Genomic DNA, 55,855 nt, shown 5'->3' with positions numbered 1-55,855 from the left:
TCCGCCGACCAGGCCGCCTGGTTCAGCTCCGCCGGACCCCGGTACGGCGACAACGCGCTCAAACCCGATCTCGCCGCTCCCGGCGTGGACATCCTCGCCGCCCGTTCCGGGCTCACCGGCGGCACCGGCCCCTACACCTCCATGAGCGGTACCTCCATGGCCACCCCGCAGGTCGCGGGGGTCGCGGCACTGCTCGCCGAGCGGCACCCGGACTGGACCGGCGCGCGGCTGAAGGACGCGCTGATGTCCAGCTCGGCACAGCTCGACGTCTCCGCCTACACACTGGGCGCGGGCCGGGTGAGCGTGCCGGACGCGGTGCGCGCGACGGTGACCGCCACCGGCAGCGCCGACCTCGGCTTCCACCGCTGGCCGTACGAGACGGACCAGCCGGTCACCCGGACCGTCACCTACACCAACTCCACCGGCACGCCCGTCGAGTTGCGGCTGTCGGTGCGGGGCGCCCCGGACGGCGTCGCCCGCCTCGCCGACGACCGTCTCACCGTGCCCGCCCACGGCACGGCCTCCACCACCGTCACCGGCGACGCCGCCACGGCACCGGTCGGCGACACCAGCGGGCAGATCGTGGCCACCGACCCGGCCGGCGCCACGGTCGCGCACACCGTGTTCGGGCTGGTCAAGGAGGAGGAGCGGTACACGCTCACCGTCCACGTCAAGGACCGGTCGGGCGCGCCGGCCGCCGCCGACCTCACCGTGCAGCGGCTCGCCGAGGGCGCGGACGCCGAACCCGCCCGCGTCGGCGACTCGGGCACGCTCCGGCTGCGTCTGGAACCCGGCACCTACTCCCTCGCCACCTTCCTCGACGTGCCCGGCGGCCACGGCGCCGACTCCCTCGGCCTCGGCTTCCTCACCGTCCCCGAGATCACCCTCGACCGGGACCGCGACGTCACCCTGGACGGCCGCACCCTGCGGGAGGTCCGCGCGGACGTGGACCGGCGCACCGAGACCCGCCAGCTCGTCATGGAGTACGACCGGAACGCGAACGGCGCCGATCTGTTCGGCGCGGTCCAGGTGCCCCTCGCCTACGACAGCGTCTTCGCCGCGCCCACCCCGAAGGTCACCCAGGGCACCTTCGAGTACCGGACCGTGTGGCGGCTGGCCAAGCCGCGGCTGGAGGTCGAGGGCGTCGGCGAGGCCACCGTCCAGCCGGGCGGCACCCTCACCGCGGGCCGCACCCGGCTGCCGCTGGTGGACGTCGGCGACGGGCCCGTCACCGGGGTGTCCGGCAAGGCCGTCCTCGCCCGCCTCGCCCCCGGCGCCGACCCCGCCGCGCTCGCGCGGGCCGCGCAGGACGCGGGCGCCCGGGCCCTGTTCGTCACGGACGACGCGCCCGGCCGGCTGATGGCCTGGTGGGGCACCGACGACAACGCCGACCGGCCCCTGCTGATCGCCACCGTCGATCAGGCGGACGCGGCGCGCCTCAGGGCGGCGGGCCGGGCGGACATGACCGGCACCACCGACTCGCCGTACGTGTACGACCTCTCCGAGGGCCACCGCGGAGCCATCCCCGACCGGGACCTCACGTACGCGCCCGGCGCCCGGCGACTGGCCGCCGTGCACGTCACGTTCCACGCCCCGGGGCCGCAGGACGGCGACGAGTTCCGGTACTCGATCACCGGCGCCTTCCCGGTCGGCCTCGGCTTCCCGGAGCGCGTCGCCCTGCCCGCCGAGCGCACCGACTACGTCTCCACCGGCCCCGGCCAGCTGTGGCACGAGTCCGTCACCGCCGGCGGCGGCGCCCTGGAGGAGCGCGGCGGGCTCGTCCGCTACGACGGCGGGACCCGGCCGGAGCTGCACTGGTTCCGCCCGGTATGGCACCCCTGGCTGGGCACCGGACTCGGCTGGGGACAGCAGCGCGCCGGGAACCGGATCCAGGTGAACGTGCCCGGCTGGGGCGACTCCGGGCCCGACCACACCGGCTTCGGCGACGCGTGGAGCGAGGACAGCGGCATGCGCCAGACCACCTCCGTCCGGCTCGACGGCCGCCCGGTCGACGAGAACACCGGCTCCGCCGCCTACGTCTGGGACGCGCCCGCCGACGAGCACACGTACCAGGTCGTCACCGACACCGCCCTCGACGCCGGCCGGTGGCCGCTCGCCACCCGGGGCCGCACCGAGTGGACCTTCCGCTCGGCGGCCACCCCGGAGGACCACTGGACGTACCTGCCGCTGATCAACCTCGCCTACGACCTCGACACCGACCTCGCCGGTGCCGTGCGCGGCGGGCGGCGGGTACCGGTCGGGATCGGCGCCGCGTACGTGGCGCACGCCTCGGGCACCGGCAGGCTCGGCGGCGGCCGGCTCGAGGTGTCGTACGACGACGGCACGACCTGGCGGACGGTCCCCCTGAGCACCGGCCGGGACACCTCCTGGCGCGGCACGCTCACCGTGCCGCGCGGCGCGTCCTCCGTCTCGCTGCGGGCCTCGGCCCGGGACGACAAGGGGTCGGCGGTGACGCAGGAGATCATTCGGGCGGTGGCGGTCCGGTGACGCTCCCGGGCGCGGACGTGCCGACGACGCCCCGGACCACGCCCAGCTCCACCAGGTCCCGGGGACGCACGCGGAGTTGGTCCGCGGTCGAGCGGACCCGCTCCGGCGGGCGCTTCAGGATGGCGGCCGCCAGTTCCGGCGCGATCACCGAGAAGTAACTGTCCGGCGTCGCCCAGGTGTTGCCGGGCGCGGCCAGTGCGAGGGCGCCGCCGGAGCCGCCCTCGCCGATGACGAGGGTGGTGATCGGCACCAGGGCGGCGGCCACCGCGCCGAACACCTCGGCGACGGCCGCGCCGACGCCCTGCCGCTCGGCCTCCGCGTCGTTCGCGGCACCCGGGGTGTCCACCAGCGTCAGCACGGGGACGCCGAGCCGGTCCGCCAGCCGGATCAGCCGGGCGGCGGTGCGGTACCCGGCCGGGCGGGTCGCCGTGCCGGTCTGCGCCGCGTACGCCACGGTACGGCCGTCCCGCTCACCGAACCCGCACAGCATCCCGCCGGGGTCGGTGCCCCCGCACCGGTCACCGCTGATCGGCAGCCGGTCGTCGAAGTAGGCGTCCAGATAGGCCCGCGCCCGCGGCCGTCCGACGGCCCGGGCCCGCTCGACGGCCTCCCACCCGGTCGCGGCCGGCCCACCCGGTCCGAGCGCGTCCGGCACGGGGGCGGGCTCCGGCGGCGTGGCCCCCGCCCCGCGGCCGGCCAGCAGCCGCAGCCACCTCCCCAGCACCCCCTTCAGCTCGGCCGGTGCGACGATCGCGTCCGCCGAGCCCGCCGCCAGCTGGGACTCCGCCGTGTACGCGGACGGGTCGGCGTCCGGCGGGCGGACCCGGGAGCCGGCGAAGCCGACCTGGGCGCCGGGGAGGGCGAGGACGACGTCCGCGCCCGCGCCGAGGGTGGCCCAGCCGCCGCCGGTCGTCGGGTCCCGCAGGACCGCGATCTGCGGCAGGCCGGCCGCACGGGTGAGCGCGGACTGCCGGGCCACCCGCTGGAGCTGGGTGAGCGCGACCATGCCCTCCTGCATCCGGCTGCCCCCGGTCGCGATCAACGGCACGACGGGCAGCCGGTGCGCGCGGGCATGGGTGTACGCCGCCTCCAGCAGGTCCCCGGTGCGCTCGCCCAGCGAGCCGCCCAGGAAGCCGAACTCGAAGGCGATCAGGACGGCCCGGGTGCCCGCGACGCGCGCGGTGCCGCAGACCACCGACTCCCGCTCGCCGGTGCGGGCGGCGGCACGGGCGCGGGAGGCGTCGTAGCCCTCCCAGCCGAGGGGGCCGTCCTGCGGTGACTGACGGGGCGGCGCGGCGAGTTCGCGGAAACTGTCCGGGTCCGCCGTCAGCGCCACCGTGTCCCGTGCCGTGAGCCGCTCAGGCATCGGCCAGGGCCCGCTTCATGATCTTCCCCATGTCGTTGCGGGGCAGCGCCCGGAGGTAGCGGACGACCCGGGGGCGCTTGTGCGGGGCCAGCCGCCGGGCCACGTGGTCCGCCAGTTCCTCGGCTCCCGGCGGACTCGCCGCGTCCGCCGGGACGATCCAGGCCACGATCCGCTCGCCCAGGTCGGCGTCCGGCTCCCCGGTGACCGCCGCCTCCCGCACCCCCGGGTGCTCCAGCAACGCGTTCTCGATCTCACCGGCCCCGATCTTGTACCCGCCGCTCTTGATCAGGTCGGTGGCCTTGCGGCCGACGATGCGGACGTAGCCGTCGCCCTCGCGCACGGCCATGTCCCCGGTGCGGAACCAGCCGTCGGCGGTGAACGCGGCGGCGGTGGCGTCGGGCCGGTTCAGGTACTCGGTGAACAGGTTCGGGCCGCGCACCTGGATCTCCCCGACGCTCTCCCCGTCGTACGCGGTGATCTCCGTACCGTCCTCCTCCACCAGCCGCAGCTCCACGCCCGGCAGCGGCACCCCGACCGTCCCGGGCCGGGCCTCCCCGTCGGCCCGCACGGCGGTGTTCATGAGCGTCTCCGTCATGCCGTACCGCTCGATCACCCGGCGTCCGGTCGCCGCCGCGATCCGCTCGTGGTCGTGGACCGGCAGCGCGGCCGAGCCCGAGACCAGCAGCCGGGCCCCGGCGAGCGCCCCGGCCAGCTCCGGGTCGCCGGGCAGCGCCTCCGCGATCCGGTGGTACATCGTCGGCACCCCGAACACCATGGTCGCGCCCGCGGTCAGCTCCCGGGCCACGCCCTCGGGGGAGAACCGCCCCAGGTGCCGCACGGAGCCGCCGCGCCGCAGCGGGCCCAGGACGCCCAGCACCAGCCCGTGCACATGGAACAGCGGCAGCCCGTGCACCAGCACGTCGTCGCCGGTCCACCGCCAGGCGTCGGCGAGCGCGTCCAGGGTGGCGGCGAGGGCCCGGCGGGGGAGGACCGCGCCCTTGGGCGGGCCGGTGGTGCCGGAGGTGTAGACGACCAGCGCCGGGTCGCCGTCCTCGGCGCGCTCCTTGGGGACGGCACCGGTGGCGGACGCGTCGACGTCGATCCGCGGCACGTCGCCGAACACGGACGGCAGGTGCGTGCCGGGCGCGGCGAGCACGAGCGACGGCGCGCTGTCGGAGAGGATGTGCGCCAGCTCCTTCTCGCCCGACTTGGGGTTGAGCGGCACGGCGGCCACCCCGGCGAGCAGCGCGCCGGTCACCGCGACGGCGGTCTCCAGCTCCGCGGTGGCCCACACGGCGACCCGGCCGGAGCCCTCGATCCGCGCGGCGAGGGCACCCGCGGCGCCCGCCAGCCCGCCGTACGTCAGGGTCCGTGGCCCGAACCGCAGGGCGACCCTCCCCCGGACGTCGTCCGGGGGGACCCCCCTCTCGCTGCGCTCGCCTGGACCGTCCGTCAGGGCGGGGAAGAGGGAGGACACGCGGCGCACTCCTTACTGTCGGGCGGTGCCGACTGCCGGGGACGACAGCACCCTTCCTACACCAGGACCCGTGTCCGTACCGTGCCGTGCCGTACGGCCCGTGCTAGCCGACGGGGGCGGACGGGCGGGCGGCCACCACCACATCGGCCACGACACAGCTGACGTTGTCGGGGCCGCCCGCCGCGTTGGCCGCGTCGACCAGGGTACGTACGACGGCCTCCGGGCCGGACCCGGCGGCCAGCAGCTCCTTGATCAGCGCGTCGGGGACGACCCGGGTCAGCCCGTCCGAGCACACCAGGTACCGGTCACCGTCCCGGGCCTCCCGCACCCGCAGGTCCGGCACCGCAGGCGCACCGGGGGCGCCCAGCGCCTTCAGCAGCAGGGCCCGCTGCGGATGGCTCTCGGCCTCCTCCTCCGTCAGCCGTCCCTCGTCGATCAGCGACTGGACCACGCTGTGGTCGTGGGTGATGCGGAACAGCCCGCCGTCCCGCAGCAGATACGCCCGCGAGTCCCCGATGTGCACGAGGGCCAGCTTCGAGCCCGTCCACAGCAGCGCGGTCAGCGTGGTCCCGCTCTCCCCGCCGTCCCCGTCCCCGGCCCGTGCGAGGGCCTTCACGGCCTCGTCCGCCCCGCGCACCGCCTCCTCCAGCAGGTTCAGCACACTGCCGGCGGCCGGTTCCTCCGCCTCGTCCAGGAACCTCAGGGCCGCCACGGCGGCATGGCTCGCGGGCGCCCCCGCCGGGCCGCAGCCGTCGGCGACGGCCAGCAGCCTGCGGCCGGCGTACACGGTGTCCTGGTTGGCCGGGCGGACGTGCCCGCGGTCCGAACGGGCCGCGTAACGCAGTTCCAGCATGGTGTGTCTCCCTCTCGACTCGCCGGTCAACTCCTCGACGAGGAACGCGGCGAGGTCCCGGCGCACGGCCGTCTCCGCTTCCACCCGCGCCCAGTACGCCCGGATCTCCCGGGCCGCGTCCGCCGCGTCCAGCGCGCACACCGCCCGTATCTGCGTCAGGGGCATGCCCAGGCGGCGCAGCCAGGCCACGAGCCGGGCCCGTTCCAGCTGGGCGAGGGCGTAGTAGCGGTAGCCGGTGTCCGGGTCGACCCGGGCGGGCGGCAGCAGGTCCAGTTCGTCGTACAGGCGCAGGGCCTTCGGTGACAGCCGGCTCGCCTTCGCGAACGCCCCGATGGTCAGCAGTTCCATGCGCACCTCGCGCGTCTCGTCGTCCGGCACCGATGCTGGGGCCTGACCGAAGGGGAAGGTCAACAGGGGTGTCCCGGTTCCCGCGGCGCTTGTTAGCCTCACAGCCGCACCGACCGTCGAACCCGCGTACGACAGGGAGTCCGCCGTGCCCCGCATAGCCCTCGCCACCTACGACCCGGGAGCCGGGCCGAGCAAGGACACCGACCTGCCGGCGCTGGTGCGGGCGCTCGCGGACGCCGGTGCCGAGGCGGAGGCCCGGCACTGGGACGACCCGGCGGTGGACTGGGGCCGGTACGACCTGGTCGTCATCCGCTCCACCTGGGACTACAGCTGGCGGGCCACCGAGTTCGCCGCCTGGGCGGAGCGGGTCGGCGCGCTGACCCGGCTGGCCAACCCGGCCCCGGTGGTGCGCTGGAACGCCGACAAGCGGTACCTCGGGGAGCTGGCGGCGGCCGGCGTGCCCACCGTCCCCACCCGCTACCTGGCCCCCGGCGAGCCGGCCGACCTGCCGGCCGGGCACGAGTTCGTGATCAAGCCGACCTCGGGCGCGGGCGCCCGGTTCGCGGCCCGCTACACGCCCGCCGAGCACGACACGGCGGTACGGCACCTGGCGCGGATGCACGCGGAGGGCTTCACCGCGATGGTGCAGCCGTACATGCCGGGCATCGACGTGCGCGGTGAGCGGGCGCTGCAGTTCTTCGGCGGGCGGCTGCTGCACGCCAGCCGCAAGGGAGCCGTGCTCTCACCCGGCACCCCGTACGACGCCGACAAGGTGGCCCACCCCGACCTGGAGCGCTGGCAGTCCACGGAGGCCGAACTCGACGTCGCCGGCAAGGCGTTGGCGGCCGTGCCCGGTGCGCACGGGCTGCTGTACGCGCGCGTGGACCTGGTGGACGGCGAGGACGGCGAGCCCCGTCTGATGGAACTGGAGCTGGTGGAGCCGAACTTGTTCCTGTGGCTGCACCCGGACTCGCTGCCGCGCGTGGCGCGGGCGGTCCTCGCGGCGGCCGGGGGTGCGGCCCCGGCCGCCCCGGCGATCGCCTGACCCCGCACGCTCGGCGCTCACGGAAGGACGGCCGTCCGCTGGAGCAGCCCCCAGGTGAACTCGGCGACCACCTGCCGCCGTACGCCGTCGCGGTCGGGGGCGGTGAGGGCCAGCCCCCACCGGGTGGGGGCGGTGCCCTCCAGCGGACGGGCGGGGGCGAAGGCACGGGCGGCCTCGTCCACCGTGCAGGACCAGGGGGCCAGGTCCTCCAGCGTGCGCAGCTGCGGTGACGGCGCGCCCGGCGCCCGCACCAGCCACTCGTTCCAGACCCCGCCGTCCGGCCCGACGAGCACCTCGAAGCGCAGGGCGGGCCAGAGCGGCAGGGCCCACCGCCGGGCCTCGCAGTCGGCGTCGCCCAGCCGGCGGGGCACCACGGACTCCGGTGCGCCGAGGACGGAGCGGTAACGGGCGGCCGCGCCCCGGGACCGCGGTGAGCGGACCATGGCCTGCCACCGCTTGTTGGCCTCCCGCATGTCCGCGATCGAGGCGCCCAGCCGGCGCCGGGCGTCCTCCACGAGGTCCGGGTTGTGGTCGGCCATGCGGCGCAGCAGGACCAGCTGGAAGTCGAGATCCATGGTGTCCATGGTGCCCGTGATCACAGGGGTCGTTCCCGACCCATTGCCCGCGCCCCCCACCATGACTAGCCTGTGTTCGTCATGCCGATCGTCTGTTGAAATCTCGAACGCAGACGCCACACCAAGGGAGGGGGCCGGACGTGGGACGCCTCGTGCCTGCCGTGACCCGGGCTCTCGACATTCTTGAGCTGTTCCTCGACGGGGACGGGACGCTCTCCGCCCCCGACATCGTGCGCAGGCTCCAGTTGCCCCGCACCACCGTGCACGAGCTGGTCACCACGCTCGCCGCCCGGTCGTACATCGTGCAGGTGCCCGGACAGCCCGGACGGTACCGGCTCGGCGTACGCCCGTACCAGCTCGGCAGCCGCTACGCCGAGCAGCTCGACCTCGCCGCCGAGGGCCAGCAGGTGGCCCGCTCCGTCGCCGAGACCTGCGACGAGACGGTGCACGTCGCCATCCTGGAGGGCACCGACGTCATCTACATCGCCAAGGTCGACTCCACGCACGCGGTCCGCATGGTCTCCGCCGCCGGCCGCCGGCTGCCCGCCCACTGCACCTCCGTCGGCAAGATGCTGCTGGCCTCGCTGCCCGAGCCGGAGCTGACCGCGCGGATCCCCGACGGCACCGAACTGGCCGGGATGACCCCGAACAGCATCACCGACCCGGCCGTCCTGCGCGAGGTCCTCGCGGACATCCGGCAGCGCGGGATCGCCGTGGAGAACCGCGAGTCCAACCCGGACGTCTCCTGCGTGGCCGCGCCGGTCCGCGACCGCACCGGACAGGTCGTGGCCGCGCTGTCCATCTCCGTGCCGATGATCCGCTGGAGCGACGAGCGCCGGGCCGAGCTGGAGCAACTGGCCGCGAAGGGCGCGGCGGAACTGTCGGAGCGGCTGGGCCACCGGAGCGCGGCATGACGGCGTACGAGGTCGCGGTGCGGGCGGAGGCCGCACTCGGCGAGGGACCCACCTGGGACCCGGCGACGGGCCGGCTGCTCTGGCTGGACATCCTGGGCGCGCGCCTGCACACCTACGACCCCTCCTCCGGCCGGCGCACGATCCGTACGGCACCGCAGCACATCGGCGCGGCCAAGCCCCGGGCGGGCGGCGGCCTGGTGCTCAACCTGCGGGACGGCGTGGGCCTGCTGGACCCCGACGACACGTTCCGCTGGCTGCACCACGAGCCGGTCGCCGGGCGCCGCGCGAACGACGCGGCGGTGGCGCCCGACGGGTCGCTGTGGGCGGGCACGATGCGGTACGACGAGGCGCCCGGCGGGGGCACGCTGTCCCGGCTGACGGGGGACGGCGCCGTGCGCACGGTGCTGCCGGACGTCACGGTCAGCAACGGCACCGGCTGGAGCCCCGACGGCCGCCTGATGTACTACGTCGACACCCCCACCCGGCGCGTCGACGTCTTCGACCACGACGCGGACGGCATCCATGAGCGCCGCACGCTGGTGGAGATCGAGGAGGGCGCGGGCTTCCCGGACGGGCTGACCGTCGACGCGGAGGGCTGCGTGTGGGTGGCGCTGTGGGACGGGGGAGCGGTCCGCCGCTACACGCCCGCCGGCGAGCTGGACCGGGTGATCACCTTGCCGGCCCCCCGCACCACGGCCTGCGCGTTCGGCGGCACCGCCCTGACCGACCTCTACATCACCACGGCCCGCACGGGCCTGCCGTCCTCGGACCCCCTGTCGGGCTCCCTGCTCGTGGTGCCCGACGCCGGAAAGGGCCTGCCCCAACCGGCGTTCGAGGGCTGAGCCCCACGCGCGGCTGACCGCATCCCCCACCGCGCCCTACAACCCCGCGGACCGGCGCTCCTCCGCAGTCAACGGCGGAGCGGCGAGCGCCGGTCTCAGGGGCCCCGCCACCGCCGCCAGCACCACACTCGGCGCCAGCAGCACCTCCGCCCCGCGCTCCAGCGCCGTCACGTCCGTCACCCGCCGGGCCACGCGCCCGTTCCCCGTGGCGGTCCGCAGCAGACGGCCGACGTACGCGGCCAGCACCCGGTCCCGCAGCGTCGGCCCCTCCTCGGTCGCGCCGGGATAGAACACGTCCGCGCCGACGGCGAGATCCCATGCCGCCCGGACGGTCCGCCCGACCGCCCGCTGCGCCTGCCGGGCCAGTCCCGCGCTCCCCAGCCCCCGACGCCCTACCACGTCCCGCACGGCCAGCGCCGAGCGGGCGGCCACCGCCATGCCGTGCCCGTACACCGGGTTCAGCGCGCACACCGCGTCGCCGACGACCACGAAGTTCTCCGGCCACACCGGCATCCGCTCGAAGAAGTGGCGCCGGTTCGCCGTGGTCCGCGTGACCGCGACCCCGCCGAGCGGCTCCGCGCCCCCGCCCAGCAGCTCCCCGATCAGCGGATGCCGCAGCCCGTCACGGGCGTAGCGCTCGAAGTCCGCGGCGCACGAGGGCGGTTCGTCACCGCGGCCCCCGAACAGCGTGACGATCCACTTGCCGTCCTCCACCGGCATCAGCACGCCCCCGCGCCCGGTCCCGGAACCCCGCGGATCGGGCTCGATGTTGACCACCGGGAAGCCGGACCGCGCCGCCGCCGGCGCCCGGTACAGCCGGCTGGCGTACACCAGCCCGGAGTCGACCTCCCGCCGCTCGGCCGCGGGCAGCCCCAGCCCGGTCAGCCACCGCGCCGCCCGCGAGCCGCGCCCGGTCGCGTCCACGACCAGGCCGGCCGTCAGCGTCCGCTCCGCGCTGTCGTGGGCGCGGATGCGCACCCCCGTCACCGCGCCGCCCGTACCGGTGAGCCCCACCGCCTCGGCCCGCTCCACCAGCGAGATCCGCCCGTCGGCCAGCACCAGCTCCCGTACCACCCAGTCCAGCAGGTCCCGGCTCGCCGGCAGCATGAACGCGGACTCGGCCCAGCGCCGGTACCAGCCGTACGGGGACAGCGCCACCATGTCCGTGGTCATCGGCGCCCGGCTCACCCCGGCCGCGCCCAATCGCCCGATCGCCCCGGGCAGCAGTTCCTCCAGCGCCCGCGCCCCGCCCGACCACAGCTGGTGCACATGCCGGGCCTGCGGCAGCCCCTTGCGGGGCGCGGGCCCGTCGGGCAGCGCGTCCCGCTCGACCACCGTCACCCGGGCGCCGACGGCCGCCAGGGCGCGGGCCGTGAGCAGGCCGGCGAGGGAGCCGCCGAGGACGACGGCGGTGGCTCTGTCCTCATTCATGAACGGCGACGCTCTCCGCTGGGACGGCCGCACGCGCACGCACCGCCGCGATGTCGTCGGGACGGCGGAGGGCCCGGGAGACGGCCCCGATCTCCTGGAGCAGGTTCGTGGTGTCCGGCCCGGCGGCCGGCTCGGGCGGCTCCGGCGTACGGGCCCTGGTCTCGACGGCGTCGAGGATGCACACCGCGGCCGCCAGCGCGCGGGCCCGCTGCGGCGGGTGGCCGAGGCCCAGCGCGGCGTCGTGGGCGCGCCGGCCGAGCCCGGTGTCGATGTGCCGGGCCAGCGGCAGCAGCACGTCCCGGATGAACGTCTCGCGCCGGGTGAGCCGCAGTTCGGGCGTGGCGCGCAGCACGAACGGCACCCCTTCGCCGTTCGCGGCGCGCATCAGCTGGTACAGGGGCCGCAGTTCGCGGTGGGCGAGCCGGAGGCGCCAGCGGTCGTGCAGGTACTGGCCGGCGTGCGGCAGGATGAAGCCGACGGCGATGAGGATGGCGGAGAGCGCGGCCACGGGCGGGGCCAGATTGGTGCTCAGCCAGTCCAGGTCCCGGCCGAACCAGCGGGCGACGACGGCGATCAGCTTCACCGCGTCGAAGATCAGGTTCAGCACGTAGCCGGCGCCCAGCAGCTTCAGGCCCCAGCGCAGCCAGGCGTCCAGGCCCTCGGTGCGCACCCAGTTCCAGATGAGCCGGGAGGTGATCAGGCAGGCCACGGCGTGCGCGACGAGGTAGAGCAGGATCTCCTCGCGCATGAACGGGGTGGTGGCGTAGTGGGTGTCCAGGTCCCGCAGCCGCTCCTCGGGGGCGTCGGCGAGCAGGAACAGCACCCACAGGGCGACGATCACCCCCGAGTACACCGAGATCACCCAGCGCATGGCGCGGCGGGTGGCGGCCGAGCGGTCGGACAGGCCGTTGCGCCAGGTGATGATGAGCAGCAGGCAGGAGCCGCAGAACGCGGTGATCAGCGAGTAGCACCAGGGCGCCGAGATGTTGGGCACGCCGGTCAGCCGGTTGACCCAGGCGATGGTGGACGGCGTGCAGAACACGAACACCGCGCAGGCCAGCAGCAGCAGTCCGCCGACCGCGCGCAGCAGCGGGTCCCGCCACAGCCGGATGATGCTGGGCAGCTTGATCACCAGGGCGGCGGTGAGCACGGCGGTGGGGATCCAGAAGGAGATGTAGAACTCGCCGAGGAATCCCGAGGGGTTCAGCGCCAGCCGGGTCACCGTGCCGTGCCTCCGCGTCCTCGGTATCCGAGGGACCGCTGCACCGGGTCCGGCGGGCCGGTGCGGGTCCCTTCGAGGTGGCCCCGGAACAGGGTGGCCAGGCGGTGCCCGAAGTCGTCGGCCTCGGCCTCGTCGGTCTCCCGGGAGCCGTCGCGGGCGGCCACGGTCAGGGCCGCCTCCCGCCAGCCGGGCGTGTCGGTGAGGGCCCGGGCGGCGGCGGCCCCGGCCGGGTGGTGGTGCCGGTGCCCGGCGTGCAGGTGCCACAGCTCGTGCCCGAGGATGACCAGTTGCTGCACGGCCTCGGCCCGCTCCTCCACGATGACCAGGTCGAAGTCGGCGAACTCGACCCACAGACCGGTGACTTCGATCTCGTCCGGGAAGCGTTCGAAGCGCAGCTCCACCGGACGGCCGCCCCGCAGCGCGCTCATCTCCTCGCACAGCGCCCGGCACAACGCCCGTGTCCCGGCGGGTGCTTCGGGCCGGGCGCGGACGGCGGCGGCGAGGTCGCCGGCCAGGGCGCGCATCGCCGCGCCGGAGCCGGGGAGCCGTGTGCGGGCCGGGCCGGAGCGCCGGCGGCGCAGTCGTGAGGCCAGGCGTGCCGCCCGCTCCCGCGCGCCCCCGAAACTCATCTGTCTCCCTTCCCACCGCCGATTACGGCTGGTCCGAGCGTACGCGCCTGGATGTGTCCGCGTCATGCGATCCGGCGGCCGTCGTTCAACAAGGAACCACCTCGATCGCCGTACGGGAACCGCCGTCCTGGAACGTGGTCACACCGGCGTGACCGGCACACCGCCCGACGCCCTGCCGAGCAGGGTCAGCCGCACCGATCCGGGGCCCGACAGCGTGGTGAACTCCGTAAGGACCGCCAGCGCCAGGGTGTTGGCGCCCCGGGTGCGCAGGATGCCGTTCGGCAGGACGAAGGTGTGCTGCGGGCCGACGTTGTTGATGTACTGGCCCAGGTTCCAGCCGTTGAGGAAGATCTGCGCGCGGTAGGCGCGGTACGGGTCGTCGTCCAGGGTCAGGCCGACCGACGCGTCGACGCCGGCCGGCACCGACAGCCGGAACGTCGTCCGATACCAGGTCACGCCCTGGTACCGCGCCGCGCGCGGCAAGGTCACCCGCTCCCAGTCCCGGTCCCGGAAGCCGGGCAGGTGCCAGCCCTCCCGCTCGCCGTACAGGCCGCCGTTGTTCATCGGCCCGCGCACGGGGTCGGCGGGGCCGGCGCCCTGGATGCGCCACCGCACCTTCGGCGAGGCCCCCTTGAAGGTGACCGCCGTCAGGCCCCGCGCCGCCTTGTGGGTGTCGAGCGCCTTGCCGTCCTGGTCGTGCGCCATCCGCCGGACGAGGACCGACAGGACGTGCCGGCCGGGGGAGCGCAGCCGCTCCCGCACCGGGAAGACCGCCGTCTGCGCCCAGCTGCCCTTGCGGATGGTCACGTCCTTGTCCGGTACCGGCATCCGGTGCGTGCCCAGCGGCTCGCCGTCCAGCCAGGCCATCAGCAGGCCCTGCGTGCCGGTGCTGTAGGCGAGCGAGACCTCCTCGACACCGGTGGTGCCGGTCAGTTCGCCCCGGTACCAGACGTCCCCGTAGTGGAAGCCGTAGTCGTCCGCGAAGAGGACCGGCTGTCCGTCTGGGACCGCCGTGGTGCTGTACGACGACGTCCTGTCCGCCGCCTTCCACGACGAGTCGTCGAAGTTCGGGCCCGCTTCCGGGTTCTCCCTGCGCATCCGCCAGCCGCCCAGCTCCGGCAGCCGCACCTCGGGCACGTCCGGCAGCATCCCGGTGGTCAGCAGGCTGCCGGAGAGCGTGGCCCGGGTGGGCAGCTTCCGCCCGTTCCAGACCAGGGTGTCGATCCCGCGCGGGCCCCACACCTCCATGCCGGTCCGCTCGACGACGTCACCGGTCAGGTGGACCTCGGAGCCGCGCAGCTCCGCGTGCCGCAGCAGCGCCGGGCCGTAGACGAGGAGGGTCCCGGACGGGGTGTCGTAGGGGAAGAGGCGTACGGCGGTGGCGTCGTCGGCGAAGAGCAGCAGCAGCGGGGTGTCCGTCTCGCCCTTGCGCACCAGCACCCGGGTCAGCCCGTCCTGGCCGAGGGGGGCGTTCACATGCAGTTCGTTCCGGTCGTAGGCCCAGCCTGCCTCCGGGTCCAGCCGCTGCACGGAGGGCTCTTCCGGGCACTTCAGCACCAGCTCGGCCATCTCCTCGCGCCGCCCGGCGAACACGGCGATGTCCTGCCGGCCCGCCGTCAGGACCGTCATGGGCGCGACGGTGGCGTACTTCAGGGTCCGCCTGCCCAGTGGCAGCCCGGTGGTGAGCAGCTTGGCGTCCTTGCCGGGCACGGTGATCCGCAGCGTGCCGGCGTCGGTGGGCAGTTCGGTGGTGACCGGGTCTGCGCCGTCGTTGCGGGCGACGTACACGTGGGCGCCGGTGTCCGGGTTGGTCAGGTGGTAGACCTTCAGCCCGTCGGCCCGCACGTCCGCAGCGCGGTCCAGCTTCGCGAAGTCGGGCACGCGCTGGAGCAGATGGCCGAGCTGGTGCATCGGCGCGATCTTGTCCGTGACGTTCCGGCCCTCGTCGATGGCGGCGCCGTAGTCGTACGACGTGTAGACGACCGGAGCGGGCAGCCAGCCCCATGACGTCCCCCCGAACGTCATGTACACGTTGTGCAGGGTGAGCCCGTTGGCGAGGTTGGTCAGGTAGAAGCGCCGCTCGTACGCGGCGTCCCGGGTGCGCCGCGACTCGGCGTACCCCTTGCCGTCGAACCACGCCCCGCCCCACGGATCGAACCAGCCGCCCCCGAACTCGGGCACGAAGCCGGGCGTGTCGGGGGAGGCGGTGGCCCCGCCCTTTGCCCCGCCGGGACCGTAGTGCCCCCAGTCCGGCGGGGTCTGCTTCGGCGACGGATACCCGTCGAACCCGTACAGCCAGCCGCCCCTCTCCCCGCCGGTGTCGAACGACCCCGGCGCCCAGTACCCGTTGCGCCCCTTGTCGTTGTGGAACAACGGGACGTCGATCCCGTCGCCGCGCACCTTCCGGTACAGGTGGGACATGTAGTTCCGCCCGGTGGCCTCGTCCACATGGGCGTCGTACTCGTTCTCGATCTGGTACAGCAGGACCGTTCCGTTGCCCTGTGTGAACAGGTGCCGGCGGGCGATCCGGTTCACCCGGGTCAGCCACTCGTCCACGTGCGCCAGGTAGTCCGGGTCGTCGGTCCGTGCCGTGCCCTTCGTCGCCGTCAGCCAGCCGGGGAAGCCCCCGCCGTCGACCTCGGCGTTGATGTAAGGGCCGGGGCGCAGGATGACGTACAGCCCGGTCTCGGCGGCCGTGCGCAGGAACAGGTCCAGGTCCCGGACGCCGCTGAAGTCGTACACGCCGGGCGCGGGGGAGTGGTAGTTCCAGGCCACGTAGACGCTCACGGCGTTGTAGCCGTGCGCCCGCATCTTCTGCAGCACGTCCCGCCACAGGGACGGGCTCGGCAGCCGGAACGGATGCATCTCGCCGGACCACACCGCCAGCCGCCGCCCGTCCACGAGCAGCGAGTACCGGTCGTACCCGATGGTGTGCCGCTCGCCGTCAACGCTCGGCGGCAGCGGCGCCGGACCGGTCGGCGCGCTGCTGCCCGCGTACGCGGACGGCGCCCCGGGGCCGCCGCTGCCGCCCAGGGCGAGACCGAGCGCGGCGGAGCCGGCCAGGGCACTGAAGGTACGTCTGCTGAGCGCCAAGGTGGGTCCTCCCGGGCGGTACTTACGGGGGCGCGGTCCGGCCATTCTCCCCACGGACCCACCCCCGCGACGGACCCATGAGGATCGCGGCGCGGGCGGACTACGCGGTACGGGCGGTGCGGGAGCTGGCCGTACGGCAGGGTAACGGCCCCGTGAAGGCTGGAGAAATCGCCACCGTGCCAGAGCTCCCGCACACGTTCCCGCATGGGAACCCGTTAGGCGGAACGCCGGTCCCCCGGCCGGCGCACCGGCGGGTTTCCCCCGCCCGCTTCCGTCGTTAGGGCGGGCATGATCAAGAAACTCGCCTGTGTCACCGCCCTGACGGCCGCCCTGCTGGCCTCCGCTGCCACCGCCGAGGCCGGCACGCGTCCCGCGCCGCCCGCCGCTGTCCCCGGCGCCTCCCTCCTCAATGGCATCCTCGGCTCCCTGGAGATCGGCCACCCGGTCACGTCCCTCAAGACGGTCCTCCCCACGGGTGTCCGGGGCGAGTGAACGACACGGCCACCGCGCGCCGCGCGCACGGCGGGAGGACGTGAGAACCCCGAGGTGAACGGCCGGAGTCCACTCTCCCGGCCGGACGGGGCTCCCTGTGTGTCAGACGGCCGCCTGGCCCGCCCCCGCCGCGTTCGGCCAGCTCTGCGCGTTGGGCCAGCCCGTCGCGGGGGCAGGGGTCAGGCCGGCCGCCGGGGCCGGAGCCGTCATCCCGCGGACCTGGGCGGCGGTGAGCCCGCCCCGGGCCGGGACCCCGGGCGGGGTGGGCGCGGCGGGCGCGAGCGGCGCGGGCGCGGGGACCATCGGTGCCGGCACGGGAGCCGGTAGCGGGGTGGGGACCGGCGGTACGGCAGCCGGTGCGGGCAGCACGGCCGCCGCCGGAGCGGCCGGGGCCGGTGGCGGGGCTGCCGCCGGCATCGGCATCCCGCCGCCGGGCGGGGCCACGGCGGCGGGGAGCGGCATGCCGGTGCCGGCGGCCGGTGCGGGGCCGGACGCGGTCAGCCGCATCCCGGCCCCGTTGGTCTCGCTGACCAGCCGGTCGACCGCCGCCGTACCCGAGCTGTAGCCGGTCCCGGTGCCCGGCTCGGGTACGGCGGCTCCCCTCCTGGACCCGTAGAGCACCTGTTCCAGGCCGGACACCAGGCGACGCACGTCGACCTGGGGGCGCACCACGAGCCGCAGGAAGCGGCTGGAGGATCCGATCTTGTTGCCGCACTCGCGGACCAGGATCCGGTGCTCGGTGAGCATCCGGTCCCGCACCACCGTGCCCTCGGCGCCGAGGGGCAGGCGCACGAAGAGGAAGTTGCCCTGGGAGGGGTAGACGGTGAGGCCGGGGAGCGCGGAGAGGCGGCTGGCCATCTCCAGGCGGTCGCGGCGGACCTGCGTCAGGCTCCGCGCGTACTCGGCGCCGTGCTCCTTCAGCATGAACACCACGTGCTCGGCGAAGGAGTTGAGGTTCCACTTCGGCAGCATGGAGCGGACCTTGCCCGCGAGCGCCGGGTTCGCGACGAGGTAGCCGAAGCGGATGCCGTGCAGGCCGAAGTTCTTGCCGAGGCTGCGCAGGACGATCACGTTGGGGCGGAGCATGGCCTCCTGGACGACGCTCGGCTCGGCCTCCGCGTCGGCGAACTCCAGGAAGGACTCGTCCACGATCACCAGGTCGAGGTCCGCCATGGCGTCCATGAACTGCACGATCTGCTGCCGGCGCAGAAAGCCGCCGTCGGGGTTGTTGGGGTTGCAGACCACGGCCACCCGGGTGCCGCGGGCGCGGATGAACTCGGCGTACCGGCCGAGGTCCAGGGCGAAGTCGTTCGCCTCCTGGAGGGGGAACATGTCGACCCGCTTGCCAGTCTCCATCGGCTGGTCGGTCCAGCGGCCGAAGGCGGGCACGGGGACGGCCAGGGACTCGCGGACCAGCAGGTGGTCGATCCAGGTGATCAGCTCCGTGGAGCCGTTGCCCATCGCCACGCACTGCGGCGGGAGCCGGAGCAGGTCGCACAGCTCCGCGGTGACGGTGTCGGCGCTGCTCGGGTAGTACGTGACGATCTCGCGCAGCCGGCCCGCCAGCTCCTCGAACATGGCGGGCGTCGGGAAGTACGGATTGCACGGAATGCAGAAGTCCACCGGGCCGGTCCCGTCGCCGCTCTCCCGCGTCAGCGCCGCCATGGAGGGGCTGTGCGCGGCGGTGCCGCGGAACAACGAGGTGACGTTGCCGGCCAAGGGAACCTCCGTCGAAGGGCGGCCCGTGCGGGGGAGCACGGGCCGCCCTTCGATACGGAGGGGACGGCAGTGGCGTTCAACTCACCGCCGGTGTGAGCCGGTTCACGCCCCGAAGGTGTGCAGGGTCGACGTCCGGTACGTCTGCCCCGGCCGCAGCACCGTCGACGGGAAGTCCGCGTGGTTCGGCGAGTCCGGGAAGTGCTGCGTCTCCAGGCACAGGGCGTCGCCCTGCCGGTAGGTGCGGCCGCCGGTGCCGGTGAGCGTCCCGTCGAGGAAGTTGCCGGAGTAGAACTGCAGGCCCGGCTGGTCGGTGGCGATCTTCAGGGTGCGCCCGGAGCGCGGGTCGCGCAGGGTGGCGACGTGCTCCGGCCTCGCGGTGATCCCCTTGTCCAGCACCCAGTTGTGGTCGTACCCCTTGGCCAGCACCTGCTGCTCGTGACCCGCCCGGATGCCCCGGCCGACGGGCTTGGCGCGCCGGAAGTCGAACGGGGTGCCCGCGACCCCGGCCAGCTCGCCGGTGGGGATCAGGCCGGAGTCGGTCGGGGTGTAGCGGGAGGCGGCGATCGTGAGTTCGTGGTCCTCGATCGTGCCGCTGCCCTCGCCGGCCAGGTTCCAGTAGACGTGGCTGGTGAGGTTGACGACGGTGGCCTTGTCGGTGGTGGCCGCGTAGTCGATGCGCCAGTCGCCGTGCCGGGTGAGGGTGTACGTGACCGTCGCCCGCAGCGTGCCCGGGTAGCCCATCTCGCCGTCGACGCTGGTGTAGTGCAGGCGCAGTCCGACGTCGGAGCCCTTGGCGAACGGCTCGACGTCCCACACGTGCTTGTCGAAGCCCTGGGCGCCGCCGTGCAGGTGGTTGGCGCCGTCGTTCACGGAGAGCTGGTACGCCGTGCCGTCCAGCGTGAACTGGCCCTTGCCGATGCGGTTGCCGTACCGGCCGATCAGCGCGCCGAAGTACGGGCTCTTGGCCGCGTAGTCGGCGATGTCGTCGAAGCCGGCCACGACGTTGGCGTACCGGCCGTGCCGGTCGGGCAGTTCCAGGCTCTGGACGATGCCGCCGTAGGACAGCACCCTCAGCCGGGTGCCGCCGTTCTCCAGCGACCAGCGGTACACCTTCGTGCCGTCGGCGAGGGTGCCGAAGAGCTCCTTCACCGGCTTCCTTCCCGAGGCGGCCTCGGCGGTGCCGCCGAGGGTGGTGGCGGCGATGCCCGCCGCGGCTGCTCCCGCGATGACCGTGCGTCTGTTCAGTTCCATGGGTGCGGCTCCGTTGTCTGGGCGCTTACGAACCGGACTTGCGCTTGTTCCACACGTCGAACCCGACCGCCACCAGCAGGGCGAGGCCCTTGATGACCTGCTGCCAGTCGGTGCCGACGCTGAGGAGGTTCATGCCGTTGTTCAGCACGCCGAGGACGAGACCGCCGATGATGGCGCCGAGGACGGTGCCGACACCGCCGCTCATGGACGCGCCGCCGATGAACGAGGAGGCGATGGCCTCCAGTTCGAAGTTGACGCCCGCCTTCGGCGAGGCCGCGTTCAGCCGGGCGGCGACCACCAGACCCGCCAGGGCCGCGAGCACGCCCATGTTCAGGAAGACGTAGAAGGTGACCTTCTTGTCCTTCACGCCGGACAGCTTGGCCGCCGGCAGGTTGCCGCCGATCGCGTAGATGTGCCGGCCGAAGACCGCGTTGCGCATGACGTAGCCGTAGCCGACGACCAGCGCGCCGAGGATGATCAGCACGATCGGGGCGCCCTTGTAGCTGGCGAGCAGCAGGGTGAGGACGAGGACCGCGGCGACCAGCGCGGTCAGCTTCAGCAGGAACAGCCGGGTCGGCAGCACGTCCAGGGAGAACTCCTGCTGGCGGCGGCGGTCCCGGAACTCCTGCCACACCACGGCCGCGATCAGGACGAGCCCGAGCAGCACGGTGAGGTTGTGGTAGTTGGTGTCCGGGCCGACCTCGGGCAGGAAGCCGTTGCCGAGCTTCTGCAGACCCTCCGGGAACGGGCCGAGGGTCTGGCCCTTGAGCAGGATCTCGGTGAGGCCGCGGAAGAGGAGCATCCCGGCGAGGGTGACGATGAACGACGGTATGCCGAGATAGGCGATCAGATAGCCCTGGACCGAGCCGGCGACGGCGCCGACCACCAGGCACAGCACCAGCGCGACGGGCCAGGAGATCCCGTGCTGCACGGTCAGCACGGCCGCGAAGGCGCCGACGAACGCGGTGAGCGAGCCGACCGACAGGTCGATGTGCCCGGCGATGATCACCAGCATCATGCCGATCGCGAGGATCAGGATGTAGCTGTTCTGGAGCACCAGGTTGGAGACGTTGCGCGGCAGCAGCAGGTCCCCGTCGGTCCAGATGGCGAAGAGGACCACGATCAGGCCGAGCGCGATCAGCATGCCGTACTGGCGCATGTTGCGGCGCAGACCGGCCAGTACCAGGCCGAGCAGCCCCCCGTCGGCGGCCGGTCCGCTCCTGCCCGGCGGCGCGGGGGCCGGGCTCTTGGCGGTCACATCCGTGCTCATCGCGTTACCTCTTTGTCCTTCGTCATATGGCGCATCAGCACTTCCTGCGTGGCCTCGGCCCGCGGCACCTCACCGGTCAGCCGCCCGGCGGCCATCGTGTAGATGCGGTCGCACATGCCGAGCAGCTCGGGAAGCTCGGAGGAGATGAAGACCACCGCCTTGCCCTGGGCGGCGAGCTGGTCGATGACCGTGTAGATCTCGTACTTGGCGCCCACGTCGATGCCGCGGGTCGGTTCGTCGAGGATCAGCACGTCGGGACCCGCGAAGATCCACTTGCTGAGGACGACCTTCTGCTGGTTGCCGCCGGAGAGCTTGCCGACCGGCTCGAAGACCGTGGGCGCCTTGATGTTCATGGACTTCCGGAAGCCCTCGGCGACCTGCCGTTCCTCGTGCTCGTCCACCACGCCCCGCTTGGCGACCTTGTCCAGCGCGGTCAGCGAGATGTTCCGGTTGATGGTGTCGATGAGGTTCAGGCCGTAGTGCTTGCGGTCCTCGGTGACGTACGCGATGCCGTGCCCGATCGCCTCCGCCACGGTCTTCGTACGGATCTCCGAGCCGTCCTTCAGGACCGTGCCGGCCGCGTACCGGCCGTAGGTCCGCCCGAAGACGCTCATCGCGAGTTCGGTGCGGCCCGCGCCCATCAGGCCCGCGATGCCGACGATCTCGCCGCGGCGCACGCTCAGGGACACGTCGTCCACGACCTTGCGCTGCTGGTCGATCGGGTGGAACACGGTCCAGCCGCGGATCTCCAGCGCCGGCGCCGCGCCCTCCTCCGGCTGGTGCGGGGTGCGCTCGGGGAAGCGGTGGTCGAGGTCGCGGCCGACCATGCCGGCGATGATCCGCTCCTCGGTCGTCTCCGGCGCCTTCACATCGAGGGTCTCGATGGACCGCCCGTCCCGGATGATCGTCACCGAGTCGGCGACCTTGCGGATCTCGTTGAGCTTGTGGGAGATGATGATCGAGGTGATGCCCTGGTTCTTCAGTTCCAGGATCAGGTCGAGGAGCTTGTCGCTGTCCTCGTCGTTCAGGGCCGCCGTCGGCTCGTCCAGGATCAGCAGCTTGACCTGCTTGGACAGCGCCTTGGCGATCTCGACGAGCTGCTGCTTGCCCACGCCGATGTCGGCGACCCGGGTCTCCGGGTGCTCGTCCAGACCGACCCGGCGCAGCAGCGCGGTGGCGTGGCGCAGGGTCTCGCGCCAGTTGATGAGTCCGCGCGTGGCGTGCTCGTTGCCGAGGAAGAGGTTCTCCGCGATGGACAGATGCGGCACCAGCGCCAGTTCCTGGTGGATGATGACGATGCCGTGCTGCTCGCTCGCCCGGATGTCCTTGAACTGGCAGGTCTGCGACTCGAAGAGGATGTCCCCCTCGTAACTGCCGTACGGGTGGACGCCGGAGAGCACCTTCATCAGGGTGGACTTGCCGGCGCCGTTCTCCCCGCAGATGGCGTGGACCTCGCCCTGCCGGACGGTCAGGGTGACGTCCGACAGCGCCTTGACACCGGGAAAGGTCTTGACGATCGAGCGCATTTCCAGGACGGGTCCCGCCATGGTCGTGCCTTCCAATCCGTAGGAGGTGGGCGGGTTACTTGAGGTCGGCCTCGGTGTAGTAACCGCCGTCGACCAGCACCTGCTTGTAGTTGCTCTTGTCGACGCTCACCGGCTGGAGCAGGTAGGCGGGCACGACCTTCGTCCCGTTGTCGTACGTCTTGGTGTCGTTGACCTCGGGCTTCTTGCCCTTCAGGGAGTCGTCCATCATCGTGGCGGCGACCTCGGCGAGCTTGCGGAGGTCCTTGTAGACGGTCTGCGTCTGCTGACCGGAGATGATCGACTTCACCGAGGCCAGCTCGGCGTCCTGGCCGGTGATGACCGGCAGCGGCTTGCTGCCCGAGCCGTAGCCGTCCGACTTGAGGGCGGACAGGATGCCGATGGAGATGCCGTCGTACGGCGAGAGGACCGCGTCGACCCGGCCGCTCTTGTAGGCCGAGGTGAGGACGTCCTCCATGCGCTTCTGCGCGGTGGTGCCGTCCCAGCGCAGGGTGACGACCTGGGTCAGCTTGGTCTGCCCGGACTTGACCACCAGCTGCTTCTTGTCGATGTACGGCTGGAGGACGCTCATGGCGCCGCCGAAGAAGTACTTGGTGTTGTTGTCGTCGTTGGAGCCCGCGAACAGCTCGATGTTGAAGGGGCCCTTCTTGCCCTTGCTCAGCCCGAGCTTGTCGACGATGTACTGGCCCTGGAGCTTGCCGACCTTCTCGTTGTCGAACGAGGCGTAGTAGTCGACGTTCTTGGTGCCGAGGATCAGCCGGTCGTAGGAGATGACCGGGATGTGCGCGTCCGCGGCCTCCTGCAGGACGTGGTCCAGGGACTTGTTGTCGATCGCCGCGATGATCAGGCCCTTGACGCCCTGCGTGATCAGGTTCTCGATCTGCGAGACCTGGGTCTCCGGGTCGTCCTCGCCGTAGACCAGCTTGGTCTTGTAGCCCTTGGCCTGGAGGTCCTTGACGACGTTCTTGCCGTCGGAGATCCAGCGCTCGGAGGACTTGGTCGGCATGGCGATGCCGATGGTGCCGCCCTTGACGTCGCCCGACTTCTCCTTGCTGCCGCCCTCGCCGCTCTGACCGCAGGCGGTGAGGGTGAGGGCGAGCGAGGCGGCTCCGGCCATGGCGGCGAGTGCGGCTCTGCGGTTGCGCATCTGGGATCAGTCCTTGTCGTTCTCGTCGTTGAGAGGAGCGGAGGTGAGCGGTGCGGGTGCTTCCACGGGGAAGCGGTGGAGCGTCCCGGGCAGTCGGGAGCCGAGCGGCGCCATGTCGCCGTCCGCGCCGTGCCGGGCGAGCAGGTCCAGGGCGAGCCGGCCGCGCCGCACCCGCTCCCGGGCGGTGTCCAGGGTCACGTCCCGCAGGTGGGTGCCCCACGGGTAGATGCCGGGGGCCTTGGACAGGCCGAACTTCAGGTACAGGGGCGCGCCGCGCCGGATCAGCTCGGCGACCTCGTACATCCGGATGTAGCCGCCGAGGTCGTCGGGGGCCTCGATGTACATGTCCATGGGGGCGCCGGAGACCCGGCGGATCTCGGTGAGGTGGTCCAGCGTCAGATCGCTGGGCACGTTGACGGAGTCGGCGCCGAGCCGCTCGTAGACGGCGTACGAGGCCGGGTTGACCGGGCCGATGAGCGCCGACACCTTCAGCGTGGTGTCGGCCGGGATGATCCCGGCCTGGCGGGCCCGGTGCAGGGTCCACAGCACGCCCTCGTCGGCGACCAGCAGGCACTTCACGCCCAGTTCGGTGGCCCGCACGGCGTCCTCGACGCAGCCGGCGACGGCGTCGTGGCCCCGGGCGCGCAGTCCGGCCCCCCGCGAGTCGGACCGCACCGAGCCGCCGATGTCCCAGGTGCCGCGCGGGCCGGTGAACAGGCAGAGCTCGATGTCGCGCTCGTTCGTGGCGTCGACCATCTCGGTGATCTCGGCGTCGGTGAGCATCCACACGCCGCTGCCCTGGCTGATCCGGTGGATCGGCACATCGAGGCGCGAGGCCTCCTTCAGCACGACCGCCAGCGCTTCGGGACCCTCGCACGAGGGGATCTCGGTGCGCCAGCGGCCGCCGCCCGGGAAGGTACGGGCGGAGGCGTCGGCGGGGTCGAGGGCGGGCGCGCCGAGGCCGAGCGCGGCGAGCACCTGCTCGCCGGGCCTGCGGGCTGCCGGGGCGGAAGCGTCGGTCACAAGCTGTCCTTAAGGTCCTGAGTGTTCGGTATTTCGGACAAGGTTCGCGGCTCTGGGTAGGGAACAGCGCGGGGCGTACGCCGGTCGGGGCGTCGTCAGGTCACGCCCCGACCGGCGCACGGTCAGGGGCGGAGCAGCACCTTGCCCACCTTGGGATCGCCGGCCCCGACCAGCTCGATGGCCTGCGGGAACTCGGTCAGCGGCAACTCGTGGGTGACCAGCGGCAGCGGGTCCAGCAGCCCGGCCCCGAAGACCCGCACGGCGTGGGACCAGGCGTCCGGCGGCGCCCCGAAGACGGTGTGCACCTCCAGCTGCCGTACGACGAGGTCGGTCGGGTCGAGCCCGTCCGCGCCCGGCGCCGGGATCCCGGTGAGGACCAGCCGGCCGCCGCGCCGCGGCAGCGCGGCGGCGGTGCGCGCGGCGGACGCCGACCCGGCGGTCTCGATCACCACGTCGAAGTCGCCGGGCAGCGCCGGGTCTTCGGCGTCCTTCAGCCGGAAGTCGCTCGCCCCGAACCGCCGGGACAGCGCCTCCCGGTCGTTCCGCGTGCCCACCACGAGCAGTTCCGCCGGCGAGACCGCCTTCAGGAACTGCACGGCGAACATGCCCAGCGTGCCCGTGCCGACCACCGCGACCCGCTCGCCCGGCCGGGCGTTCGCCTTCAGCGCGGCGGCCGCGATGCAGGCGGCCGGCTCCAGCAGGGCGGCGGCGGTGAGGTCGGCGTCGTCCGGCAGGACGTGCAGCAGCCGGGCGGGCAGGGTCAGCGTGGCGGCCATGGCGCCCGGCTGGGTGAAGCCGGTCTCCTCGTACCCGGCCGAGCACAGCGTGGTCTCGCCCGCGTGACAGCGTTCGCACACCTGGCAGTTGCGGAAGCCCTCGCCCACGACCTTGCGGCCGACGAGCGAGCCGGGCACTCCGGCGCCCACCTCCGTGACCGTCCCCGACCACTCGTGCCCGGGGATGAGCGGATAGCGCACGTACCCCTCGGGCCGGTTGCCCTGGTACACCTCGCGGTCGCTGCCGCAGATGCCCGCCGCGTGCACCGCGACCAGCGCCTCGCCGGGACCGGGCCGCCGGGGCGTGTGGGCCTCGACCCGGTGCACCCCCGGCGCCTCGACCAGGACCTGGGAGCTCACTTCGTGCCCTTGGGCTTGCGCTGCTCCCAGCCCTCGGCCCACAGGTCGAACCGGGCCTGCTGCTGCGGGAACTCCGCCGCCGCGTCGACGTCCAGCTCGACGCCGAGCCCCGGCGCGTCGGAGAGATGGAAGCAGCCGTCCTCCGGGTTCACCTGCGGGGCGCCCTTGACCACCTTCTTGATCTCCGCGTCCGCGAAGTCGTTGAAGTGCTCAAGGATCTTGAAGTTCGGGGAGGTGAACCCGACCTGGAGGGAGGCGGCGGTGAGCACCGACCCGCCCACGTTGTGCGGGGCGACGAGCATGTAGTGGGTCTCGGCGGTCGCGGCCAGCTTCCGGGTCTCCCAGATGCCGCCGATGTGGCCGACGTCGGGCTGGATGATGTCGACCGCCTGGCTGTCGAACAGCTCGCGGAACTCGATCCGGTCGTGGATGCGCTCCCCGGTGGCCACCGGGATGTCCACCTTGGCCGCGACCTTCTCCAGCGCCTTCAGGTTCTCCGGCGGCACCGGCTCCTCCAGCCAGGCCGGCTTGAAGGGCGCCATCTCCTTGGCCAGCCGGACGGCGGTGGCGGGGGAGAAGCGGCCGTGCATTTCCAGCATCAGCTCCGCCTCCGTGCCGATGGCGTCCCGCACGGCCTCGATGAGCGAGACCGCGTACACCGTCTCCTGGTGGTCCAGCTCGAAGTGCCCGGTGCCGAAGGGGTCGATCTTCAGTGCCTTGTAGCCGCGCTCCATGACCCCCCGCGCGGCCTTGTGGTACGCCTCCGGGGTGCGCTCGGTGGTGTACCAGCCGTTGGCGTACGCCTTGACCTTGTCGGTCACCTTCCCGCCGAGCAACTGCCACACCGGCACGCCCAGCGCCTTGCCCTTGATGTCCCAGCAGGCCATCTCGACCACGGCGATGCCGGACATGACGATCTCCCCGGCGCGGCCGTAGTCGCCGTACTTCATCCGGCGCACGAGGTCCTCGACAGCGAACGGGTCCGATCCGAGAATGTGGTTGGCCTCGGCCTCCCGCAGATAGCCGATCAGCGCGTCGGTGTGCCCGAGCATCCGGGTCTCGCCGACTCCCGTGATGCCCTCGTCGGTGTGCACCTGGACGTAGGTCAGGTTGCGCCACGGCGTGCCGACCACGTGCGTGCTGATTCCGGTGATGCGCACGGCAGTTGCCCCTCAGCTGTTCGAGATTTCGTCACACGTTCGAAATGTTGGCGTGACAGTAAGGACGGTCCGGCGGGGGTGTCAATGGGTCGAACAGGTAACGGTTTCGGCACGGCTTTCGAGAACTCTTTCGACCTCGCACCAAACCTTCACAGCGGTGCCTGGAACCGGAACCTCGCGGACTCTAGTCTTCCCGCGTCATGAACTACTGCCTCCCGTGCCGACGGCACCTCAATGGCGCCCTGGCCTGCCCGGGGTGCGGTACTCCGGCCGACCGGCTCGCTGCCCCCACGGCGGCGCCGGACGCGCCCGCGCACGAGCAGGGGGACGGGCGCGGGCACGCGGGGACACCGACGGCGCACGAGCAGCCGTACGAGCCGTACGAGCAGCGGCACGAGCGGGCGCCAGACGCTCCGGACGCCCCCGGGGAGCCGGGGCGGGCGGAAGAACCGGAACCGGCGGAGGCGGAGGCCGAAGACGCCGGTGACGACGGGGGCGCCCCGGCCGGCCGGCGGGCCCGGGGCGGGGCCGAGGGCAGCCGCCGCGACCGCAAGGCCGCCGCACACCGCCGAAGACGCCGCCGCACCGTCCTGGTCGCCGTCGGGTTCGTCCTCGCGGCGGGCGGGCTCAGTCTCGCCGAACTGGGCACGGACGCGCCCTTCTCACCCTTCTCCAGCGAGGCCCCGGCCCCGGCCGGGGACACCTCGGCGGACGGCGGCGCCGCCTCCGTCGCGCCGGACCGCACCGCCGGCCCGGCAGGCGCCACGTCCGGCGCCACCCCCCGGGCGGGCGGGTCGGCCTCCCCGGACGCCTCGGCCTCCGCCTCCCCGTCGCAGTCCCCCGGGGACAAGGATTCCGCTTCCCCCTCCGCCACACGGAGCGGCACGGCACAGCAGTCGGCCACGACGAGTTCCGGTGCGACCCCGGGGACCCCGGTGACCCCGGCCGCCCCGGCCCCCAGCCAGTCGTCCGCCGCCCCGACCGAGGCCCCGACCACCTCCGCGCCCCCGCCCGAGCCGTCGCCCACGAAGACCTGCGACCGCTTCCTGTGGTGGTGCAGCTGAGGACGGTCGCGGGCATGTGAGTGCCCCCGCCCGCCGTCCGGCTCCGTCCGTGTGGACGTGAAGCACGCCCGGCGCATCCCCGCCACCCCGCGCCATCGGCCATCCGGGGTATCCACGACACCCCCCGGCCTCTACGGGGGTTGAGTCGAACGGGCACGTCTCGCCGTACCGGTCTCGGGAACGCACGACGCCGGAGGAGGGCGTCGTGCCGAGGGGGAGCAGCGAGCAGCGGATCGGCCGAGGAGAGCGGATGACGCAGGAGATCACCGTCCAGGGCACGGTAGCCGAGGGCTTCGAGTCGGTGCGCGAGGAGTTCGCCGCCTTCGTCGCCGGGGAACGGGACGACTACGAGGGCCAGTTGTGCGCGTACGTCCACGGACGGCGGGTCGTGGACCTGTGGGCGGGCGCCGGGGTGACGGGTGACTCGCTGTACGCCCTGCACTCGGCCACGAAGGGCGCGGCCCACCTGGTGGCGGCGCTGCTCGTGCAGGACGGCACCCTGGAGCTGGACCGCAAAGTCACCTACTACTGGCCGGAGTTCGCCGCCGAGGGCAAGGGCGCTCTGACGCTGCGGGACCTGCTGGCGCACCGCGCGGGGCTGGTCGGCACCGACACCGGGTTAAGTGCCGACGAGCTGGCCGACGACCGGATGATCGCCGAACGCCTCGCCGACCAGCGGCCGTTCTGGCGGCCGGGCACGGCGTTCGGCTACCACGCGCTGGTCATCGGCGCGTTGACCGGCGAAGTCGTCCGCCGGGCGACGGGCCGTACGCTCCAGGAGGCGTACGAGGAGCGGGTCCGCGCTCCCCACGGCCTCGACCTGCGCCTGGGTCTGCCGGAGGCGCACGAGCCGCGCTTCCGCACCGTCCGGCCGATGCTGCCGACGCCCGCGCAGCGGGCGCAGCTCGAAGCCGTGCCGACCGGCCCGCACACCCTCGCGTCGATCGCCTTCAACCGGCACGGCGCGGAGCCCACCGACCTGGAGAGCCTGCCGAACCGGCGGCTGATCCGCGCCCAGGGACCCGCCTCGGTGGGCGGGACCGGCTCGGCACGGGGTCTCGCGGCCATGTACGCGGCGATGATCAGCGAGGTGGACGGCCGGAGCCCGCTGCTGAAGGGCGACACACTGGCGGAGTTCGCCCAGATCCACTCCACGGGGTACGACCTGGTGACCCGCGTCCACACGTCGTTCGGCCTCGGCTTCCAGGCGATCGCCGACACCTGGCACCCGTTCCTCGGCGCGGGCGCGCTGGGCCACAGCGGCGCCGGCGGGGTCCAGGCCTTCGCGGACCCGCACGCGGGCATCGCCTACGGCTACACGCGGCGCCGGTTCGCGTTCCCGGGCGGGGCGGCACCCGAGAACGACAGGTTCGCGGCGGAGGTCCACAAGGCGGCGCTGGCCGGCTGAGGAGTTCCCCGAAGACGCGCGGACGCCTCCCGGCGATGAGCAGCCGCACCCCACGTCCAAGGATGCGGCTGCCGATGTGAGGAACGACGGAGGTCAGGCCAGCGTCACGGTGATGTTCCCGCGTGTCGCCTTCGAGTAGGGGCAGACCTGGTGGGCCTTCTCCAGCAGCTTCCGCGCGGTGGCCTCGTCGGCGTCGGGGATGCTCGCCGAGATCTCCACGATGATCCCGAAACCCTCGTCGTTCCTGCCGATGCCGACCCTGGCCGTGACGGTGGACCCGGACACGTCGACGCCCTCCTGCCGGGCGACGACCCCCAGCGCCCCCTGGAAGCACGCGCTGTAACCGGCGGCGAACAGCTGCTCCGGGTTGGTCCCGGACCCGCTGCCGCCCATCTCCTTCGGCGGGTTGACGACGACGTCGAGTCGGCCGTCGTCCGTGGCGACCCGCCCGTCGCGGCCGTTCTCGGCGGTGGCGACGGCGGTGTACAGGACGTCGGACTGCGTGATGGGCATGCGGTTGTCTTCCTCCTCGGCGGCCGCGACTCGCGCCCACGATCGCGACAGATTTCGGAAAGAAGCTACCGCATGCCGGAAACCACGGGAAGTCTAGAGCTTGACGACCATCTTGCCGATGTTGTCGCCGCGCAGGACCCCGAGGAACGCCTCCAGGTTGTTCTCGATGCCCTCGACCACGGTCTCCCGGTACTTCAGCGCGCCCGAGGCGACCCAGGGGCCGACCTCCTGGACGAACTGCGGCTGGAGGTCGTAGTGGTCGCCGACCAGGAAGCCCTCGATCCGGCCGCGGGTCTGGATCAGCCGGGCCAGGTTCTTCGGGCCGGGCGCGGGCTCGGTGTTGTTGTAGACCGAGATCATGCCGCAGACGGCGATCCGGCCGCCCTGGTTCAGCGAGCCGATCGCGGCCTCCAGGTGCTCCCCGCCGACGTTGTCGAAGTAGACGTCGATGCCGTCGGGCGCCGCCTCGCGCAGCTGCTCGGCGACCGGGCCGTTCCTGTAGTTGAAGGCGGCGTCGAAGCCGTACTCCTCCAGGAGCAGTTTGACCTTCTCGTCGGACCCGGCCGAGCCGATGACCCGGGAGGCGCCCTTGAGCCTGGCGATCTGGCCCACCTGGCTGCCCACGGCCCCGGCGGCGCCCGACACGAACACGCTGTCGCCCTCCTTGAAGGAGGCGGTGCGCAGCAGGCCGGCGTAGGCGGTCAGCCCGGTCATGCCGAGGACGCCGAGGTACGTCGACAGGGGGGCGGCCTCCGGGTCGACCTTCACGGCGTTCCTCGCGTCCACGGCCGCGTACTCGCGCCAGCCGGAGAAGTGCAGGACGTGGTCGCCGGCGGAGAGGCCCTCGGCGCGCGACTCGACCACCTCGCCGACCGCGCCGCCCTGCATGACCTTGCCCAGCTCGAAGGGGGCGGCGTAGGACTTGGCCGCGCTCATCCTTCCGCGCATATAGGGGTCGACGGAGAGGTACTTGTTCCGCACCAGCACCTGACCCTCGCCCGGGGTCGGGACCGGCGCCTCGACGAGGGCGAAGTCCTCGGGCTTCGGCCAGCCGACGGGTCGGCTGAGCAGGTGCCACTCGCGGTTGATCATGACGGAGCCTTTCGTGTCACGCGCAATTACTTCAGTACCTGAAACAACGATGCCCGAATATTTCATGATGTCAAGTAAGCGGGTATCCTGGACGGCATGTCCCACCCATCGAAGACCCACCGCCCCGACCCCCTGACCATGGAAGTGGTCGAGCTGATCGGTGACGTCGTGGCCCGCTTCTACGCGGACTACGAGGAGGCGGCGGGCGAGCACACGCTGACCGGCCCGCAGGCCAGGCTGCTCAGCCTGCTCTCGCTGGAGCCGCTGCCCATGCGCAAGCTGGCCCAGAAGCTCAAGTGCGAACCGTCGAACGTCACCGGGATCGTGGACCGGCTCGAGTCCCGCGGCCTGGTGGAGCGCCGCCCCGACCCGGCCGACCGCCGGGTCAAGGTCGCCGCCGCCACCGACGAGGGCCGCCGGGTGGCCCGGGACCTGCGCGAGGGCCTGCACTTCGCCCGCGAGCCGCTCGCCGCGCTCACCGACGACCAGCGCCGCTCCCTGCGCGACCTGCTGCGCCGCATGCTCGACGCCTGAGACCCGGCCCGGCCGGCCCCTGCCGCCACCGGCCGCCCGCGCCGTCACACCCAGCCAGTAGAGTCCTCGCCATGCGCGATCTCGGGGTGGGTTTCGGGTATCTGCTGAAAGGCCAGCGATGGGTGGCCCGGCACGGACGGAGCTACGGCTTCGGGCTGCTGCCCGGACTGATCACGCTCGTGCTGTACGCCGCCGCGCTGGTCGCGCTCGCCGTGTGGGGCGCGGACGCGGTCACCTGGGCGACCCCGTTCGCGGACGACTGGTCCAGCCCCTGGCAGGGCCTGTTCCGCGGCTTCCTGACGGCCGTCCTCTTCGCCCTCGGCCTGCTGCTGGCCGTGCTGACGTTCACCGCCGTCACCCTGCTGGTCGGCCAGCCCTTCTACGAGAACCTCTCGGAGCGGGTCGACGCCGACGCCTCGCCCGACGGCACCGCCCCGCGCTCGGAGCTGCCGCTCTGGCGCGAGCTGTGGATCTCCGCCCGGGACAGCCTGCGCGTGCTGGTGCGGGCCGGCCTGTGGGGCCTCCTGCTCTTCGCCCTCGGGTTCCTGCCGTTCGCCGGGCAGACCGTCGTCCCCGTGATCGGCTTCTTCGTCACCGGCTTCTTCCTCACCGAGGAACTGGCCGCCGTGGCGATGCAGCGCCGGGGCGTCGACCTGCGCGCCCGGCTCACCCTGCTCCGCTCCCGCAAGACCCTCGTCTGGGGCTTCGGCACGCCTCTGGGCCTGGCCTTCCTGGTTCCGTTCGTCGCGGTGTTCCTGATGCCGGGCGCGGTCGCGGGCGCCACGCTCCTCGCCCGCGACCTGCTGGGAGAGGAGAGCGGCGGGGACGGCGCCGACGCGCCCAGGACGCAGGACGTCAGCCCCTGACCGAGGCGCTCGCCGCAGGCCCCGTCCCGGCCGGTCCCGGCCTCAGCCCCGCCCCCGCTCCGCCGCACCGACGGACACGGCGACGATCGACCGGACCTGCGCGATGATGTCCAGCCGGTTGCGCACGAACTCCGGGTCCGTCACCTCGGTGGTGTTCCCGGCCCCGAACTCCAGCACGGGCGTGTGCACGTGCCCGCCCGGCAGCGTGCCGCGCAGCCCGAGCCGGTCCCGCAGCAGGGTGGCCCGGTAGGCGATCTCGTTGGAGAGGTAGTCGCCGCCGGCCCCGGCACGGGCGGTGGAGCCGGGGGTCGGCCCGTCCGGCCTCACGACGGGCGCGGAGCCGCCGGCCGGTATCTCGGTCACCTCCGTGTGGTCGTACACGGGGAAGCGGCCCGTCCGCGCGGCCACGACAGCGGCGTACGGCAGGGTGGTGCTCGTCCACTGCGGCTGCGACGCCGGGTCCGCGACCGGGATCGGCCCGGTCACGCCCACGCCGTCGTTGTCCGCGAAGCCGCCCCGCCACGCGCCGTTGGTGCGCTCGACGTCGAACCGGCCGGCCCGGCCCTGGCTCACGGTCGTGAACAGGTCCACCCGCGGCAGGTACGGCCGCAGCGTCCGCTCCACCGTGCCCTCGGCGAAGTCCCGCCAGCGCACCGGGAACACGGCCGTCTCGACGCGCGCCGGTCCCCGCGCCGTCTCGACGACCGTGCCGTCCAGCGCGAGCGCCGTCGCCCCCGAGGGGTTGGAGATGCGGATGTCCCGGTCGAGCGTGAAGGGGTCGAACCCGGTGAGCAGGACGCGCCGCAGGTGCCCCTTCCCCGGGTAGCGGATGTCGGTCTGCCCGCGCGAGGTCCGCTCCAGCCACCCGAGGAGCGCGTCCCGCTGCCCGTCGGACAGCCCGAAGTCCGGCTCCCAGGTGCGCACTTCCCGGGTCATCCCCAGCCGGGCCCAGTACAGCGGCCGGTCGTCGTCCCGGCTCAGGTCACCACCGGCCGGCCCGCGCCCCTGCGCGCGCTCCACGGCCCGCCGCCACAGCGCGGACCCCTCGCGGACGACGACGCGGCGGGCCTGCGCGTAGGAGTGCGCCCGGTGCAGGGCACGGCCGAACTCCGGTGCCGCGTCGGCGAATCCGGAGCGCCGCAGGATCTCTTGCGGCACGGCCTTGTCCAGCCGCTGTTCCTCGACGGTGGGGGAGGACGGAGCGGTGGCGGCGCACGCCGTGGTGGCGGGCCCGGACAGGCCGGTCAGCAGGGCCAGCCCGAGGAGGCCGGTACGTAGACGCATCAAGGGAGTTCGGGTCCTTCCGTCGCTGTGGGGCGCGTGGTGCGGTGGACGGCCGCAGTATCGCGTGACGGACGTGACCCGCGCCATGGTGCGGGCGGCGCCGGCGGGCCGGGGCGGGGGCGGCGAGGACGTGGCCAAGTGTGAAGGGTTCGTACGGGATCTCCGCCGGACGCTCGATCGAGGACCGCCGCGTCATCACGACGATTAACGTCTGATCCGGGACAAGTCCCCCGCCCGGGGACGCGTGTCTCCCGCGCAGCCCCGGTCCGGGAACCTGACCCCCGGACCGGGGCTTCACGGCGCCGGGCCGAGGGGCTACCGGCCCCGGACGCCGAAGCCGTACACCGTCTCGGAGCGGAAGACCTCGCCGGGCCGCAGCACCGTGCTCGGGAAGTCCGGCCGGTTGGGGGAGTCCGGGAAGTGCTGCGTCTCCAGGGCGATCCCGGCGCCGGGGCCGAGCGGCCCGGACAACGTGTCGGCGGTGTAGAGCTGGAGGCCCGGCTCGGTCGTTGCCACCGTCAGGGTCCGCCCGGACACCGGGTCGGACAGCTCGGCCACCTCCTCCGCCGCGCCGGTCACCCCCTTGTCCAGCACGAAGTTGTGGTCGTAGCCCGAGCCGGTCCTGCGGGCCGTGCGGAAGTCGAAGCGGGAGCCCGTCACGTCCGCCGGCGCGCCGGCCGGGATCAGGTCCGCGTCCACCGGCGTGTACCGGGACGCGGCCAGCCGCAGCTCGTGCCCGCCCGCGTCACCGGAACCGCGCAGGTTCCAGTACGTGTGACTGGTCAGGTTGACCACCGTCGGCGCGTCCGTGACCGCCTCGTAGGCGATCCGCAGCGCGCCCGACGCGTCGAGCGTGTACGTCACCGCCACCTCCAGCCGGCCCGGGAAGCCCTCCTCGCCGTGCGGGCTGACCCGGCCGAGGCGGACGCCGTGCGGGACCGGCGTCACCTCCCACACCCGCTTGTCGAACCCGCGTTCACCGCCGTGCAGCGAGTTCGGGCCGTTGTTGCGGGCCAGCGTGTACGTCCGGCCGTCCAGCGGGAACCGGCCGCCCGCGATGCGGTTCGCGTACCGGCCGACCACGGCACCCAGGTACGGCTCCGGATGCGCCAGGTAACCGTCGAGGTCCGGGAAGCCCAGCGCCACGCCCACCGTCCGCCCGGCGCCGTCCGGTACCTCCACGGACTGCACGATCCCGCCGTACGACAGCACCCGCACCCGCACCCCGCCGCGCTCCAGCGTCCACCGGTGCACCGCCGTGCCGTCGGGGAGTGTGCCGAAAAGTTCGTTCATGTGGGAAACCCTAGTAGTGCCGTCGGATGCCGGATCCGCTGCGGGTGACGGCCGACCGCATGTGCCGCGCCGGCACTTGACGGGCTGTCGTGTGTCTGGTGGTGTTTCTCCCCGCCCCGCTCGCTGCCGGGGCGGACGAGGACTCATCACGCGCGGGGGACGCATGAGTGATCGCGAGCTGTGGGCGAGTACGGCCCTGCTGGCCACCTTCCTGGGCTTTGTCGTGTCGATCTTCGTCGGCCCTCCGGCCTGGTTCCTGGGCATCCTGTCCGCCGCGCTGATCGTGAGCGTACTGATCATCCGGACCGAGCAGCGGAAGCGCGGCCACCGCTGAAGCCGCACCGCCCGTTCGACCCGCTCACCGGACGGGCCCGGTCACGGCTGTGCCGCCGTGACCCTCCGGTACGCGATCTCCGCCAGCCGCGCCTGGCCGTCCTTGCTGGGGTGGAACCAGTCCCAGTGGCTGAGCTGGTCCGTGCCGAAGCGGTAGTCGTACACCGCGTCGCCGTCGAAGCGGCAGCGCCGGTCCTTGGCGCAGACCTCCCTCAGCACCCGGTTGTACTCCTCCACCCGCCGCTGCACGGCGTCCCGGCGCAGCGTCGCCGCGCTGGTCAGGTCGTCCGCGTCGCCCAGCATCGACGGGCAGATGCCCAGCTTCCACACCTGCTTGCCCAGCGGGTTCGTCCGGCCCTGCGACCACAGCCGCTTCAGGTTCGGCACGCTCGCCACGTACACCTGCGTCTTCGGCAGCGCCGAACGCAGCGTGCGCAGCGCCTCCTCGAAGTCCGCGCGGAAGCCGGCCACCGGGGTCATCGCCGACGCCGAGGCCCGGCAGGCGTCGTTCGCCCCCACCATCACCGTCACCAACTGCGGGGCGTGGGAGACCGCCTGCTCCATCTGCCCGGGCAGGTCCGCCATCCGGGCGCCCGTCACCGCGTAGTTCCAGCTGCGCTCCGCCGCCCCCGTCACGCCCAGCAGCCGCACCGCCAGGCTGTCCACCGCGGCGTCGCTGCCCGTCGCCCACGACACCTCCGGGCAGTCCGACAGCACCGTGCACGCGTCGAAGCCGCGCGTGATGGAGTCGCCCACCGCGGCGATCGAGTCGGGGCTGCGGTCCCACACCGGGGGCCGGGCCGCGCCCGCCTCGGTGCCCGCCGGCGCCGGCGCGCTCCCCGCCCCGTCGTCACATCCGGCGGCGCCCAGCAGCACGGTCGCCACGACGGCGAGAACGGCCCGTACACGGTGGCTTCGCTTCCGCATCCCTGCTGTTCCCCTCGTTCGACGGTAGGCATCCCCCTCCCCTGACAACGTGCGAGGGTTCCCGGCCCGGCTCCCCGGGAACGGCGCACCCCCGCACAAGCGTCCCCCTGGGTGAATGGCGGCGGTTTCCTGGCACCGGGACCGACCGTACGTCACACTCCTTGCCCCGCCGCAGGGTAGCCTCGCCATCAACGCGGCCGTCGCGCCACTGCCGCCCAGCCAGTCCGCAAGATGTCCCGCTCTGCCCGGAGGTTCCGGTGACGACACGTGGAGTTCTGTACGTGCACTCCGCGCCGCGCGCGCTGTGCCCGCACGTCGAGTGGGCCGTCGCCGGGGTGCTCGGCACGCGCGTCAACCTCGACTGGATCCGGCAGCCCGCGGCGCCTGGCACCTGGCGCTCGGAGTTCTCCTGGCAGGGCCAGGCCGGCACCGCCTCCAAACTCGCCTCGGCGCTGCGCGGCTGGCACCTGCTGCGCTTCGAGGTCACCGCCGAGCCCTGCGCGACCGCCGAGGGCGAGCGCTACAGCTGCACCCCCGACCTCGGCATCTTCCACGCCGTCACCGGCATCCACGGCGACATCCTGATCCCCGAGGACCGCCTGCGCGCCGCGCTGACGCGGTCCCAGCAGGGGGAGACCGACCTGGAGGCGGAGATCGCCAAGCTCCTGGGCAAGCCCTGGGACGACGAACTGGAGCCGTTCCGCTACGCCGGCGAGGGCGCCCCGGTCCGCTGGCTGCACCAGGTGGTGTGACGTCGCGCACGTGACGGAGCCCGCCGGCGCCCGCGGCGGACACGGCTGAAGGGCCCTCACCTTCCGGTGAGGGCCCTTCTCCACGTTTCTCGGTTGCTCGGTTTCTCAGAGCGTCCGGAACGCCAGGACCACGTTGTGCCCGCCGAAGCCGAACGAGTCGTTCAGCGCGGCGATACGGCCCTCGGGCAGGGCCCGCGCCGCACCGACGACCACGTCCGCGTTGACCTCGGGGTCGAGGTTGTCCACGTTGATGGTCGGCGGGGCCGTGCGGTTCACCAGCGCCAGGATCGACGCGACGGTCTCCACACCACCGGCACCGCCCAGCAGGTGACCGGTCATCGACTTGGTCGCGGAGATCGCCATGTGGTCGACGTCGTCGCCGAACACCTTCCGCAGCGCCTTGATCTCGGCCACGTCACCCTGCGGCGTCGAGGTGGCGTGCGCGTTCACGTGCACGATCTCGGCCGGCTTCAGATCCGTGTTGTCCAGCAGGTTCTGCAGCGCGTGCGCGATCCCGTTGCCGGACGGCTCCGGCTGCGTGATGTGGTGCGCGTCGGCGGAGATGCCCTGTCCGAGCGCCTCGGCGTAGATCCGGGCGCCGCGGGCCTTCGCGTGCTCCTCGGACTCCAGGACGATCACACCGGCGCCCTCACCGAGCACGAAGCCGTCCCGGCCGGCGTCGTAGGGACGCGAGGCGCCCCGCGGGTCGTCGTTGTTCTTGGACATCGCCATCATGTTGCCGAACGCGGCGATGGGCAGCGGGTGGATGGCGGCCTCGGTACCACCGGCCACGACCACGTCCGCACGCCCGGTGCGGATCATCTCGATCGCGTACCCGATGGCCTCGGCGCCCGAGGCGCAGGCCGAGACCGGGGTGTGCACACCGGCGCGGGCACCCAGCTCGATCCCGACGTTGGCCGCCGGGGAGTTGGGCATCAGCATCGGCACGGTGTGCGGGGAGACGCGGCGTACGCCCTTCTCCCTGAGGATGTCGTACTGGTCCAGCAGGGTCGTCACGCCGCCGATGCCGGAGGCGATGACCGCGCCGAGACGGTCGGGGTTGACGGACGCGTCCTCACCGGCCCTGGCGGTGAAGCCGGCGTCCTTCCAGGCCTCCTGAGCGGCGATCAGCGCGAACTGCGCGGACCGGTCCAGCTTGCGGGCCTGCGGGCGGGGGATGATCTCGCCCGGTTCGACGGCGATCTGCGCGGCGATCCGGACCGGCAGCTGAGCCGCCCACTCCTTCTCCAGCAGGCTGACGCCGGACGTGCCGGCGACGAGGGCCTCCCAGGTCGAGGCTGCGTCGCCACCCAGCGGTGTGGTTGCGCCGATACCGGTGACGACCACGGTGCGATTGGTCGGGCTCACGGGAATTCTTTCTCCAACGGATACGGGAGGACTACCCCCGCGTCTGCGGGGATTACGGCGCCACCGCCGGGTGGCGGGGCTTGCAGCCTGCGGCCTACGCGATGGCTCAGTCCTGGTGCTTGAGGATGTAGTCGGTCGCGTCGCCGACGGTCTTGAGGTTCTTGACGTCCTCGTCCGGGATCTTCACGTCGAAGCGCTCCTCGGCGGCGACGACAACCTCGACCATGGACAGCGAGTCGACGTCCAGGTCGTCGGTGAAGGACTTGTCCAGCTGGACGTCCTCGGTGGGGATCCCGGCGATCTCGTTCACGATCTCGGCGAGACCCGCGACGATCTCTTCCTGAGTGGCGGCCATGTCAGGCGCTCCTTCTTCGATAATCCAGACGGTTTGTGGCAGTTGTCCCCCTGCCGGACCGCATGATCCGGCACGGAGTGCCTAGGGGAGGGTAACGACCGTGGCGGCGTAGACGAGACCCGCCCCGAATCCGATGACGAGCGCGGTGTCGCCGCTCTTCGCCTCCCCGGTCGCCAGGAGCCGCTCCATCGCGAGCGGGATCGAGGCGGCCGAGGTGTTGCCGGTGGTGCGGATGTCACGGGCGACCGTGACGTGCTCCGGCAGCTTCAGTGTCTTCACCATCGAGTCGATGATCCGCACATTGGCCTGGTGCGGGATGAAGACGTCCAGGTCGTCCGCGGTGATTCCGGCCGCGTCCAGCGCCTGCTGGGCGACCTTCGCCATCTCGAACACGGCCCAGCGGAACACCGCCTGGCCCTCCTGCGTGATCGCAGGGAACTTGATGTTGCCCTGGCTGTCCAGGGGCAGCTGGGAGACGTCGCCGACGGCGAACCGGTCCCAGGAGACGGTCTGCTTGATGGTCTCGGACTTGTCGCCCTCGGAGCCCCACACGGTCGGGCCGATCGCCGGCTCCGCCGAGGGGCCGACCACGACCGCGCCGGCGCCGTCACCGAACAGGAACGCGGTCGCCCGGTCCTCCAGGTCGGTCAGGTCGCTCAGCCGCTCCACGCCGATCACGAGCACGTAGTCGGCGGAACCTTCCACCACCATGCCCTTGGCGAGGGTCAGGCCGTAGCCGAAGCCCGCGCAGCCGGCCGAGATGTCGAAGGCGGCGGCCTTGTCCGTGCCCAGCTTGTCGGCGATCTCGGTGGCGACGGCCGGGGTCTGGCTGAAGTGCGACACGGTCGAGACGACCACCGCGCCGATCCGCTCGGCGTCGATGCCGGCGTCCGCGATGGCCTTCCCGGAGGCCTCGATCGCCATCGCGGCCACGGTCTCCTCCGGGCCCGCCCAGTGCCGGGTCTCGATGCCGGAGCGGGAGCGGATCCACTCGTCGGACGAGTCGATCTTCTCCAGGATCACCTCGTTGGGCACCACCCGGGTCGGCCGGTAGCCGCCGACGCCGAGGATGCGCGCATACGGGGCGCCCTTGCTGGGCTTGATCTTCGCCATGTACGGCTCCTTAGGCACCGGTGTGCTCTGCGAGCAGAGCGCGGGCCGCGTCGAGGTCGTCGGGGGTCTTCAGGGCCAGCGTCGCGACGCCGGGCAGGGCCCGCTTGGCCAGGCCGGTCAGGGTGCCGCCCGGGCACACCTCGACGAGCGCGGTGACGCCCAGCTCCTTGAACGTCTCCATGCACAGGTCCCAGCGCACGGGGTTGGCGACCTGGCCGACCAGCCGCTCCAGCACCTCGGCGCCGGACGCGACGGCCTTGCCGTCCTTGTTGGAGACGTAGGCGACCTTCGGGTCGGCCGGCGACAGCGCCGCCGCGGCCTTGGCGAGCGTCTCGACCGCGGGCGCCATGTGACGGGTGTGGAAGGCGCCGGCCACCTTCAGCGGGACGACCTTGCGCACGCCCTCGGGCTTGTCCTCGGCCAGCGCGGCCAGCTGCTCCAGCGTGCCGGCGGCCACGATCTGGCCCGCGCCGTTGATGTTCGCCGGAGTCAGGCCCAGCTTCTCCAGGTGCGCGACGGAGGTCTCCGGGTCGCCGCCGAGCAGCGCCGCCATGCCGGTCTCGGTGACCCGGGCGGCGTCGGCCATCGCCAGACCCCGCTTGCGGACCAGGCCGAGGGCGGCCGTGTCGTCCAGGACACCGGCGAAGGCGGCGGCGGTGATCTCACCGACGCTGTGCCCGGCGACCGCGCCGGGGTCGATGTCACCGAGTGCCGCGGCGGACAGGAGGCCGGCGGCCACGAGCAGCGGCTGGGCCACCGCGGTGTCCCGGATCGCGTCGGCGTCGGCCTGGGTGCCGTAGTGCACGAGGTCCAGTTCGATGGCGTCCGACCAGGCGGCGACGCGGTCAGCGGCACCGGGCAGTTCGAGCCAGGGGGTCAGGAAGCCGGGCGTCTGAGCGCCCTGGCCGGGAGCGACGAGTACGAGCACTCTCACACTCTCTCTTGGGGACGGGCACGGCCGCCCGTGAGGACAGGGACGAAGAACACGAAGGGCTTTTGTGGGCCTCCGACAAAACCCTATGTCTGGGTTTCGGCGTCGGCCAGACGCCCCAGGATGAGCGCGATCCGTAGTGTGAACGCGGATCGTACATCCGAAGGCGACCATCCGGTGACGTCAGTCACACGTCGGAGCCGGTAGCGCACGGTGTTCGGGTGAACGAAGAGCATCCTCGCCGCGCCTTCCAGGCTGCTCGCCTGCTCCAGGTACACACTCAGTGTTTCCAGGAGTGCCGAGCCCGCCTCCTCCAGCGGTCTGTAGATCTCCTCCACCAGCTGCTCACGGGCGCTCGGGTCACCCGCGATGGCCCGCTCCGGCAGCAGGTCGTCCGCCAGCACCGGACGCGGCGCGTCCTGCCAGGCGGAACACGCCTTCAGCCCCGCGGCGGCGGCCTGCGCGGACCGGGTCGCGGCCAGCAGGTCGGGTACGACGGGCCCCGCGACGACCGGCCCGGCGGCGAACGGCCCGATCAGCGACTTGGCCACGGCGAGCGGGTTGGCGCTGCCACCGGCGACGACGACCAGCCGGTCGCCGAGCACCCCGGTGAGCACCTGGAGCTTGGCGTGCCGGGCGGCCCGCCGGATCGCCTCCACCGTCAGCTCGCTGTCCCCGTCCGGCGCGGTCCCGAGCACGACGCACACGTGCTCGGGCGAGTTCCAGCCGAGCGCGGCGGCCCGGCTGACGGCGCCCTCGTCCGCCTCCCCGCTCAGCACCGCGTTCACGACCAGCGACTCCAGCCGCGCGTCCCAGGCGCCGCGTGCCTCGGCGGCCTGCGCGTACACCTGGGCGGTGGCGAAGGCGATCTCCCGGGCGTACACGAGCAGCGCCTCACGCAGCACGCTCTCGTCGCCCGGCGCCGCCACCTCGTCGATGGCGGACTCCATCACCTCGATGGTGGTCCGCACCATCTCCACGGTCTGCCGCAGCGTGATGGCCCGGGTCAGCTCGCGCGGCGCGGTCCCGAAGACGTCCGTGGAGATCGCCTGGGGCGCGTCCGGGTGCCGGAACCACTCGGTGAACGCCGCGATGCCCGCCTGGGCGACGAGGCCGATCCAGGAACGGTTCTCCGGGGGCATCGCCCGGTACCACGGCAGGGACTCGTCCATGCGCGCGATGGCCTGCGCGGCCAGGCTCCCGGAGGACTTCTCCAGTCGCTTCAGGGTCGCGGAGTGCGGATGGACGACGCGGGCTGCGGGATCGCCGTTGTGGGATTCGGGTTCGGGCACGGGGACAAGACTGCCTTATCGGGCCGGGCCCGTGCGCCGCCGGGGTGGTCCGCTTCCGTGGGCCGGGCCCGGCTACCGTGGTGCCGTGATGGACGTACGGCGCGCCGGTGAGCGCTATCGCGGAGGGGATCCCGAGGGCGGGATCGACACCCGGCACGCCTTCTCCTTCGGCCCGCACTACGACCCGGACAACCTCCGCTTCGGCGCGCTGATCGCCTGCAACGAGGAGCGGCTCGCGCCCGGCGCCGGCTTCGGCGAACACCCGCACAGCCACACCGAGATCGTCACGTGGGTGGTCGAGGGGGAGCTGACCCACCGTGACTCCACGGGCCACGAGACGCGGGTCCGGCCCGGTGACCTCCAGCACCTCAGCGCGGCGGCGGGCGTACGGCACGTCGAGCGCAACGACGGGGACGCCCCCCTGACCTTCGTGCAGATGTGGCTGGCGCCGCGCGAGCCCGGCGGCGACCCCTCCTACGGCCTCGTCCCCGGCATCGCCGACTCCACGCCGTACGCGGTACCGGCGGCGGGCGCGGTGCTCCACGTGCGCCGCCTGCACCCCGGCGAGCGGACCGCCGTCCCGGACGCGGCGTACGTGTACGCGCACGTGGTGCGGGGCGAGATCCGGCTGGCGGGGGAGGAGCTGGGCCCCGGCGATGCGGCGAGGATCACAGGGGCGGAGGGCCTGGAGGCGGTGGCGGCGACGCCGGCGGAGCTGCTGCTGTGGGAGATGACGGCCTAGCTCCGCTGGGCCGGGAGGATGCGAACGACGGGGCTCAGCCGCGCACCTCGGTGAGCACCGCGTCCGTGAAGGGCGGCCACGCCTCGACCGCCCAGGGGCCGAACGCCCGGTCCGCGAGGGCGACCGCGGCCAGCCCGGCATCCGGATCGACCCACAGGAACGTACCGGACTGCCCGAAATGCCCGAAGGTGCGTGGCGAGGAGGAACTCCCCGTCCAGTGCGGGGACTTCCCGTCGCGGATCTCGAAGCCCAGCCCCCAGTCGTTCGGGTTCTGGTGGCCGTACCCCGGCAGCACCCCCTTCGTCCCCGGGTACTGCACGGTCATCGCCGCCGCCACCGTCCGTACGTCCAGCAGCCGCGGCGCCTGCACCTCCGCCGCGAACCGCAGCAGGTCCCCGACCGTCGACACCCCGTCCTTCGCCGGTGACCCCTCCAGCGACGTCGACGTCATCCCCAGCGGCTCCAGCACCGCCTGCCGCAGGTACTCGGCGAACGGGATGTCCGTCGCCTTGGCGATGTGGTCCCCGAGCTGCTCGAACCCGGCGTTGGAGTACAGCCGCCGCTCCCCGGGCGGGGCCGTCACCCGGTGCTCGTCGAAGGCGAGCCCGGAGGTGTGGGCGAGGAGGTGACGGACCGTCGACCCGGGCGGCCCGGCCGGCTCGTCCAGCTCGATCGCGCCCTCCTCGTACGCGACGAGCGCCGCGTAGGCCGCCAGCGGCTTGGTGACGGAGGCCAGCGGGAAGCGGTGCCCGACGGGACCGTGCGTCCCGAGGACGGTCCCGTCGGCTCGTACGACACCCGCCGCGGCGGTGGGGACGGGCCAGTTCTCGATCAGCGCCAGGCTCTGCAACGACATGCCTCCGAGCCTATGCGGCTCACAGCGGCAGCCGCATCGACGGGTCGGGGTCCCGCGTGAAGCCGAGGGAGGAGTACAGCGGCTCGGCCTCCGGCGAGGCGTTCAGCAGCACGTGCCCGGCGCCCCGCGCCCGGAACCAGTCCAGCAGCTCCTCCATGCACGCGCGCGCGTACCCCCGCCGCCGGGCGTCCGGGTCGGTCGCCACGCTGAAGACGTGCCCGACCCGCCCGCGCGGGTTCCCGGCCCTGCCGATGCGGTACTCCACCGTCCCCGCCACCAGCGCGGCCAGTGCCCCGGGCCGCCCGGGATGCTCCACGACGAACGCCGCGAAGTCCCCGTCCTGGTCGGCGAGCCGTTCCCGCAGCACCGGCAGCGACTCCGCGTGCCACTCGGCGGGCCCGGAACCTCCCGCGCCCGACAGGGAGTCGAGCATCACCTGGCGCAGTCGCAACACTTCGGCGGCGTCCTCGGGCCGGGCCCGGCGTACACGTCTCATGGGACGCACGCTAGTCAGCCGCCCCGGGCGCCGTCCCGCGGTTTTCCCGGCGCACCCGCTTGCTTCGAGTGCACTCCAAGGCCCTAGCGTGGGGGCATGACGGTGATGCAGACCACGCCAGCGGCCACCGAGCACGCCACCCCCGCCGACATCTGCTCCGCCCCGCCCCGGCGGCACCCCCGCCCCGACGGCCAGGACCGCTACACGATCAGCGAGGTCGTCGCGTTCACCGGCCTCACCGCGCACACGCTGCGCTGGTACGAGCGGATCGGGCTGATGCCGCACGTGGACCGCTCGCACACCGGCCAGCGCCGCTACAGCAACCGCGACCTGGACTGGCTGGACTTCGTGACCAAGCTCCGGCTGACCGGCATGCCGGTGGCGGACATGGTGCGCTACGCGGAACTCGTCAGGGAGGGCGACGACACCTTCGCGGAACGCCGTCAGCTGCTGGAGTCGACCCGCAGGGACGTCCTGTCCAGGATCGCGGAACTCCACGACACGCTGGGCGTCCTGGACAAGAAGATCAGCTTCTACGGGCGCGAGCGGTAGCTACAGTTCGGCCAGCAACTCGGCCTTCTTGGAGGAGAACTCCTCGTCGGTGACCAGCCCCGCCTGGTGCAGCTCCCCGAGGTGCCGGATCCGCTCGGCGATGTCGGCGGGGTCACGCCGGGCCGGGGCCGGCACGGCGGGTACCGGTCCGCGCGCCCGCACGGCCGCCAGCACGGCCGCGGCGAACGGCAGCGACTCGTGCACCGGCCCGTACCCGAGCCCGAACACCACCGACGCCGGGTCCTGGTCCGGCTGCGCCGAGCGGGCGGAGCCGGGATCGCGGGGCACCAGCCGCAGGTGCCCCTCGAAGATCTCCGGGGACCGCCACTCCACCCCGCTCAGCCCGGTCACCGGAAAGCTCTGGTCGCCGGCCTTCCACTTCGCCGACGACGCCCCGGTCCAGGACCAGCGGAACTGCACGGACGTCCCGTCGAAGGTCGCCTTCCCGTCGTACGCCTTGAAGTGCAGCGGCGCCTCGGGCGCCGCCACCAGGTGCCGCTCGGCGGGCCCCGACTCGGTCAGCAGGCCCTTCAGCTCGTCGGCGTAGTACTCGGCGAGGGTCTCCCGCTCGGCCGGCAGCACCAGCCGGTAGGGGTCGGACCCCTCCTTCAACTGGCCGTCGGCCGCCTCCATCAGCGGATCGGCACCCGGACGAGGCGTCAGGCGCAGGACGACCGTGCCGCGCCTGCCCGGGGCGAGGGTCACGCCCTCGACCGCGGACAGCGGGATGCGGCGCTCGCCGAGCGCCTGGAACAGCTTCGGTGTTCGGATCCCCCGTTCGTAACGGATGAGCACGGAGTCGGACTCGAACTCCCAGACGGCATGAAAACCCGCCAGTACGTCACCCATGCGGCTCATCGTATGCGGCACGTGCTCCTCCGTCGCCACCCGCGCAGACCGCACTTCCTGCTGTTTCTACGCGCGTCCGGCCGTCACCGTGCCGGACAGACCGGACCGGCACGCATCGTTCTCCCGTGCGCACGTCACCGCCTCGTACGCGCCCACGCCGATGTCGGCGAGGTTGCGCAGGCTGTCCGTGCCGGGCTGGAAGTAACCGCTGTGCCCCTGGGCGTCCCGGGCCGACAGCACCCGCGCCCCGAACGCCGGGGAGACCGGGTCGGCGCCGTGGCCGAGACCGCCCAGCTCCAGGTAGGGAACATCCTGCACCCAGTCACTGGCGTCCCGCATGGCCCACACCCGGGCCGTCGTGCCCAGGTGGGAGGCCTCGGCGACGCGCATGCCGGGGCTCGCGGCCACCGCTATGTCGGCGACCCGGCGGGGCATGCCGTGTGCGGCGACCCCGCAGACCACCGAGCCGTAGCTGTGACAGAACATCGACACCGGGGCCCGGCCGGGCAGCGCGCGCAGCAGCGCGTTCAGCCGTACGGCCCCCTCCTCGGCGCGCAGTCCGGTGGCCGCGTCCACCCCCAGCCCGTCGGGGGAGGTGTAGTCGGCCCAGGCGATCACGGCCGTACGGGTCCGCGGGCTCGCCTCGCGTTCGGCCGCGTACAGGGCCGTGGCCATGCCGACCGGGGCGCTGTACTTGCGGTTGGTCCGCTGGAAGGTGAGCACGTCGGTGTCGACGCCGGGGACGACGACCGAGATCCGCTGCGCCGTGGAGAGGTCGCCGAAGACCTCGGCGACCCGGCCCGACCCCTCGGGGTCGAAGGCCAGGATGTGCCGGCCGGGGCTCAGCAGGGACGTGTAGCGGTCCATCCGGCGGGCCGCGTCCTGCTGGCCCGCCGTGCTGAGCCGGCTGTCGTGCACGCGCTTGCGCTCGACCTCGCGGGCCTGCGCCAGCGCGACGCGGTTGGCCCGGTAGCGCAGGGAGACGGGCGCGCCGTTCATGTTGCCGACCGCCAGCGGATAGCGGTGGGCGAGGCGGCCGCGGTCGTGCGGGGTGAGCGAGGCGAAGAAGCGGGCCAGCCGGGACGGGTCGGCCTGCGGGTCCGGCAGGCCGTGGCCGTGGAGGCGGCCGTGCTCCCACTTGGTGAGCGAGGCCTGCAGGGCCGTCGACTCCCGGTGACTGCGCAGGGCGGTCCAGCCGGTGGTCGCGAGCATCACGAACACGACGGCCAGCGCCAGCAGTGCGCGCCAGACGTTCCATTGCGGGGAGGTGTCGAAGGAAGTCACTGGGAGGACACACTAGGAGAACGGCAGGGTCTCGGGGTAACCGAGTGACAGGGATCACGTTTCGGCGGTGACCGAACACCGGGACGGCGCTGGGCGGGACACCGCGCCCGCGGTCCGCCGGGCACGGAGTCCGGCGGTCTGCCAACGGTCTCAGGCGGCGCGCCAGTTACCCGTGAGGGCCGAACCCACCTGATCGAGGTACGCCGCGCTGAGCGTGCGGAGCGCCTCCGGGCCGAAGTCCTCGCGCAGGGAGCACTGCCGTTCGGTGACCCGTATCACCCCGGCGAAGACGGCCACCGCCAGCCGGGGGCGCGGATCGGTGTCCACGTCGACGCCCTCCCGCTCGGCCAGCAGGCGGGCGATCGTCTCCTCGGTCGCCGCCGACCGGCGCAGATGGGCGGCGAGCAGCGCGGGCGTCGACTCGATCGTCCGGTACATGCGCAGGTACAGCTCGACCGGCACGAGCGACTCGACGGTCTCGCGTATCGCGTCCCAGCCCTCCAGGAACGCCTGCCGCAGGGCCTTCATCGGCGCCTCGTGCGGCGGACGCGCGCGGACGGCCGCGACGAAGGCCGCCTCCGTGATGTTCTGCACCGCGAAGGCCACCTCCTCCTTGCCCGCGAAGTAGCGGAAGAAGGTGCGCTGCGAGACGTCGACGGCCTCGGCTATCTCGTCGACGGTCGTGTGTTCGTAACCCTGCGTGGTGAACAGTTCGAGAGCGGCCCGCAGCAGCGATTCCCTCGTACGCCGCTTCTTGCGCTCGCGCAGCGTCTCCATGGCCTCTCTCCCGTGCGTTTCCGGCCGTCCCAGCCTATGCGCCGATGTCGTGTCAGTAACCGACGAGTGAATTGGTTTGTCAACTGTCAGTGACTGTCACTAGCCTGAGAAGTATGACTAGTCAGACCACCGTCGACGCGACGGGGCCGGGGGACAAGGCGCCGGCAGCCCCGTCGGGGCCCCCGTCGGCCCCTGGCCTGCGCGGCCATCCGTGGCTCACCCTCATCACCGTCGCCGTAGGGGTCATGATGGTGGCCCTCGACGGCACCATCGTGGCCATCGCCAACCCGGCCATCCGCGACGACCTCAACGCGTCCTTCGCCGACGTGCAGTGGGTGTCGAACGCCTACTTCCTCGCCCTCGCGGTCACGCTGATCACCGCGGGCAAGCTCGGTGACCGCTTCGGCCACCGGCAGACCTTCCTCATCGGTGTGACCGGCTTCGCCGCCGCGTCCGGCGCCATCGGACTGTCCGGCAGCATCGCCGCCGTCGTCACCTTCCGTGTCTTCCAGGGCCTGTTCGGCGCGCTGCTGATGCCGGCCGCGCTCGGCGTGCTGCGGGCCACCTTCCCGGCCGAGAAGCTGAACATGGCCATCGGTGTGTGGGGCATGGTGATCGGCGCCTCCACGGCGGGCGGCCCGATCCTCGGCGGTGTCCTCGTCGAGCACGTCAACTGGCAGTCGGTCTTCTTCATCAACGTGCCGGTCGGCGCCCTCGCGCTGCTCCTCGGCAGCGTGATCCTGCTCGACCACCGGGCCGAGAACGCCCCGCGCTCCTTCGACCTCCTCGGCATCGCCCTGCTGTCCGGCGCGATGTTCTGCCTGGTCTGGGCGCTCATCAAGGCCCCTACCTGGGGCTGGGGCGACGGCAAGACGTGGACGTTCATGGCCTCGTCGGTGGTGCTCTTCGTCCTCTTCGCCTTCTGGGAGACGAAGGTCGCCGAACCCCTGATCCCGCTGGGACTGTTCCGCTCGGTGGCCCTGTCGGCGGGTGTCGTCCTGATGGTGCTGATGGCCATCGCGTTCCTGGGCGGCCTGTTCTTCGTGACGTTCTACCTCCAGAACGTCCACGGGATGACCCCCGTCACGGCCGGCCTGCACCTGCTGCCGCTCACCGGCATGATGATCGTCGGCTCGCCGCTCGCCGGCACCGCGATCACCAAGCTCGGCCCCCGCGTCCCGCTGGCCTTCGGCATGGCCGTGACGGCGGTGGCGCTGTACGGCATGTCGACGCTGGAGCCCGACACCGGCAGCGGTCTGATGTCCGTCTGGTTCGCGCTGCTCGGCCTGGGCCTCGCGCCGGTCATGGTCGGCGCCACCGAGGTCATCGTCGGCAACGCGCCCCTGGAGCTGTCCGGCGTCGCCGGCGGCCTCCAGCAGGCGGCCATGCAGATCGGCAGCAGCCTCGGTACGGCGGTGCTGGGCGCGGTGATGGCCTCCAAGGTCGACCGTGACCTGCCGGGCAACTGGGCGGACGCGGGGCTGCCGAAGCTGACCCCGGATCAGCTCGACAAGGCCTCCGAGGCGGTCCAGGTCGGCGTGGCCCCGGTGACGAAGGGCATGCCGGAACCGGTCGTCGCGAAGATCACCGCCGTCGCCCACGACACCTTCATCTCGGGCATGAGCCTCGCCTCCCTCGTCGCGGCCGGCGTGGCACTGGTCGCCGTCCTCGTCGCGCTGCTCACCAAGCGGGGCGCGAACGCGGAGGCGGGCGTGGGCGTGGGCCACATCTGAGTAAGGCCACCCCGCCCCTCCCCGGCGGAGTTCCCCCATCAGGGTGACTCCGCTCAAGATCGCTCGCCCCCGGCACGCGCCGCAGGTCACAGTGGGTCAAGTCCTCCGCAGGGCATGGGAGGAGGCCGGGCCGCGGCGCGCGCTGCCGGAGGGGGGCGGCGCGCGCACGTCTGCCGGCGCGGAACCGGGGTACCCGCACACCGAAGCCGAACTGTCCATTCACCGCGAGGAGTTGATGATGGCGGGCTTCGGGCGAGGAACAAGCGGGTACCCCCGGTCACGCGGCCGCACGTGGCAGCGGACCGGGCCGGACCGTGCGACGCTCGGGATCATCGGAACGATCTGTGCCGTGGCCGGATTTTTCGCGCTGGGCATCGTCCTGGGCCCGGTGGCGATGTTCTGCGGCTGGCAGTCGATGGGCCGCAAGTGGTCCAACGACGGCAACGTCCCCGCACTGGTCGCCCTGATCCTGGGCGCCATCGACACGTTGCTCGCCATCGTCGCCCTGGCGGGCGCGGCGACGTGGGGCCACGGGCTCCTCTAGGGCCTGTCTGACAATGCGCGGCGTCGCCCGGAGGGCGGCCGCGCGGCGTCAGGTGCGTGCTCTCGGGGCGCCGGCCCCAGGCCCTCGTACTGGACGTACTTGGGTCTGGGGCCGGTGCGGCGAGAGTGCGTGCATGGCGTCGCGCGGCAGACGCCAATTGTCAGACAGGCCCTAGGGCCTCTCGTCAGCCGGCGGCGTCCCGCCGCGGGGACCGGGCGCGTTGGCGGCCGCGGGCACGCCGTGGCCGCCCGCGCGGCTCTCCACCCCCCGTTCGGGGCGCTCGCGTTCGGCCAACCGGGCCACCTCCGCCCGCAGCAGCCGTACCTCTTCGGCCAGGGCGGCGATGGCCTCGGTCTGCCGCCGCTCCTCCACGTCGTCCTTCTCGAACCGCGAGATGAACCACGCGGCGATGTTCGCGGTGACGACACCGAGCAGCGCGATCCCCGACAGCATCAGGCCGACGGCGATCATCCGTCCGAGCCCGGTCGTGGGCGCGTGGTCCCCGTACCCGACGGTCGTCATCGTGGTGAACGACCACCACACGGCGTCACCCAGTGTCCGGATGTTCCCCTCCGGCGCCTCCCGCTCCACGGACAGCACCGCCAGCGACCCGAACATCAGCAGGCCGACCACGGCCCCGACGACGTAGGTGGTCAGCCGGATCTGCGGTGCCATCCGGGCCCGCCGGCCGACCAGCAGCAGCGTGGACACCAGCCGCAGCAGCCGTAGCGGTTGCAGGAGCGGCAGGACCACCGCGCACAGGTCGGGCCAGTGCTGCCGTACGAAGCCCCGCCGGTGCGGGGCCAGGGCCAGCCGGACCAGGTAGTCGAGGGCGAACGCCGCCCACACCACCCACTCGACACCCGTGCACAGGGTGGTCAGCACGTGGCCTGCGGAGGCGTCCACGATCGGCACCGCGTACGCCACGGCGAACGCCACCGCGAGCCCCAGCAGGGGCCGCTGCGTGCGCCCCTCCCACCGCCCCTGCGCCGACAGTTGGTCCATGCCGACAATCGTAAAGAAACCGTAAGGACAGCGCCCCGTCAGGGGCGCGGGGAACTGCGCGATCAACGCCACGGACCGGCAGATCCCCACGCTCCTCGTCGGCCGGAGCCGAGGGAACCGGCTACGCGTCGCCGCCCGCCGCCCCCGGGTCCGCCGCCGAGACGTCCAGCAGCTGGTAGCGGTCGATGGCCTGCTTGAGCACGGAGCGGTCGACCTTGCCCTCGCGCGCCAGCTCGGTCAGCACCGCCACCACGATCGACTGGGCGTCGATGTGGAAGAAGCGGCGCGCCGCGCCCCGGGTGTCGGCGAAGCCGAAGCCGTCGGCGCCCAGGGACTGGTACGTCCCGGGCACCCAGCGCGCGATCTGGTCCGGAACCGATCGCATCCAGTCGGACACGGCCACGAACGGACCCTCGGCGCCGCTCAGCTTCCGCGTCACGTACGGCACCCGCTGCTCCTCCTCCGGGTGCAGCAGGTTGTACTCCTCGCACTCCACCGCCTCGCGGCGCAGCTCGTTCCAGGAGGTCGCGGACCACACGTCGGCCCTGACGTCCCACTCCTCGCCGAGGAGCCGCTGCGCCTCCAGGGCCCACGGGACCGCCACGCCCGACGCCATGATCTGCGCGGGGACGGAGCCGTTCGTGCCCTGCCCGAGCCGGTGGACGCCCTTGACGATGCCCTCGACGTCCACGTCCGCCGGCTCGGCCGGGTGCTGGATGGGCTCGTTGTAGACGGTGAGGTAGTAGAAGACGTCCTCGCCGTGCGGGTACTCGGCCGAGCCGCCGTACATCCGGCGCAGTCCGTCCCGCACGATGTGCGCGATCTCGTACGCGTACGCCGGGTCGTACGCCACGCACGCCGGGTTGGTGGAGGCCAGCAGCTGGGAGTGGCCGTCCGCGTGCTGGAGACCCTCACCGGTCAGGGTCGTACGGCCGGCGGTCGCGCCCAGGACGAATCCACGCGCCAGCTGGTCGGCCATCTGCCAGAACTGGTCACCCGTGCGCTGGAAACCGAACATCGAGTAGAAGACGTACACCGGGATCAGCGGCTCGCCGTGCGTGGCGTACGCCGAGCCCGCCGCGATCAGTGATGCCGTACAGCCCGCCTCGGAGATGCCGTCGTGCAGCATCTGGCCGGTCGGCGACTCCTTGTAGGCCAGGAGCAGCTCGCGGTCGACCGACTCGTACTGCTGGCCGAGCGGGTTGTAGATCTTCGCGCTCGGGAAGAAGGAGTCCATGCCGAACGTGCGGTACTCGTCGGGTGCGATCAGCACGAACCGCTTGCCGATCTCCTTGTCCCGCATGAGGTCCTTCAGGAGGCGCACAAAGGCCATGGTCGTCGCGATGGACTGCTGGCCCGTGCCCTTCTTCACGGTCGCGTACGCCTTGTCGTCCGGCAGGGCGAGCGGCTGGGAGCGGACGACACGGGTCGGGACGTAACCGCCGAGGCCCTTGCGGCGGTCGTGCATGTACTGGATCTCCTCCGAGTCGCGGCCCGGGTGGTAGTACGGCGGCGCACCGGACTCCAGCTCCTTGTCGGAGATCGGCAGGTGCAGACGGTCCCGGAAGCGCTTGAGGTCGTCGACCGTCAGCTTCTTCATCTGGTGGGTGGCGTTGCGGCCCTCGAAGTTCGGGCCCAGCGTCCAGCCCTTGATCGTCTTGGCCAGGATGACCGTCGGCTGGCCCTTGTGCTCCTTGGCCGCCTTGAACGCCGCGTAGATCTTGCGGTGGTCGTGGCCGCCGCGGCCGAGGTGCAGGATCTGCTCGTCGGTCATGTTCTCGACCATGGCGCGCAGACGCAGGTCGTCACCGAAGAAGTGCTCGCGGATGTACGCGCCGGACTCGGTGGCGTACGTCTGGAACTGGCCGTCCGGCGTGATGTTCATCTTGTTGACCAGCACGCCGTCCCGGTCCTGCGCCAGCAGCGGGTCCCAGGTGCGGTCCCAGATCAGCTTGATCACGTTCCAGCCGGCGCCCCGGAAGACCGACTCCAGCTCCTGGATGATCTTGCCGTTGCCGCGGACCGGGCCGTCGAGGCGCTGGAGGTTGCAGTTGACCACGAAGGTCAGGTTGTCCAGGCCCTCCCGGGCCGCGATGGACAGCTGGCCGAGCGACTCCGGCTCGTCCATCTCGCCGTCGCCGAGGAACGCCCACACGTGCGACCGCGAGGTGTCGGCGATGCCCCGCGCCTGCATGTAGCGGTTCATCCGCGCCTGGTAGATCGCGCCGAGCGGGCCGAGGCCCATGGAGACCGTCGGGAACTCCCAGAAGTCCGGCATCGAGCGCGGGTGCGGGTAGCTGGACAGGCCGTCCGGGTACTTCGACTTCTCCTGGCGGAAGCCGTCCAGCTGCCGTTCGGTCAGCCGGTCGAGCAGGTACGCGCGCGCGTAGATGCCGGGGGAGGCGTGGCCCTGGAAGAAGACCTGGTCGCCGCCGTCGCCCTCGTCCTTGCCGCGGAAGAAGTGGTTGAAGCCGACGTCGTACAGCGACGCGGAGGAGGCGAAGGTGGCGATGTGGCCGCCGACGCCGATGCCCGGGCGCTGGGCGCGCGAGACCATGACGGCCGCGTTCCAGCGGGTGGCGTTCAGGATCCTGCGCTCGATCTCCTCGTTGCCCGGGAAGAACGGCTCGCTCTTGGTGGGGATCGTGTTGACGTAGTCCGTGCTGCGCATCTCGGGCACGGCCACGCGCCTCTCGCGGGCGCGCTCGATCAGACGCAGCATGAGATAGCGGGCCCGCTCCCGGCCGCGCTCGTCGACGGCGGCGTCCAGGGAGTCGAGCCACTCCTGGGTCTCTTCGGGATCGAAGTCAGGAACCTGACTCGGAAGGCCGCCAATGATGATCGGATTGCGATCGGATCCGGAAGCCACGCTGTTCCTTAGCTGTCAGAGGGCCAGTTCGTTGCACCTGCCTACACCGTTCCCCATCGTGTACCTCGGGAAGGCGTACGTCATCCGCGCCGTCATCCGCGCCGTCGTCTGCACCGGTCAAAACGCAACGATACGCCCGGGGCGTGACGGGCATGGCAAAGTTGTTCGAGCGACGTAACCCCGGATGATTCCGAACGCGACAAACCGGGCACACGGGCGTGATGTGGGTCGCGCGGAATCGAGATACGGTGCTGGGAGTTGCGGCGACACGGCAGGGATCGTCACCGTTTCGGCGGTCCCGACGGCCGGGTACTTGCGCGATCCGCCCCGCCCGTGTGGACTACGGCCAATGCTTCGCGCACGCGCGTGGCTGAGATACTTACCAAGACATGATCAGGAGGCAACCCGTGAGCGCGACCGCGGACCACGCGGAGGAGCGGACGAACCCTGCCGCCAGGCTGGGGTTCCAGCCCGGGCAGGTGGTCCAGGAGATCGGCTACGACGACGACGTCGATCAGGAGCTCCGCGAGGCCATCGAGGAAACCATCGCAGGCGACCTCATGGACGAGGACTACGACGACGTGGCCGACGCCGTTGTGCTGTGGTTCCGTGACGACGACGGCGACCTGACGGATGCGCTGGTGGATGCCACCACGTACATCGAAGAGGGCGGCGCGATCCTGCTCCTCACGCCGAAGACCGGCCGTGCGGGGTACGTGGAGCCGAGCGACATCCAGGACGCCGCCACGACGGCCGGCCTGACCGCTTCGAAGAGCGTCAGCGTCGGCAAGGACTGGAGCGGCAGCCGGCTGGCGACCCCGAAGGCGGCCAAGTCCAAGAAGTGACCGTCCTCGGACGCCGGACGGGCTGGACATCGCCCCAGCCCGTCCGGAAGTCCCCGGTGACCGCTGCGTAGGGTGGAACCGAGCGTCCGCGCTCCCACCCCGACAGCCCACCGAAGGGAAGCACCACGATGGCGATCCAGGCCGGCGACAAGGCGCCCGACTTCGAGCTGAAGGACAACCACGGCCGGACCGTGAAGCTCTCGGACTTCCGCGGCGAGAAGAACGTGGTCCTGCTCTTCTACCCCTTCGCCTTCACCGGCGTGTGCACCGGCGAGCTGTGCGAGCTGCGCGACAACCTGCCGCGGTTCGAGGACCGCGACACCCAGCTGCTCGCCGTCTCCAACGACTCCATCCACACCCTGCGCGTCTTCGCCGAGCAGGAGAGCCTGGAATACCCCCTGCTGAGCGATTTCTGGCCGCACGGCAACGTCTCGCGCGCGTACGGCGTCTTCGACGAGGACAAGGGCTGCGCCGTCCGGGGCACCTTCGTGATCGACAAGGAGGGCGTCGTGCGGTGGACCGTGGTCAACGGCCTGCCGGACGCCCGTGATCTGAACGACTACGTGAAGGCTCTCGACACCCTGTGAGCGGACCGCGGGCGACACCCGCTCGTCTTCGGGTCCAGGGTCTGCTAGGTGCGGGAACCCGTCACTAGGATCGGCACGTTGATCCCATATCCGAAGCACGACGGGGCTCCCCGCCCCTGGACACCACATGGAGGACCCGTGGGAGTCAGCCTCAGCAAGGGCGGCAACGTATCGCTGACGAAGGAGGCCCCGGGCCTGACCGCCGTCATCGTCGGCCTGGGGTGGGACGTGCGCACGACGACCGGCACGGACTTCGACCTCGACGCCAGTGCGCTGCTGCTGAACAACTCCGGCAAGGTCGCGAGCGACCAGCACTTCGTCTTCTTCAACAACCTCAAGAGCCCCGACGGCTCCGTCGAGCACACCGGTGACAACCTCACCGGTGAGGGCGAGGGCGACGACGAGCAGATCAAGGTCAACCTGGCCGGTGTCCCGGCCGACATCGAGAAGATCGTGTTCCCGGTGTCGATCTACGACGCCGAGAACCGCCAGCAGTCCTTCGGCCAGGTCCGCAACGCCTTCATCCGCGTCGTGAACCAGGCCAAC

Annotated in this window: 51 protein-coding genes and 1 pseudogene (2 of these 52 running past the window's edge); 19 read left to right on the top strand and 33 right to left on the bottom strand. The window is 72.5% G+C overall.

From position 1 onward, the window contains the following. A protein-coding gene (locus ACZ5DC_RS07580) for a S8 family serine peptidase (RefSeq protein ID WP_468650393.1) crosses the window boundary here: on the top strand, positions 1 to 2,508 show its 3' portion. Its footprint begins 1,104 nt before the window's first position; the window shows 2,508 of its 3,612 coding nt (coding positions 1,105–3,612); the start codon falls outside the window, past its left edge; it ends in the stop codon at positions 2,506 to 2,508. Here ACZ5DC_RS07580 and ACZ5DC_RS07575 read toward each other — a convergent pair. The 3 genes from ACZ5DC_RS07575 to ACZ5DC_RS07565 form a co-directional block, all read right to left on the bottom strand. Continuing rightward, positions 2,483 to 3,874 carry a carboxyl transferase domain-containing protein gene (locus ACZ5DC_RS07575; RefSeq protein ID WP_468650391.1) on the bottom strand — a complete coding sequence of 464 codons (1,392 nt, stop codon included), beginning with the start codon at positions 3,872 to 3,874 and terminating at the stop codon, positions 2,483 to 2,485. The genes ACZ5DC_RS07580 and ACZ5DC_RS07575 overlap by 26 nt on opposite strands. Continuing rightward, on the bottom strand, positions 3,867 to 5,351 hold the full coding sequence (locus ACZ5DC_RS07570) for an acyl-CoA synthetase (protein ID WP_468650389.1): 1,485 nt from the start codon (positions 5,349 to 5,351) through the stop codon (positions 3,867 to 3,869). The genes ACZ5DC_RS07575 and ACZ5DC_RS07570 overlap by 8 nt, the downstream gene beginning before the upstream one ends. A 103-nt stretch (positions 5,352 to 5,454) precedes the next feature. Next, the gene (locus ACZ5DC_RS07565; RefSeq protein WP_468651264.1) at positions 5,455 to 6,552 is read right to left on the bottom strand and encodes a MerR family transcriptional regulator; all 1,098 of its coding nucleotides are present in this window, start codon (positions 6,550 to 6,552) and stop codon (positions 5,455 to 5,457) included. Between the two features lie 145 nt (positions 6,553 to 6,697). Between ACZ5DC_RS07565 and ACZ5DC_RS07560 the strand changes: the two genes are divergently transcribed. After that, positions 6,698 to 7,597, top strand: a complete 900-nt coding sequence (locus tag ACZ5DC_RS07560; protein ID WP_468650387.1) for an ATP-grasp domain-containing protein — start codon at positions 6,698 to 6,700, stop codon at positions 7,595 to 7,597. Between the two features lie 17 nt (positions 7,598 to 7,614). On the opposite strand, the gene ACZ5DC_RS07555 is transcribed toward ACZ5DC_RS07560, so the two are convergent. Further along, positions 7,615 to 8,172 carry a hypothetical protein gene (locus ACZ5DC_RS07555; RefSeq protein WP_468650385.1) on the bottom strand — a complete coding sequence of 186 codons (558 nt, stop codon included), beginning with the start codon at positions 8,170 to 8,172 and terminating at the stop codon, positions 7,615 to 7,617. A 140-nt stretch (positions 8,173 to 8,312) separates the two neighbouring features. On the opposite strand from ACZ5DC_RS07555, the gene ACZ5DC_RS07550 reads away from it, so the two are divergent. Together ACZ5DC_RS07550 and ACZ5DC_RS07545 are read left to right on the top strand one after the other, a co-directional pair. Beyond that, positions 8,313 to 9,086, top strand: a complete 774-nt coding sequence (locus ACZ5DC_RS07550; protein WP_468650384.1) for an IclR family transcriptional regulator — start codon at positions 8,313 to 8,315, stop codon at positions 9,084 to 9,086. Beyond that, entirely contained in the window at positions 9,083 to 9,928 is an 846-nt protein-coding gene (locus tag ACZ5DC_RS07545) for an SMP-30/gluconolactonase/LRE family protein (RefSeq protein ID WP_468650382.1), read from the top strand. Before ACZ5DC_RS07550 ends, ACZ5DC_RS07545 begins: the two co-directional genes overlap by 4 nt. Positions 9,929 to 9,964: 36 nt before the next feature. On the opposite strand, the gene ACZ5DC_RS07540 is transcribed toward ACZ5DC_RS07545, so the two are convergent. From ACZ5DC_RS07540 to ACZ5DC_RS07525, 4 genes are all read right to left on the bottom strand, one after another. Continuing rightward, on the bottom strand, positions 9,965 to 11,359 hold the full coding sequence (locus tag ACZ5DC_RS07540) for an NAD(P)/FAD-dependent oxidoreductase (RefSeq protein ID WP_468650380.1): 1,395 nt from the start codon (positions 11,357 to 11,359) through the stop codon (positions 9,965 to 9,967). Then, a complete protein-coding gene (locus ACZ5DC_RS07535) occupies positions 11,352 to 12,581 on the bottom strand; it encodes an MAB_1171c family putative transporter (RefSeq protein WP_468650377.1) in 1,230 nt (409 codons plus the stop codon). Before ACZ5DC_RS07535 ends, ACZ5DC_RS07540 begins: the two co-directional genes overlap by 8 nt. Next, the gene (locus ACZ5DC_RS07530; protein WP_468650375.1) at positions 12,578 to 13,210 is read right to left on the bottom strand and encodes a toxin-antitoxin system, toxin component family protein; all 633 of its coding nucleotides are present in this window, start codon (positions 13,208 to 13,210) and stop codon (positions 12,578 to 12,580) included. Before ACZ5DC_RS07530 ends, ACZ5DC_RS07535 begins: the two co-directional genes overlap by 4 nt. 138 nt (positions 13,211 to 13,348) lie before the next feature. Continuing rightward, positions 13,349 to 16,303 (bottom strand): beta-galactosidase, encoded by a 2,955-nt coding sequence (locus tag ACZ5DC_RS07525; protein WP_468650373.1) that lies wholly within the window; start codon positions 16,301 to 16,303, stop codon positions 13,349 to 13,351. Between the two features lie 77 nt (positions 16,304 to 16,380). Here ACZ5DC_RS07525 and ACZ5DC_RS07520 point away from each other — a divergent pair. Together ACZ5DC_RS07520 and ACZ5DC_RS07515 are read left to right on the top strand one after the other, a co-directional pair. Next, positions 16,381 to 16,512 (top strand): annotated as a pseudogene (locus tag ACZ5DC_RS07520) (transcriptional regulator); the annotation flags it as partial. A 79-nt stretch (positions 16,513 to 16,591) separates the two neighbouring features. Beyond that, on the top strand, positions 16,592 to 16,795 hold the full coding sequence (locus ACZ5DC_RS07515) for a hypothetical protein (protein ID WP_468650371.1): 204 nt from the start codon (positions 16,592 to 16,594) through the stop codon (positions 16,793 to 16,795). 102 nt (positions 16,796 to 16,897) lie between these two features. On the opposite strand, the gene ACZ5DC_RS07510 is transcribed toward ACZ5DC_RS07515, so the two are convergent. From ACZ5DC_RS07510 to ACZ5DC_RS07475, 8 genes are all read right to left on the bottom strand, one after another. Continuing rightward, positions 16,898 to 18,514: a pyridoxal phosphate-dependent aminotransferase gene (locus ACZ5DC_RS07510; protein ID WP_468650369.1), complete on the bottom strand. Its 1,617-nt coding sequence runs from the start codon at positions 18,512 to 18,514 to the stop codon at positions 16,898 to 16,900. A gap of 102 nt (positions 18,515 to 18,616) precedes the next feature. After that, positions 18,617 to 19,765 carry an aldose epimerase family protein gene (locus ACZ5DC_RS07505; protein WP_468650367.1) on the bottom strand — a complete coding sequence of 383 codons (1,149 nt, stop codon included), beginning with the start codon at positions 19,763 to 19,765 and terminating at the stop codon, positions 18,617 to 18,619. Positions 19,766 to 19,790: 25 nt separating this feature from the next. Further along, positions 19,791 to 21,035, bottom strand: a complete 1,245-nt coding sequence (mmsB, locus tag ACZ5DC_RS07500; RefSeq protein ID WP_468650365.1) for a multiple monosaccharide ABC transporter permease — start codon at positions 21,033 to 21,035, stop codon at positions 19,791 to 19,793. After that, positions 21,032 to 22,582 carry a multiple monosaccharide ABC transporter ATP-binding protein gene (gene mmsA / locus ACZ5DC_RS07495; RefSeq protein WP_468650363.1) on the bottom strand — a complete coding sequence of 517 codons (1,551 nt, stop codon included), beginning with the start codon at positions 22,580 to 22,582 and terminating at the stop codon, positions 21,032 to 21,034. The genes mmsB and mmsA overlap by 4 nt, the downstream gene beginning before the upstream one ends. Positions 22,583 to 22,616: 34 nt before the next feature. Further along, a complete protein-coding gene (chvE, locus tag ACZ5DC_RS07490) occupies positions 22,617 to 23,726 on the bottom strand; it encodes a multiple monosaccharide ABC transporter substrate-binding protein (protein WP_468650361.1) in 1,110 nt (369 codons plus the stop codon). Positions 23,727 to 23,732: 6 nt separating this feature from the next. Then, a complete protein-coding gene (locus tag ACZ5DC_RS07485; RefSeq protein WP_468650359.1) occupies positions 23,733 to 24,749 on the bottom strand; it encodes a hypothetical protein in 1,017 nt (338 codons plus the stop codon). 122 nt (positions 24,750 to 24,871) lie between these two features. Continuing rightward, positions 24,872 to 25,885: a zinc-dependent alcohol dehydrogenase gene (locus tag ACZ5DC_RS07480; RefSeq protein ID WP_468650357.1), complete on the bottom strand. Its 1,014-nt coding sequence runs from the start codon at positions 25,883 to 25,885 to the stop codon at positions 24,872 to 24,874. Next, the gene (locus tag ACZ5DC_RS07475; RefSeq protein WP_468650355.1) at positions 25,882 to 27,045 is read right to left on the bottom strand and encodes a mandelate racemase/muconate lactonizing enzyme family protein; all 1,164 of its coding nucleotides are present in this window, start codon (positions 27,043 to 27,045) and stop codon (positions 25,882 to 25,884) included. The genes ACZ5DC_RS07480 and ACZ5DC_RS07475 overlap by 4 nt, the downstream gene beginning before the upstream one ends. A gap of 200 nt (positions 27,046 to 27,245) precedes the next feature. On the opposite strand from ACZ5DC_RS07475, the gene ACZ5DC_RS07470 reads away from it, so the two are divergent. Further along, positions 27,246 to 28,109, top strand: a complete 864-nt coding sequence (locus ACZ5DC_RS07470; protein WP_468650353.1) for an SCO2400 family protein — start codon at positions 27,246 to 27,248, stop codon at positions 28,107 to 28,109. 250 nt (positions 28,110 to 28,359) lie between these two features. Then, positions 28,360 to 29,517 (top strand): serine hydrolase domain-containing protein, encoded by a 1,158-nt coding sequence (locus tag ACZ5DC_RS07465; RefSeq protein ID WP_468650351.1) that lies wholly within the window; start codon positions 28,360 to 28,362, stop codon positions 29,515 to 29,517. Between the two features lie 93 nt (positions 29,518 to 29,610). On the opposite strand, the gene ACZ5DC_RS07460 is transcribed toward ACZ5DC_RS07465, so the two are convergent. Together ACZ5DC_RS07460 and ACZ5DC_RS07455 are read right to left on the bottom strand one after the other, a co-directional pair. Further along, complete coding sequence (locus ACZ5DC_RS07460) at positions 29,611 to 30,030, bottom strand: organic hydroperoxide resistance protein (protein ID WP_468650349.1); 420 nt, start codon at positions 30,028 to 30,030, stop codon at positions 29,611 to 29,613. Between the two features lie 93 nt (positions 30,031 to 30,123). Then, positions 30,124 to 31,122 carry an NADP-dependent oxidoreductase gene (locus ACZ5DC_RS07455; RefSeq protein WP_468650347.1) on the bottom strand — a complete coding sequence of 333 codons (999 nt, stop codon included), beginning with the start codon at positions 31,120 to 31,122 and terminating at the stop codon, positions 30,124 to 30,126. A gap of 96 nt (positions 31,123 to 31,218) precedes the next feature. Between ACZ5DC_RS07455 and ACZ5DC_RS07450 the strand changes: the two genes are divergently transcribed. Next, a complete protein-coding gene (locus tag ACZ5DC_RS07450; RefSeq protein WP_366758597.1) occupies positions 31,219 to 31,656 on the top strand; it encodes a MarR family winged helix-turn-helix transcriptional regulator in 438 nt (145 codons plus the stop codon). Positions 31,657 to 31,727: 71 nt separating this feature from the next. Next, positions 31,728 to 32,522 (top strand): EI24 domain-containing protein, encoded by a 795-nt coding sequence (locus tag ACZ5DC_RS07445; protein WP_468650345.1) that lies wholly within the window; start codon positions 31,728 to 31,730, stop codon positions 32,520 to 32,522. A 42-nt stretch (positions 32,523 to 32,564) separates the two neighbouring features. On the opposite strand, the gene ACZ5DC_RS07440 is transcribed toward ACZ5DC_RS07445, so the two are convergent. Continuing rightward, a complete protein-coding gene (locus ACZ5DC_RS07440) occupies positions 32,565 to 33,806 on the bottom strand; it encodes a pyroglutamyl-peptidase I (protein WP_468650343.1) in 1,242 nt (413 codons plus the stop codon). Positions 33,807 to 34,121: 315 nt separating this feature from the next. Next, complete coding sequence (locus ACZ5DC_RS07435) at positions 34,122 to 35,099, bottom strand: aldose epimerase family protein (protein ID WP_468650341.1); 978 nt, start codon at positions 35,097 to 35,099, stop codon at positions 34,122 to 34,124. Between the two features lie 163 nt (positions 35,100 to 35,262). Here ACZ5DC_RS07435 and ACZ5DC_RS07430 point away from each other — a divergent pair, with 163 nt between their 5' ends. Next, a complete protein-coding gene (locus tag ACZ5DC_RS07430) occupies positions 35,263 to 35,433 on the top strand; it encodes a hypothetical protein (protein WP_468650339.1) in 171 nt (56 codons plus the stop codon). Between the two features lie 41 nt (positions 35,434 to 35,474). On the opposite strand, the gene ACZ5DC_RS07425 is transcribed toward ACZ5DC_RS07430, so the two are convergent. Continuing rightward, the gene (locus ACZ5DC_RS07425; RefSeq protein WP_468650337.1) at positions 35,475 to 36,359 is read right to left on the bottom strand and encodes an SGNH/GDSL hydrolase family protein; all 885 of its coding nucleotides are present in this window, start codon (positions 36,357 to 36,359) and stop codon (positions 35,475 to 35,477) included. 257 nt (positions 36,360 to 36,616) lie between these two features. Here ACZ5DC_RS07425 and ACZ5DC_RS07420 point away from each other — a divergent pair, with 257 nt between their 5' ends. Continuing rightward, positions 36,617 to 37,111, top strand: a complete 495-nt coding sequence (locus ACZ5DC_RS07420; RefSeq protein WP_366749415.1) for a DUF3145 domain-containing protein — start codon at positions 36,617 to 36,619, stop codon at positions 37,109 to 37,111. Positions 37,112 to 37,216: 105 nt separating this feature from the next. Here the strand turns inward: ACZ5DC_RS07420 and fabF are convergent, their stop codons facing one another. The 5 genes from fabF to fasR form a co-directional block, all read right to left on the bottom strand. Next, entirely contained in the window at positions 37,217 to 38,479 is a 1,263-nt protein-coding gene (fabF, locus tag ACZ5DC_RS07415; protein ID WP_468650335.1) for a beta-ketoacyl-ACP synthase II, read from the bottom strand. Between the two features lie 106 nt (positions 38,480 to 38,585). Beyond that, positions 38,586 to 38,834, bottom strand: a complete 249-nt coding sequence (locus ACZ5DC_RS07410) for an acyl carrier protein (RefSeq protein ID WP_366749412.1) — start codon at positions 38,832 to 38,834, stop codon at positions 38,586 to 38,588. A gap of 81 nt (positions 38,835 to 38,915) precedes the next feature. Then, positions 38,916 to 39,947: a ketoacyl-ACP synthase III gene (locus ACZ5DC_RS07405; protein WP_366749411.1), complete on the bottom strand. Its 1,032-nt coding sequence runs from the start codon at positions 39,945 to 39,947 to the stop codon at positions 38,916 to 38,918. A gap of 10 nt (positions 39,948 to 39,957) precedes the next feature. Further along, positions 39,958 to 40,875, bottom strand: coding sequence for an ACP S-malonyltransferase (locus ACZ5DC_RS07400; protein WP_468650333.1), 918 nt, complete (start codon positions 40,873 to 40,875; stop codon positions 39,958 to 39,960). A gap of 89 nt (positions 40,876 to 40,964) precedes the next feature. Further along, on the bottom strand, positions 40,965 to 42,170 hold the full coding sequence (gene fasR / locus ACZ5DC_RS07395) for a fatty acid biosynthesis transcriptional regulator FasR (RefSeq protein WP_468650331.1): 1,206 nt from the start codon (positions 42,168 to 42,170) through the stop codon (positions 40,965 to 40,967). 88 nt (positions 42,171 to 42,258) lie between these two features. Between fasR and ACZ5DC_RS07390 the strand changes: the two genes are divergently transcribed. Beyond that, positions 42,259 to 42,912, top strand: a complete 654-nt coding sequence (locus ACZ5DC_RS07390) for a pirin family protein (protein ID WP_468651262.1) — start codon at positions 42,259 to 42,261, stop codon at positions 42,910 to 42,912. 34 nt (positions 42,913 to 42,946) lie between these two features. On the opposite strand, the gene ACZ5DC_RS07385 is transcribed toward ACZ5DC_RS07390, so the two are convergent. Next, a complete protein-coding gene (locus ACZ5DC_RS07385; protein WP_468650329.1) occupies positions 42,947 to 43,768 on the bottom strand; it encodes a serine hydrolase domain-containing protein in 822 nt (273 codons plus the stop codon). 19 nt (positions 43,769 to 43,787) lie between these two features. Further along, the gene (locus ACZ5DC_RS07380) at positions 43,788 to 44,264 is read right to left on the bottom strand and encodes a GNAT family N-acetyltransferase (protein ID WP_468650327.1); all 477 of its coding nucleotides are present in this window, start codon (positions 44,262 to 44,264) and stop codon (positions 43,788 to 43,790) included. Between the two features lie 96 nt (positions 44,265 to 44,360). Here ACZ5DC_RS07380 and ACZ5DC_RS07375 point away from each other — a divergent pair, with 96 nt between their 5' ends. Next, a complete protein-coding gene (locus ACZ5DC_RS07375; protein ID WP_468650325.1) occupies positions 44,361 to 44,816 on the top strand; it encodes a MerR family transcriptional regulator in 456 nt (151 codons plus the stop codon). Here the strand turns inward: ACZ5DC_RS07375 and ACZ5DC_RS07370 are convergent, their stop codons facing one another. The 3 genes from ACZ5DC_RS07370 to ACZ5DC_RS07360 all read right to left on the bottom strand — a co-directional run bounded on the left by ACZ5DC_RS07370 (position 44,817) and on the right by ACZ5DC_RS07360 (position 47,726). Then, positions 44,817 to 45,665: a DUF4429 domain-containing protein gene (locus tag ACZ5DC_RS07370; protein WP_468650323.1), complete on the bottom strand. Its 849-nt coding sequence runs from the start codon at positions 45,663 to 45,665 to the stop codon at positions 44,817 to 44,819. Between the two features lie 66 nt (positions 45,666 to 45,731). After that, positions 45,732 to 46,949, bottom strand: coding sequence for an alpha/beta hydrolase (locus tag ACZ5DC_RS07365; RefSeq protein ID WP_468650321.1), 1,218 nt, complete (start codon positions 46,947 to 46,949; stop codon positions 45,732 to 45,734). 150 nt (positions 46,950 to 47,099) lie between these two features. Beyond that, complete coding sequence (locus ACZ5DC_RS07360; RefSeq protein ID WP_366758583.1) at positions 47,100 to 47,726, bottom strand: TetR family transcriptional regulator; 627 nt, start codon at positions 47,724 to 47,726, stop codon at positions 47,100 to 47,102. A gap of 113 nt (positions 47,727 to 47,839) precedes the next feature. On the opposite strand from ACZ5DC_RS07360, the gene ACZ5DC_RS07355 reads away from it, so the two are divergent. After that, positions 47,840 to 49,459 (top strand): MFS transporter, encoded by a 1,620-nt coding sequence (locus ACZ5DC_RS07355; protein ID WP_468650319.1) that lies wholly within the window; start codon positions 47,840 to 47,842, stop codon positions 49,457 to 49,459. 238 nt (positions 49,460 to 49,697) lie between these two features. Next, positions 49,698 to 50,003 carry a hypothetical protein gene (locus tag ACZ5DC_RS07350; protein WP_014672470.1) on the top strand — a complete coding sequence of 102 codons (306 nt, stop codon included), beginning with the start codon at positions 49,698 to 49,700 and terminating at the stop codon, positions 50,001 to 50,003. A gap of 171 nt (positions 50,004 to 50,174) precedes the next feature. On the opposite strand, the gene ACZ5DC_RS07345 is transcribed toward ACZ5DC_RS07350, so the two are convergent. Together ACZ5DC_RS07345 and aceE are read right to left on the bottom strand one after the other, a co-directional pair. After that, positions 50,175 to 51,008 (bottom strand): potassium channel family protein, encoded by an 834-nt coding sequence (locus tag ACZ5DC_RS07345; protein ID WP_468650317.1) that lies wholly within the window; start codon positions 51,006 to 51,008, stop codon positions 50,175 to 50,177. A gap of 121 nt (positions 51,009 to 51,129) precedes the next feature. Beyond that, a complete protein-coding gene (gene aceE, locus ACZ5DC_RS07340) occupies positions 51,130 to 53,877 on the bottom strand; it encodes a pyruvate dehydrogenase (acetyl-transferring), homodimeric type (protein WP_468650315.1) in 2,748 nt (915 codons plus the stop codon). Positions 53,878 to 54,284: 407 nt separating this feature from the next. Between aceE and ACZ5DC_RS07335 the strand changes: the two genes are divergently transcribed. From ACZ5DC_RS07335 to ACZ5DC_RS07325, 3 genes are all read left to right on the top strand, one after another. Continuing rightward, positions 54,285 to 54,722, top strand: a complete 438-nt coding sequence (locus tag ACZ5DC_RS07335; protein WP_366749400.1) for a DUF3052 domain-containing protein — start codon at positions 54,285 to 54,287, stop codon at positions 54,720 to 54,722. A gap of 128 nt (positions 54,723 to 54,850) precedes the next feature. Continuing rightward, the gene (locus ACZ5DC_RS07330) at positions 54,851 to 55,309 is read left to right on the top strand and encodes a peroxiredoxin (protein WP_468650313.1); all 459 of its coding nucleotides are present in this window, start codon (positions 54,851 to 54,853) and stop codon (positions 55,307 to 55,309) included. Positions 55,310 to 55,447: 138 nt separating this feature from the next. After that, on the top strand, positions 55,448 to 55,855 hold the 5' portion of the coding sequence (locus ACZ5DC_RS07325; protein ID WP_363217549.1) for a calcium homeostasis/redox stress adaptation protein. It continues 168 nt past the right edge of the window; the window shows 408 of its 576 coding nt (coding positions 1–408); the start codon lies at positions 55,448 to 55,450; its stop codon lies off the right edge, out of view.

The sequence above is a fragment of the Streptomyces sp. NPDC031445 genome, assembly GCF_055581365.1.
The sequence above is the reverse complement of the archived record's forward strand: the minus strand, read 5'-3'. Positions and strand labels throughout refer to the sequence as shown.

Excerpts from the sequence above, each read along its gene's own strand:
- ACZ5DC_RS07575 (WP_468650391.1), bottom strand. The coding sequence starts at position 3,874 with ATGCCTGAGCGGCTCACGGCACGGGACACGGTGGCGCTGACGGCGGAC.
- ACZ5DC_RS07565 (WP_468651264.1), bottom strand. The coding sequence starts at position 6,552 with ATGGAACTGCTGACCATCGGGGCGTTCGCGAAGGCGAGCCGGCTGTCA.
- ACZ5DC_RS07555 (WP_468650385.1), bottom strand. The coding sequence starts at position 8,172 with ATGGATCTCGACTTCCAGCTGGTCCTGCTGCGCCGCATGGCCGACCAC.
- ACZ5DC_RS07545 (WP_468650382.1), top strand. The coding sequence starts at position 9,083 with ATGACGGCGTACGAGGTCGCGGTGCGGGCGGAGGCCGCACTCGGCGAG.
- ACZ5DC_RS07540 (WP_468650380.1), bottom strand. The coding sequence starts at position 11,359 with ATGAATGAGGACAGAGCCACCGCCGTCGTCCTCGGCGGCTCCCTCGCC.
- ACZ5DC_RS07530 (WP_468650375.1), bottom strand. The coding sequence starts at position 13,210 with ATGAGTTTCGGGGGCGCGCGGGAGCGGGCGGCACGCCTGGCCTCACGA.
- ACZ5DC_RS07515 (WP_468650371.1), top strand. The coding sequence starts at position 16,592 with ATGATCAAGAAACTCGCCTGTGTCACCGCCCTGACGGCCGCCCTGCTG.
- ACZ5DC_RS07505 (WP_468650367.1), bottom strand. The coding sequence starts at position 19,765 with ATGGAACTGAACAGACGCACGGTCATCGCGGGAGCAGCCGCGGCGGGC.
- mmsB (WP_468650365.1), bottom strand. The coding sequence starts at position 21,035 with ATGAGCACGGATGTGACCGCCAAGAGCCCGGCCCCCGCGCCGCCGGGC.
- mmsA (WP_468650363.1), bottom strand. The coding sequence starts at position 22,582 with ATGGCGGGACCCGTCCTGGAAATGCGCTCGATCGTCAAGACCTTTCCC.
- chvE (WP_468650361.1), bottom strand. The coding sequence starts at position 23,726 with ATGCGCAACCGCAGAGCCGCACTCGCCGCCATGGCCGGAGCCGCCTCG.
- ACZ5DC_RS07470 (WP_468650353.1), top strand. The coding sequence starts at position 27,246 with ATGAACTACTGCCTCCCGTGCCGACGGCACCTCAATGGCGCCCTGGCC.
- ACZ5DC_RS07465 (WP_468650351.1), top strand. The coding sequence starts at position 28,360 with ATGACGCAGGAGATCACCGTCCAGGGCACGGTAGCCGAGGGCTTCGAG.
- ACZ5DC_RS07460 (WP_468650349.1), bottom strand. The coding sequence starts at position 30,030 with ATGCCCATCACGCAGTCCGACGTCCTGTACACCGCCGTCGCCACCGCC.
- ACZ5DC_RS07455 (WP_468650347.1), bottom strand. The coding sequence starts at position 31,122 with ATGATCAACCGCGAGTGGCACCTGCTCAGCCGACCCGTCGGCTGGCCG.
- ACZ5DC_RS07450 (WP_366758597.1), top strand. The coding sequence starts at position 31,219 with ATGTCCCACCCATCGAAGACCCACCGCCCCGACCCCCTGACCATGGAA.
- ACZ5DC_RS07445 (WP_468650345.1), top strand. The coding sequence starts at position 31,728 with ATGCGCGATCTCGGGGTGGGTTTCGGGTATCTGCTGAAAGGCCAGCGA.
- ACZ5DC_RS07440 (WP_468650343.1), bottom strand. The coding sequence starts at position 33,806 with ATGCGTCTACGTACCGGCCTCCTCGGGCTGGCCCTGCTGACCGGCCTG.
- ACZ5DC_RS07435 (WP_468650341.1), bottom strand. The coding sequence starts at position 35,099 with ATGAACGAACTTTTCGGCACACTCCCCGACGGCACGGCGGTGCACCGG.
- ACZ5DC_RS07430 (WP_468650339.1), top strand. The coding sequence starts at position 35,263 with ATGAGTGATCGCGAGCTGTGGGCGAGTACGGCCCTGCTGGCCACCTTC.
- ACZ5DC_RS07425 (WP_468650337.1), bottom strand. The coding sequence starts at position 36,359 with ATGCGGAAGCGAAGCCACCGTGTACGGGCCGTTCTCGCCGTCGTGGCG.
- ACZ5DC_RS07410 (WP_366749412.1), bottom strand. The coding sequence starts at position 38,834 with ATGGCCGCCACTCAGGAAGAGATCGTCGCGGGTCTCGCCGAGATCGTG.
- ACZ5DC_RS07405 (WP_366749411.1), bottom strand. The coding sequence starts at position 39,947 with ATGGCGAAGATCAAGCCCAGCAAGGGCGCCCCGTATGCGCGCATCCTC.
- ACZ5DC_RS07390 (WP_468651262.1), top strand. The coding sequence starts at position 42,259 with ATGGACGTACGGCGCGCCGGTGAGCGCTATCGCGGAGGGGATCCCGAG.
- ACZ5DC_RS07385 (WP_468650329.1), bottom strand. The coding sequence starts at position 43,768 with ATGTCGTTGCAGAGCCTGGCGCTGATCGAGAACTGGCCCGTCCCCACC.
- ACZ5DC_RS07380 (WP_468650327.1), bottom strand. The coding sequence starts at position 44,264 with ATGAGACGTGTACGCCGGGCCCGGCCCGAGGACGCCGCCGAAGTGTTG.
- ACZ5DC_RS07375 (WP_468650325.1), top strand. The coding sequence starts at position 44,361 with ATGACGGTGATGCAGACCACGCCAGCGGCCACCGAGCACGCCACCCCC.
- ACZ5DC_RS07370 (WP_468650323.1), bottom strand. The coding sequence starts at position 45,665 with ATGGGTGACGTACTGGCGGGTTTTCATGCCGTCTGGGAGTTCGAGTCC.
- ACZ5DC_RS07360 (WP_366758583.1), bottom strand. The coding sequence starts at position 47,726 with ATGGAGACGCTGCGCGAGCGCAAGAAGCGGCGTACGAGGGAATCGCTG.
- ACZ5DC_RS07355 (WP_468650319.1), top strand. The coding sequence starts at position 47,840 with ATGACTAGTCAGACCACCGTCGACGCGACGGGGCCGGGGGACAAGGCG.
- ACZ5DC_RS07350 (WP_014672470.1), top strand. The coding sequence starts at position 49,698 with ATGGCGGGCTTCGGGCGAGGAACAAGCGGGTACCCCCGGTCACGCGGC.
- ACZ5DC_RS07345 (WP_468650317.1), bottom strand. The coding sequence starts at position 51,008 with ATGGACCAACTGTCGGCGCAGGGGCGGTGGGAGGGGCGCACGCAGCGG.
- ACZ5DC_RS07330 (WP_468650313.1), top strand. The coding sequence starts at position 54,851 with ATGGCGATCCAGGCCGGCGACAAGGCGCCCGACTTCGAGCTGAAGGAC.